General features: G+C 35.5%; 44 protein-coding genes and 2 pseudogenes. 20 read left to right on the forward strand and 26 right to left on the reverse strand.

What is annotated here, in order from left to right; all coding sequences use genetic code 11:
* From CIB29_RS15505 to CIB29_RS15540, 9 genes are all read right to left on the reverse strand, one after another.
* On the reverse strand, positions 1 to 610 hold a 610-nt coding region (locus CIB29_RS15505), incomplete at its 3' end, for a sigma-54-dependent transcriptional regulator family protein (RefSeq protein ID WP_094551276.1).
* Between the two features lie 803 nt (positions 611 to 1,413).
* Entirely contained in the window at positions 1,414 to 1,608 is a 195-nt protein-coding gene (locus CIB29_RS15510; RefSeq protein ID WP_094551278.1) for a hypothetical protein, read from the reverse strand.
* A 347-nt stretch (positions 1,609 to 1,955) separates the two neighbouring features.
* A complete protein-coding gene (locus CIB29_RS15515) occupies positions 1,956 to 2,216 on the reverse strand; it encodes a Blp family class II bacteriocin (protein WP_242965263.1) in 261 nt (86 codons plus the stop codon).
* Positions 2,213 to 2,371, reverse strand: a complete 159-nt coding sequence (locus CIB29_RS19000) for a hypothetical protein (protein ID WP_198543925.1) — start codon at positions 2,369 to 2,371, stop codon at positions 2,213 to 2,215. The genes CIB29_RS15515 and CIB29_RS19000 overlap by 4 nt, the downstream gene beginning before the upstream one ends.
* A 182-nt stretch (positions 2,372 to 2,553) precedes the next feature.
* Positions 2,554 to 3,318: a LuxR C-terminal-related transcriptional regulator gene (locus tag CIB29_RS15520; RefSeq protein WP_094551274.1), complete on the reverse strand. Its 765-nt coding sequence runs from the start codon at positions 3,316 to 3,318 to the stop codon at positions 2,554 to 2,556.
* A gap of 287 nt (positions 3,319 to 3,605) precedes the next feature.
* On the reverse strand, positions 3,606 to 4,214 hold the full coding sequence (locus tag CIB29_RS15525) for a hypothetical protein (RefSeq protein ID WP_094551280.1): 609 nt from the start codon (positions 4,212 to 4,214) through the stop codon (positions 3,606 to 3,608).
* 115 nt (positions 4,215 to 4,329) lie between these two features.
* A complete protein-coding gene (locus tag CIB29_RS15530) occupies positions 4,330 to 4,533 on the reverse strand; it encodes a hypothetical protein (RefSeq protein ID WP_094551282.1) in 204 nt (67 codons plus the stop codon).
* 44 nt (positions 4,534 to 4,577) lie between these two features.
* Complete coding sequence (locus CIB29_RS15535; protein WP_094551284.1) at positions 4,578 to 4,862, reverse strand: hypothetical protein; 285 nt, start codon at positions 4,860 to 4,862, stop codon at positions 4,578 to 4,580.
* A gap of 121 nt (positions 4,863 to 4,983) precedes the next feature.
* On the reverse strand, positions 4,984 to 5,478 hold the full coding sequence (locus tag CIB29_RS15540; protein ID WP_094551286.1) for a GyrI-like domain-containing protein: 495 nt from the start codon (positions 5,476 to 5,478) through the stop codon (positions 4,984 to 4,986).
* A gap of 262 nt (positions 5,479 to 5,740) precedes the next feature.
* On the opposite strand from CIB29_RS15540, the pseudogene CIB29_RS15545 reads away from it, so the two are divergent.
* Positions 5,741 to 6,150, forward strand: a pseudogene (locus tag CIB29_RS15545) (cysteine peptidase family C39 domain-containing protein).
* Positions 6,151 to 6,190: 40 nt separating this feature from the next.
* The gene (locus CIB29_RS15550; RefSeq protein WP_094551288.1) at positions 6,191 to 7,006 is read left to right on the forward strand and encodes a CPBP family glutamic-type intramembrane protease; all 816 of its coding nucleotides are present in this window, start codon (positions 6,191 to 6,193) and stop codon (positions 7,004 to 7,006) included.
* A gap of 113 nt (positions 7,007 to 7,119) precedes the next feature.
* On the opposite strand, the gene CIB29_RS18660 is transcribed toward CIB29_RS15550, so the two are convergent.
* From CIB29_RS18660 to CIB29_RS15565, 3 genes are all read right to left on the reverse strand, one after another.
* Complete coding sequence (locus CIB29_RS18660) at positions 7,120 to 7,269, reverse strand: hypothetical protein (RefSeq protein WP_157910330.1); 150 nt, start codon at positions 7,267 to 7,269, stop codon at positions 7,120 to 7,122.
* A 201-nt stretch (positions 7,270 to 7,470) separates the two neighbouring features.
* The gene (locus CIB29_RS15560; RefSeq protein WP_094551290.1) at positions 7,471 to 7,815 is read right to left on the reverse strand and encodes a hypothetical protein; all 345 of its coding nucleotides are present in this window, start codon (positions 7,813 to 7,815) and stop codon (positions 7,471 to 7,473) included.
* A gap of 228 nt (positions 7,816 to 8,043) precedes the next feature.
* A complete protein-coding gene (locus CIB29_RS15565; protein ID WP_198543926.1) occupies positions 8,044 to 8,283 on the reverse strand; it encodes a Blp family class II bacteriocin in 240 nt (79 codons plus the stop codon).
* A 458-nt stretch (positions 8,284 to 8,741) separates the two neighbouring features.
* On the opposite strand from CIB29_RS15565, the pseudogene CIB29_RS15570 reads away from it, so the two are divergent.
* Positions 8,742 to 9,151: pseudogene (locus CIB29_RS15570) on the forward strand (cysteine peptidase family C39 domain-containing protein).
* 40 nt (positions 9,152 to 9,191) lie between these two features.
* Entirely contained in the window at positions 9,192 to 10,007 is an 816-nt protein-coding gene (locus tag CIB29_RS15575; protein ID WP_094551288.1) for a CPBP family glutamic-type intramembrane protease, read from the forward strand.
* A 113-nt stretch (positions 10,008 to 10,120) separates the two neighbouring features.
* Here the strand turns inward: CIB29_RS15575 and CIB29_RS18665 are convergent, their stop codons facing one another.
* The 3 genes from CIB29_RS18665 to CIB29_RS15590 all read right to left on the reverse strand — a co-directional run bounded on the left by CIB29_RS18665 (position 10,121) and on the right by CIB29_RS15590 (position 11,284).
* The gene (locus tag CIB29_RS18665) at positions 10,121 to 10,270 is read right to left on the reverse strand and encodes a hypothetical protein (RefSeq protein WP_157910330.1); all 150 of its coding nucleotides are present in this window, start codon (positions 10,268 to 10,270) and stop codon (positions 10,121 to 10,123) included.
* Positions 10,271 to 10,471: 201 nt separating this feature from the next.
* On the reverse strand, positions 10,472 to 10,816 hold the full coding sequence (locus tag CIB29_RS15585; protein ID WP_094551290.1) for a hypothetical protein: 345 nt from the start codon (positions 10,814 to 10,816) through the stop codon (positions 10,472 to 10,474).
* 228 nt (positions 10,817 to 11,044) lie between these two features.
* Positions 11,045 to 11,284, reverse strand: coding sequence for a Blp family class II bacteriocin (locus tag CIB29_RS15590; RefSeq protein ID WP_198543926.1), 240 nt, complete (start codon positions 11,282 to 11,284; stop codon positions 11,045 to 11,047).
* Between the two features lie 458 nt (positions 11,285 to 11,742).
* Between CIB29_RS15590 and CIB29_RS15595 the strand changes: the two genes are divergently transcribed.
* On the forward strand, positions 11,743 to 13,959 hold the full coding sequence (locus tag CIB29_RS15595) for a peptide cleavage/export ABC transporter (protein ID WP_198543930.1): 2,217 nt from the start codon (positions 11,743 to 11,745) through the stop codon (positions 13,957 to 13,959).
* Positions 13,956 to 15,482 (forward strand): beta-barrel domain-containing protein, encoded by a 1,527-nt coding sequence (locus CIB29_RS15600; protein ID WP_094551294.1) that lies wholly within the window; start codon positions 13,956 to 13,958, stop codon positions 15,480 to 15,482. Before CIB29_RS15595 ends, CIB29_RS15600 begins: the two co-directional genes overlap by 4 nt.
* Positions 15,483 to 15,582: 100 nt before the next feature.
* Here the strand turns inward: CIB29_RS15600 and CIB29_RS15605 are convergent, their stop codons facing one another.
* The 4 genes from CIB29_RS15605 to CIB29_RS15620 all read right to left on the reverse strand — a co-directional run bounded on the left by CIB29_RS15605 (position 15,583) and on the right by CIB29_RS15620 (position 20,111).
* Positions 15,583 to 17,304, reverse strand: a complete 1,722-nt coding sequence (locus CIB29_RS15605) for an AMP-dependent synthetase/ligase (RefSeq protein WP_341444442.1) — start codon at positions 17,302 to 17,304, stop codon at positions 15,583 to 15,585.
* A gap of 21 nt (positions 17,305 to 17,325) precedes the next feature.
* Positions 17,326 to 17,922, reverse strand: a complete 597-nt coding sequence (locus tag CIB29_RS15610; RefSeq protein WP_198543927.1) for a cyclase family protein — start codon at positions 17,920 to 17,922, stop codon at positions 17,326 to 17,328.
* Positions 17,873 to 19,363, reverse strand: a complete 1,491-nt coding sequence (gene zwf / locus CIB29_RS15615; RefSeq protein ID WP_198543928.1) for a glucose-6-phosphate dehydrogenase — start codon at positions 19,361 to 19,363, stop codon at positions 17,873 to 17,875. Before zwf ends, CIB29_RS15610 begins: the two co-directional genes overlap by 50 nt.
* Positions 19,364 to 19,685: 322 nt before the next feature.
* On the reverse strand, positions 19,686 to 20,111 hold the full coding sequence (locus CIB29_RS15620; RefSeq protein WP_094551300.1) for a DUF3842 family protein: 426 nt from the start codon (positions 20,109 to 20,111) through the stop codon (positions 19,686 to 19,688).
* 252 nt (positions 20,112 to 20,363) lie between these two features.
* Between CIB29_RS15620 and CIB29_RS15625 the strand changes: the two genes are divergently transcribed.
* Positions 20,364 to 21,965 carry a spore germination protein gene (locus CIB29_RS15625; protein WP_094551302.1) on the forward strand — a complete coding sequence of 534 codons (1,602 nt, stop codon included), beginning with the start codon at positions 20,364 to 20,366 and terminating at the stop codon, positions 21,963 to 21,965.
* Between the two features lie 240 nt (positions 21,966 to 22,205).
* Here the strand turns inward: CIB29_RS15625 and glgB are convergent, their stop codons facing one another.
* The gene (gene glgB / locus CIB29_RS15630; RefSeq protein ID WP_242965264.1) at positions 22,206 to 24,410 is read right to left on the reverse strand and encodes a 1,4-alpha-glucan branching protein GlgB; all 2,205 of its coding nucleotides are present in this window, start codon (positions 24,408 to 24,410) and stop codon (positions 22,206 to 22,208) included.
* A gap of 503 nt (positions 24,411 to 24,913) precedes the next feature.
* Here glgB and CIB29_RS18670 point away from each other — a divergent pair.
* Complete coding sequence (locus CIB29_RS18670; RefSeq protein WP_157910333.1) at positions 24,914 to 25,087, forward strand: hypothetical protein; 174 nt, start codon at positions 24,914 to 24,916, stop codon at positions 25,085 to 25,087.
* A 432-nt stretch (positions 25,088 to 25,519) separates the two neighbouring features.
* Here CIB29_RS18670 and CIB29_RS15640 read toward each other — a convergent pair whose 3' ends face one another.
* The 3 genes from CIB29_RS15640 to CIB29_RS15650 all read right to left on the reverse strand — a co-directional run bounded on the left by CIB29_RS15640 (position 25,520) and on the right by CIB29_RS15650 (position 26,563).
* On the reverse strand, positions 25,520 to 25,954 hold the full coding sequence (locus tag CIB29_RS15640) for a BsuPI-related putative proteinase inhibitor (RefSeq protein WP_198543929.1): 435 nt from the start codon (positions 25,952 to 25,954) through the stop codon (positions 25,520 to 25,522).
* A 118-nt stretch (positions 25,955 to 26,072) separates the two neighbouring features.
* Positions 26,073 to 26,291 carry a DUF2922 domain-containing protein gene (locus CIB29_RS15645; RefSeq protein ID WP_094551307.1) on the reverse strand — a complete coding sequence of 73 codons (219 nt, stop codon included), beginning with the start codon at positions 26,289 to 26,291 and terminating at the stop codon, positions 26,073 to 26,075.
* 47 nt (positions 26,292 to 26,338) lie between these two features.
* Positions 26,339 to 26,563, reverse strand: coding sequence for a DUF1659 domain-containing protein (locus CIB29_RS15650; RefSeq protein ID WP_094551309.1), 225 nt, complete (start codon positions 26,561 to 26,563; stop codon positions 26,339 to 26,341).
* Positions 26,564 to 27,101: 538 nt separating this feature from the next.
* Here CIB29_RS15650 and CIB29_RS15655 point away from each other — a divergent pair.
* The 12 genes from CIB29_RS15655 (at position 27,102) to CIB29_RS15710 (ending at position 35,942) form a co-directional block, all read left to right on the forward strand.
* A complete protein-coding gene (locus CIB29_RS15655) occupies positions 27,102 to 27,788 on the forward strand; it encodes a F0F1 ATP synthase subunit A (RefSeq protein ID WP_242965265.1) in 687 nt (228 codons plus the stop codon).
* An 11-nt stretch (positions 27,789 to 27,799) separates the two neighbouring features.
* On the forward strand, positions 27,800 to 28,021 hold the full coding sequence (gene atpE / locus CIB29_RS15660) for an ATP synthase F0 subunit C (RefSeq protein ID WP_094551311.1): 222 nt from the start codon (positions 27,800 to 27,802) through the stop codon (positions 28,019 to 28,021).
* 16 nt (positions 28,022 to 28,037) lie between these two features.
* Entirely contained in the window at positions 28,038 to 28,520 is a 483-nt protein-coding gene (gene atpF, locus CIB29_RS15665) for a F0F1 ATP synthase subunit B (protein WP_094551313.1), read from the forward strand.
* Positions 28,520 to 29,056 (forward strand): F0F1 ATP synthase subunit delta, encoded by a 537-nt coding sequence (locus tag CIB29_RS15670; RefSeq protein WP_094551315.1) that lies wholly within the window; start codon positions 28,520 to 28,522, stop codon positions 29,054 to 29,056. The genes atpF and CIB29_RS15670 overlap by 1 nt, the downstream gene beginning before the upstream one ends.
* Positions 29,057 to 29,063: 7 nt before the next feature.
* Positions 29,064 to 30,581 carry a F0F1 ATP synthase subunit alpha gene (gene atpA, locus CIB29_RS15675; protein WP_094551317.1) on the forward strand — a complete coding sequence of 506 codons (1,518 nt, stop codon included), beginning with the start codon at positions 29,064 to 29,066 and terminating at the stop codon, positions 30,579 to 30,581.
* 5 nt (positions 30,582 to 30,586) lie between these two features.
* Complete coding sequence (gene atpG, locus CIB29_RS15680) at positions 30,587 to 31,462, forward strand: ATP synthase F1 subunit gamma (protein ID WP_094551319.1); 876 nt, start codon at positions 30,587 to 30,589, stop codon at positions 31,460 to 31,462.
* A 19-nt stretch (positions 31,463 to 31,481) separates the two neighbouring features.
* Complete coding sequence (atpD, locus tag CIB29_RS15685; RefSeq protein WP_423241313.1) at positions 31,482 to 32,882, forward strand: F0F1 ATP synthase subunit beta; 1,401 nt, start codon at positions 31,482 to 31,484, stop codon at positions 32,880 to 32,882.
* Positions 32,883 to 32,884: 2 nt separating this feature from the next.
* Positions 32,885 to 33,292: a F0F1 ATP synthase subunit epsilon gene (locus CIB29_RS15690; RefSeq protein WP_094551323.1), complete on the forward strand. Its 408-nt coding sequence runs from the start codon at positions 32,885 to 32,887 to the stop codon at positions 33,290 to 33,292.
* Positions 33,293 to 33,678: 386 nt separating this feature from the next.
* Positions 33,679 to 34,329, forward strand: a complete 651-nt coding sequence (locus tag CIB29_RS15695; RefSeq protein WP_094551325.1) for an accessory gene regulator ArgB-like protein — start codon at positions 33,679 to 33,681, stop codon at positions 34,327 to 34,329.
* A complete protein-coding gene (locus CIB29_RS15700; RefSeq protein ID WP_157910334.1) occupies positions 34,322 to 34,456 on the forward strand; it encodes a cyclic lactone autoinducer peptide in 135 nt (44 codons plus the stop codon). Before CIB29_RS15695 ends, CIB29_RS15700 begins: the two co-directional genes overlap by 8 nt.
* Positions 34,457 to 34,526: 70 nt before the next feature.
* Positions 34,527 to 35,006, forward strand: a complete 480-nt coding sequence (locus CIB29_RS15705; RefSeq protein ID WP_094551329.1) for a hypothetical protein — start codon at positions 34,527 to 34,529, stop codon at positions 35,004 to 35,006.
* A 21-nt stretch (positions 35,007 to 35,027) separates the two neighbouring features.
* Complete coding sequence (locus tag CIB29_RS15710) at positions 35,028 to 35,942, forward strand: sensor histidine kinase (RefSeq protein ID WP_094551330.1); 915 nt, start codon at positions 35,028 to 35,030, stop codon at positions 35,940 to 35,942.
* A gap of 90 nt (positions 35,943 to 36,032) precedes the next feature.
* Here CIB29_RS15710 and CIB29_RS15715 read toward each other — a convergent pair whose 3' ends face one another.
* From CIB29_RS15715 to CIB29_RS15725, 3 genes are all read right to left on the reverse strand, one after another.
* On the reverse strand, positions 36,033 to 38,216 hold the full coding sequence (locus CIB29_RS15715; RefSeq protein ID WP_094551332.1) for a DNA gyrase/topoisomerase IV subunit A: 2,184 nt from the start codon (positions 38,214 to 38,216) through the stop codon (positions 36,033 to 36,035).
* 48 nt (positions 38,217 to 38,264) lie between these two features.
* A complete protein-coding gene (locus CIB29_RS15720) occupies positions 38,265 to 40,253 on the reverse strand; it encodes a DNA gyrase/topoisomerase IV subunit B (RefSeq protein WP_094551334.1) in 1,989 nt (662 codons plus the stop codon).
* 295 nt (positions 40,254 to 40,548) lie between these two features.
* On the reverse strand, positions 40,549 to 41,684 hold a 1,136-nt coding region (locus CIB29_RS15725), incomplete at its 5' end, for a transposase (protein WP_094551336.1).

A 41,684-nucleotide genomic window follows, 5' to 3' on the forward strand; every position in this document is an offset into this window, starting at 1 on the left:
TTAGCGTCAGGATTTCCATCTGGCGTTTTGTCAGCTTGACAGAAGACATATCTATAATATATTGATTAAGCTGCTTTTTGTATTTGTCTATCAAATAACTGGGTAAAATTTTTGTAATGGCTACAAATTCTTTTTTCATTTGTGTATTTATGGTAGATATGTCGAGATATCCAATGATCTTGTTATTCATCAATATCGGCGTACAAAAACAATGCCAGCATTTAAAAAGACTGCAGTAATGCTGTTCGGGCAGTATATATATGGATTCGCCTGTATCCATGGCCATGGATACGGCATTGGTCCCGCAGCTTTCCACGGCAAAGGACATACCCGGCTTGATTTGGGATTGTTTAACGTGCTGTTCTATATCCTTGTTGTAGTAAATATCCAGTAAAATGCCCTGTGCATCGGTTAATAGGAAGAGAAATGCTCCGGTAAGATGAGCTTTAAGTTCTGTAATGCAGGTTTTAAATGTAGAGATGAGCATTTTGTTTTGGCTGCATATAACTTTGAATTGTTGTGGTGTCACTTTTATCACAGGAAAAACGATGTCTTTGGACAAACCTATGCTCTTGCACCGCTGCCATGATGCCAATATTTTCTTTTCCATGATATTGTCCTCTCAATTCCGTCAGCTATCTTAAGAACAAAATTTGACATGATTATATACCATTAAACATTATACATAAATGTAAAAAATAATTATTTTTGAATTATTATAGCATTTCTCTTATTAATTATCAACAAAGAATTGCATGGAATGATAGGCAATTTTATAATCATTATGTTCAGACACAGACAGGGGACCAAGTAAATTGTCTGCCAATTTTTCTCTAAAACTTATAGAGATAACAAACACGGGTCTTTGACAGTTGCAACTTTTCAAACAGTGCTCGAAGCCTTGAAAATAGCACATTTTTGTGTCAAATTTGATTTTCTAAAAGTGCGTACTTTCTAGTGATTTTATTATTTTAATCTTAATTTTCAAATCATATCTGCCGATTTATTAAATGACAGCAAATGCAGCATTAGCAAGGATTTTAAAAAAGTACGCAAATTTTTTATTTAATCAAAAGCCTGAAACCCTTTAATATCAAGCCTTATCAGGCTTTTTGTATTCGCCAAGTGTCAAACTCGGGATTATAGCATTTCTCTTATTAATTATCAACAAAGAATTGCATGGAATGATAGGCAATTTTATAATCATTATGTTCAGACACAGACAGGGGACCAAGTAAATTGTCTGCCAATTTTTCTCTAAAACTTATAGAGATAACAGACAAAGTACCTGTCCGAAACTACTGATAAAGTCACTTTTTTCTGAAAATTGAACCCTGAAACCCGCTTAACTCCGTTGGCTTTTTTTAAAAAAGTGATTTTTTCAGTAGTCTCACCTGTACCCCTGTCTTTTTGTTATCTAAAATTTTCAGGTTTTTCGACATACCATTCAACATATCCACAATTTGAACAAACATATGGGGTCATAACACTACTTTCTTTTGTAGTAAATAATTTAATAGGTTCTTTTATAGCAGAAAATTTTCCAATTGCACTTGTAGCTCTTGCTTTAGTTAATTCCTTTTCGCATTTAGAACATATGTATTTCATTTATTTTGCACTCCCTTCTTAATTAATTTAAATTGTTTTGATATAATTAAATTAGATCAATATGAAACAGCGAGTAATTTATCGACAAATAGAAATAAAAAATCCTTAATGTTATTGATATCATTTTAATTTTTATTTATTCGCATAAGTATTCCAATAACAATCAGAATAATTCCTAATGATATTAAAGCAGCATATTTAAAATCAAGTATTATAAAAAGATTAATAATTGCAATTATAAGTCCGACATTAATAATAAATTTATAATTTAACAATTTTATTTCCTCCTCTTTTAAAATTTATGCGGAAAACCACATATACTAGTTTTCCGCATAAATTTCTAATTATCACCACCATCCAGTAGCAGCATAAACAACTGCTCCTATAACGCCACCTGCAATGCCCATACCAACTGCTCCTGATACAGTTCCAATAACAGGAACAGTCATCGTACCTCCTGTGGCACCTGCTATAGCACCTGTTAAAGCTCCTGAAGCAACTGATCTACCAAATTCCTTCCAACTCCAGGCACCACCATCAATTGTCATTAAATCATCATTTGACAGCTCTAGAAAATTCACATTATTTAGCAACATTACATCTGTCACTCTATATCCCCCCTTCTTTTGTTTGTAACTTCTTCCATTCCCCGGGTAACTTCAGAATATATATCAACCATAAAGACTGTTTTATGCCGGCAATTCCAGTCCTCATGGTTAATATCACTATTACAGAACAGACGGATTAACTCCAACATATACATAAACTTGTATATCGTCAAGTTCCTGTGCAGAGCTAGATCCCTTTACATTGACATTTATTCTATCAAGTATTTTATGCAACGCATAGCATTGTTTGGTTATAGTTGTTAATACTTTATTCATTATGAATTTACCATATCTTGTTCAAATTATCAACCTATGGATTTCCATAGTATTTCAGGATTCAGGGTATTAGTTTAAGACGTGCAGCCATTGCGGCTGCTTCGGTGCTTGAGTTTACGTTTAGTTTTTCAAAAAGTACTTTTTTATGATAATCCACGGTACATTCTTTTATTTTTAGTGCAATTGCTATTTCTTTTGCCGAGAGTCCTCTTGTTATTAGCGTCAGGATTTCCATCTGGCGTTTTGTCAGCTTGACAGAAGACATATCTATAATATATTGATTAAGCTGCTTTTTGTATTTGTCTATCAAATAACTGGGTAAAATTTTTGTAATGGCTACAAATTCTTTTTTCATTTGTGTATTTATGGTAGATATGTCGAGATATCCAATGATCTTGTTATTCATCAATATCGGCGTACAAAAACAATGCCAGCATTTAAAAAGACTGCAGTAATGCTGTTCCGGCAGTATATATATGGATTCGCCTGTATCCATGGCCATGGATACGGCATTGGTCCCGCAGCTTTCCACGGCAAAGGACATACCCGGCTTGATTTGGGATTGTTTAACGTGCTGTTCTATATCCTTGTTGTAGTAAATATCCAGTAAAATGCCCTGTGCATCGGTTAATAGGAAGAGAAATGCTCCGGTAAGATGAGCTTTAAGTTCTGTAATGCAGGTTTTAAATGTAGAGATGAGCATTTTGTTTTGGCTGCATATAACTTTGAATTGTTGTGGTGTCACTTTTATCACAGGAAAAACGATGTCTTTGGACAAACCTATGCTCTTGCACCGCTGCCATGATGCCAATATTTTCTTTTCCATGATATTGTCCTCTCAATTCCGTCAGCTATCTTAAGAACAAAATTTGACATGATTATATACCATTAAACATTATACATAAATGTAAAAAATAATTATTTTTGAATTATTATAGCATTTCTCTTATTAATTATCAACAAAGAATTGCATGGAATGATAGGCAATTTTATAATCATTATGTTCAGACACAGACAGGGGACCAAGTAAATTGTCTGCCAATTTTTCTCTAAAACTTATAGAGATAACAGACAAAGTACCTGTCCCTGTGTCTGTGCGTGTCTGTGTTTAGATTATATGTTTGCTTGTTGTAATTTTTTTTGTAATAGCTTTAAACTGGCTTTTGTGTTTTTTAAAAATATCTCTTTGTCTTTATCTTTTATTTTTAGTATAGCATAATTATTTGTAGTATCAATTTTAAAATATTCTATTTTATCTCGGTTTATTATTTGATTTTTTATCCATACAAAATTTTTCCCTACCATTATATGTGAATTTGAAACTGAAAATAATAAATTAGCCATTCCAAAAAAGAACATACTTAAAAAATTTAAATAATGAATTTTGAGTAGTTCTGTATCATTGAGATGATAATATGCTATGCATATTATAAAAGTAATAGCTAATAATAAAAGAATAATTTTTTCACTTTTAGTTTTAATGATTGTTATATTACTATCAATCTTTATTATTAAATCTAAAGAGTCTTTTATGAATTTATAAAATAGTAAAGAATAGCCTATGAATAAATGACTGAACAAGAATAGGATGATTGATAAATAACTTGATACATGAAAAATATTTATTTTTTTCATGTATACTGAACCTAAGAAATAAATGGAGATAATAAACAATGCAATAAAGAACAATGCAACTACTGTTTCTATTAGTTTTTTACGCAATTTCAATCAACTCCAATAGTAAAATTGTTATATAATAAAACTATTTTATAGCATTAGCAGCTACTAATAAAAGTTAGATAAGGACTATATAGTCCTTATCTAACTTTTGCAATGATTAATTATTGTCAAATTTTGCATCAATATAAGTCGATGCTGCTGCAATTAATCCTAAAGCGACCATACCTACTGCTACAGCTTGCCCTCCTGGCAAGGTAGCTATGTTACAAGCTGCTAAAATGCATGCTTGTGCAAAATAATAATCGTCACTTAAACCGCCATTTACTAAGTAAAGCTCGTTTTGTGTTAATTCTGCTAACATACTAATATCACCTCATAAAATTTTTTTGATTATAAAAGTTTTATTTAATCCAAACCTTCTGCAATCATATGTACCCCTACAGCTACACATGCAACCCCTACTCCAACTGCAACAACAGGAGTAGCACCAAGACTAACACCTATAGCAATGGGAAGAGCGTGTGCTGCTAGAACGGTACCACATGTAATATTTACTACTTCATCCCAACCCCCACCATTAACAAGATAAGCCTCATCTTTGGTTAACTCAACAAAGTTAACATTTTTTATCAATTCATCATTTGTCAATCCCACAAAATTGACATTCTTTAAAGCCATTGCATTTGTCATCAAAATCAACCTCCAATTCATTTGTTTTTATTTTTTTTCCATTCCCCGGGAAACTTCTGAATGATATATCAATCACAAAGACTCAAGCCGGCATATAAAGTCTTCATGACTAATACCAAGTTTATAATATTGAAGGATTCACTCCAATATACACATCAATTACCATATCATCAAGTTCCTGTGCTGACTTAGGTTCTTTGATATTGACATTATATCCTGCAGTGATTTGCTGCAAATTATTTTGTTGAATGTATGCTAACATTTCGTTATAGGTATTTTGTAACATATTGGGATTGCCCTCATGCCTTGCGTAGACGGCATGTAGCAAATGAAATACTTCTTTAAGCCTATACCCCTCCGGCAATTCCGCCTTCCTATCTATCGGAACCAATATCTCCATATCCATCAGAGGCTGTTCATTATCCGTTTCCACTGCAAAAGTTGCCGTAACTACAGGACCGGTTTTTCGTATTCCATTATCTTGTAGGAACTTGCCTATTTTCATCATTTCTTGCTGTACTTCCTGCTGAGTCATCTTTTTTCTTAAAGACAGCACATTTTCCAGTCTCAAGCTTTTATCACGTTCTATAACACCCACTTTAACCGAAACCCCCATCTAAGATTTTATTTTATCAGGTATTGTATGCAATGCATTTCATTGTTTGGTTAATAGTTGTTATTCCTCTATTTAACGTAAATTTACCATATCTTGTTCAAATTATCAACCTATGGATTTCCATAGGTTGATATGAAAAAATGTTAAAAATTGTGAAAGCATTATGGACAAAGAAGGATTATTATAGTATGATTTATTTAGGTACTGTATCTAATGCATTCATTTGTTTGGTTGAATATGTCGTGGAGGGTTCAACCAAATGATAAGGCAATTATTCAAAAGATATGTATGTATCAAGCAGCATGATATCACCGATTGTGCCGCTGCTTGTCTTGCCACCATTTCCAAGCAATACGGTCTTAAAATGCCAATTACAAAAATCCGTGAGGTTGCCGGTACCGATAAAATGGGTACCAATGCATATGGGGTTATTAAAGCTGCTGAAAAACTTGGTTTTACCGCAAAAGGCGTAAAGGGCAACCAGGAAAATTTTTTCAGCGGATTTCCGCTGCCTGCTATTGCGCACGTAGTAGTGGAAGGTAAGTTGTTGTGCACTACGAAGTAAATCATAAGATGTCATTATACAAGCGCATTATGGACTTTACCATCAAAAAAGAAGAATTTGTAAAAACTATTACAAAGAAAATAAAGAGGTATATCGAAAAACCGTAAGGATGAATCTAACAAAATTAAATAGCAAGGGTGAAAGACAATGATTGATAATGATAATCCTTTTAACAAATTAAAACTGAGAAACTTTATTTTATGGTATATCATAAGTCAGATTATAATATCTATTCTGTCAAAGTTAAATATTAAAAATAATTTCTTATCATTTATATTTCTTCATTTAATAATTGTAACCTGGGTTATATTTAAATCTAGTGTATTTAACATTGACATTAAAAAATTGATTGGTAAATTGCCATCTAAATATAATTGGTGGGAAATTTTTTATATTGCAACTCCGCTTGTTTTATTTTCAATAGGAGTAACAGCGACGTTACTATATACTTTTTCACTAATTGCACCTGTTTTTACAGAAAATATTTTAAATTCCCCAAGTAATATAACACAAATAGGGTTTGTTAATCAAATTCTATTTATATGTATAATTTTCCCTATAATAGAAGAATTTTTTTTCAGAGGAATAATTTTAAATAGATTATATATTAAATGGGGATTACGTCAAAGCATTATTATTTCATCGTTTATATTTTCAATGTTTCATATGGATTTAATAGGAGGGTTTATTTTTGGAATTGTAATGGCACTGCTGTACATAAAAAATCAAACGCTCATTATACCAATAATTTGCCATATTATAAATAATATAGCGTTTACTGTATTGTATTTTTTTGAAAAAACACTGAATACTGATAAAATGTCTATTAAACTCAATGAACTGTATTCTGATTCATGGCTATTTATAGTATTTTTTGTTTTCTCGAGTCCATGGATTATTTATTTGATTTGGAAAAATTGGTTTTATATAACGACAGATTATAAGCCACCGTACACTACATAATAATTTTAAGCATTATACATGTTGCAGATAGTACATTAAATCACTAAAGATAATTTAACCAGCATGTCGGAAGGATATAAATTGGGGACTAGCAACGGGGACGGTTCTCACTGTCAAGCTTTACTGACAGCAACCCTATTAATACCCGTTACTCTTGATATCTGTAGAACAGAAAATTCCTCTATTTCCTTGGATTTTTTCAAAATACTACTTCTTTTTTCGCTATCTAATCTTTGTATGTCCGATGCGTCTATCCCTATCATCTTCAAAAATGTCTTGTTGATTGATCCCTTTTAGCATAATATGATATATCCCACTGCTGCTTTTTTCTCATGCATGTCTTGCCATGCCAAAACACCTCCATTTCGAAGCATATGATCTCGAAATAAAGGTGTCAACAACCCCGTCCCCTTGACACACCCCGTCCCCTTGACACACCCTTGACATCCACGCATGCAAAGAATTTAAAACTTTGTTCCCCTCTTAAAAACTTCATATGTAAAATATATAGCAGCAATTAAAAAAGGAACATATAGAGCTACATTAATAAAATCTGGAAAATGGAACTGTCTATTTAAAAACATTACAATACTTACATAACAAAGTACTATTATACCATACATCGGCAACATTTCACCTGTAAACTTATAGTTAATTAATGCCATTATAGCTACAATGGTTAAAATAATGTCTGTAAAAGTAAACAGGTTTCTCTCTTTGTTATTCCAATAAAAATGCCACATATTCAACGCAATAGTAATTGAAGTAAACAGATAAATTAGAAATTTATCAAATAATATTTTCAACATGAACCTCTCCTTTTATAGTTCAAATTTATTAATTGAACCATAGCTCTCAATACTTACCTCTAGTTTTATTTTACTAATCTTTTTAGTATTATATATAATTTCTTTTCTATAACTCTATCTTATGATAGTATGTACTTCAGTATATACTTCAAAAAAGGCAATCCTGAAAACTTAAGTTAATGAAGAATTTCAGGATTGCCCTGTTTACTGAGTAAACATTATTACATTTTAATCTGTAACGAGACCATACCCTACATAAGCCCCGGAAATTGCAGAGATAGCGAGATATGTAACTGCAACAGGTGCTGTTACGGGTGTAGTCATCATTGCAACCGCCAAGGTTGCTCCTAAATAAGTAGCAGTACCTGCAAATACTCTATCCCAATTAACTCCACCATCAATACACATTAATTCTTCTTTGTTTAACTCCATAAAATTAATACTGTTAATATTTAACGCAGCATCCATTGAATATCCTCCTTTCTTTTGTTTATAACTTCTTCCATTCCCCGGGTAACTTCAGAATATATATCAACCATAAAGACTGCTTAATGCCGGCAATTCCCGTCTTCATGGTTAATACCACTATTACACAACAGTCGGATTAACTCCAACATATACATAAACTTATATATCGTCAAGTTCCTGTGCAGACTTGGGTTTCTTTGACATTTATTTTATCAGGTATTGTATGCAGTGCATTTCATTGCTTGGTTAATAGTTGTTATTCCTCTATTTAACGTAAATTTACTATATCTTGTTCAAATTATCAACCTATGGATTTCCATAGGTTGATATGAAAAAATGTTAAAAATTGTGAAAGCATTATGGACAAAGAAGGATTATTATAGTATGATTTATTTAGGTACTGTATCTAATGCATTCATTTGTTTGGTTGAATATGTCGTGGAGGGTTCAACCAAATGATAAGGCAATTATTCAAAAGATATGTATGTATCAAGCAGCATGATATCACCGATTGTGCCGCTGCTTGTCTTGCCACCATTTCCAAGCAATACGGTCTTAAAATGCCAATTACAAAAATCCGTGAGGTTGCCGGTACCGATAAAATGGGTACCAATGCATATGGGGTTATTAAAGCTGCTGAAAAACTTGGTTTTACCGCAAAAGGCGTAAAGGGCAACCAGGAAAATTTTTTCAGCGGATTTCCGCTGCCTGCTATTGCGCACGTAGTAGTGGAAGGTAAGTTGTTGTGCACTACGAAGTAAATCATAAGATGTCATTATACAAGCGCATTATGGACTTTACCATCAAAAAAGAAGAATTTGTAAAAACTATTACAAAGAAAATAAAGAGGTATATCGAAAAACCGTAAGGATGAATCTAACAAAATTAAATAGCAAGGGTGAAAGACAATGATTGATAATGATAATCCTTTTAACAAATTAAAACTGAGAAACTTTATTTTATGGTATATCATAAGTCAGATTATAATATCTATTCTGTCAAAGTTAAATATTAAAAATAATTTCTTATCATTTATATTTCTTCATTTAATAATTGTAACCTGGGTTATATTTAAATCTAGTGTATTTAACATTGACATTAAAAAATTGATTGGTAAATTGCCATCTAAATATAATTGGTGGGAAATTTTTTATATTGCAACTCCGCTTGTTTTATTTTCAATAGGAGTAACAGCGACGTTACTATATACTTTTTCACTAATTGCACCTGTTTTTACAGAAAATATTTTAAATTCCCCAAGTAATATAACACAAATAGGGTTTGTTAATCAAATTCTATTTATATGTATAATTTTCCCTATAATAGAAGAATTTTTTTTCAGAGGAATAATTTTAAATAGATTATATATTAAATGGGGATTACGTCAAAGCATTATTATTTCATCGTTTATATTTTCAATGTTTCATATGGATTTAATAGGAGGGTTTATTTTTGGAATTGTAATGGCACTGCTGTACATAAAAAATCAAACGCTCATTATACCAATAATTTGCCATATTATAAATAATATAGCGTTTACTGTATTGTATTTTTTTGAAAAAACACTGAATACTGATAAAATGTCTATTAAACTCAATGAACTGTATTCTGATTCATGGCTATTTATAGTATTTTTTGTTTTCTCGAGTCCATGGATTATTTATTTGATTTGGAAAAATTGGTTTTATATAACGACAGATTATAAGCCACCGTACACTACATAATAATTTTAAGCATTATACATGTTGCAGATAGTACATTAAATCACTAAAGATAATTTAACCAGCATGTCGGAAGGATATAAATTGGGGACTAGCAACGGGGACGGTTCTCACTGTCAAGCTTTACTGACAGCAACCCTATTAATACCCGTTACTCTTGATATCTGTAGAACAGAAAATTCCTCTATTTCCTTGGATTTTTTCAAAATACTACTTCTTTTTTCGCTATCTAATCTTTGTATGTCCGATGCGTCTATCCCTATCATCTTCAAAAATGTCTTGTTGATTGATCCCTTTTAGCATAATATGATATATCCCACTGCTGCTTTTTTCTCATGCATGTCTTGCCATGCCAAAACACCTCCATTTCGAAGCATATGATCTCGAAATAAAGGTGTCAACAACCCCGTCCCCTTGACACACCCCGTCCCCTTGACACACCCTTGACATCCACGCATGCAAAGAATTTAAAACTTTGTTCCCCTCTTAAAAACTTCATATGTAAAATATATAGCAGCAATTAAAAAAGGAACATATAGAGCTACATTAATAAAATCTGGAAAATGGAACTGTCTATTTAAAAACATTACAATACTTACATAACAAAGTACTATTATACCATACATCGGCAACATTTCACCTGTAAACTTATAGTTAATTAATGCCATTATAGCTACAATGGTTAAAATAATGTCTGTAAAAGTAAACAGGTTTCTCTCTTTGTTATTCCAATAAAAATGCCACATATTCAACGCAATAGTAATTGAAGTAAACAGATAAATTAGAAATTTATCAAATAATATTTTCAACATGAACCTCTCCTTTTATAGTTCAAATTTATTAATTGAACCATAGCTCTCAATACTTACCTCTAGTTTTATTTTACTAATCTTTTTAGTATTATATATAATTTCTTTTCTATAACTCTATCTTATGATAGTATGTACTTCAGTATATACTTCAAAAAAGGCAATCCTGAAAACTTAAGTTAATGAAGAATTTCAGGATTGCCCTGTTTACTGAGTAAACATTATTACATTTTAATCTGTAACGAGACCATACCCTACATAAGCCCCGGAAATTGCAGAGATAGCGAGATATGTAACTGCAACAGGTGCTGTTACGGGTGTAGTCATCATTGCAACCGCCAAGGTTGCTCCTAAATAAGTAGCAGTACCTGCAAATACTCTATCCCAATTAACTCCACCATCAATACACATTAATTCTTCTTTGTTTAACTCCATAAAATTAATACTGTTAATATTTAACGCAGCATCCATTGAATATCCTCCTTTCTTTTGTTTATAACTTCTTCCATTCCCCGGGTAACTTCAGAATATATATCAACCATAAAGACTGCTTAATGCCGGCAATTCCCGTCTTCATGGTTAATACCACTATTACACAACAGTCGGATTAACTCCAACATATACATAAACTTATATATCGTCAAGTTCCTGTGCAGACTTGGGTTTCTTTGACATTTATTTTATCAGGTATTGTATGCAGTGCATTTCATTGCTTGGTTAATAGTTGTTATTCCTCTATTTAACGTAAATTTACTATATCTTGTTCAAATTATCAACCTATGGATTTCCATAGGTTGATATGAAAAAATGTTAAAAATTGTGAAAGCATTATGGACAAAGAAGGATTATTATAGTATGATTTATTTAGGTACTGTATCTAATGCATTCATTTGTTTGGTTGAATATGTCGTGGAGGGTTCAACCAAATGATAAGGCAATTATTCAAAAGATATGTATGTATCAAGCAGCATGATATCACCGATTGTGCCGCTGCTTGTCTTGCCACCATTTCCAAGCAATACGGTCTTAAAATGCCAATTACAAAAATCCGTGAGGTTGCCGGTACCGATAAAATGGGTACCAATGCATATGGGGTTATTAAAGCTGCTGAAAAACTTGGTTTTACCGCAAAAGGCGTAAAGGGCAACCAGGAAAATTTTTTCAGCGGATTTCCGCTGCCTGCTATTGCTCACGTAGTAGTGGAAGGTAAGTTATTGCACTATGTAGTTATTCATAACATCAGCAAAAAGGAAGTCATTATTGCCGATCCGGCCAAAGGGATTGTCAGGTATACACCGGAGGAATTTTTCAAGATATGGACAGGGGTACTCATCCTCATGGTACCAACAGCGCAGTTTCAAAAAGGTGATGAAACCAAAGGGTTGTTTGCGAGATTTTTGGGATTATTAAAGCCTCAAAAGAAACTGCTTTTAAATATTTTTCTGACTTCTCTGATTTATACAGTGCTGGGAATACTGGGCTCTTTTTACTTCAAATTTCTAATGGACGATATTTTGCAGTATAACCTCAAAAAGACTCTGCACATTATTTCCATCGGTATTATTCTCTTAAACATATTTAAAATCTTGCTCAATGCTTTCCGTTCCCATTTGCTTTTGTACCTTAGCCAGAAGTTGGATATCCCTTTGATTCTGGGTTATTACCGGCATGTGCTGGAACTGCCCATGAATTTTTTCGGCACAAGGAAAGTAGGGGAAATTATATCCAGGTTCATGGATGCGTCTAAGGTACGTGAAGCTATTTCAGGAGCTACCCTTACCATTATGATTGATACGTTGATGGCCGTTGCAGGCGGTATCATATTGTATACTCAAAATGCATTTTTGTTTGGTATTACCGTTATCATGGTTATTTTCTATGGAACCATTGTCTTTGCTTTTAACAAACCCATACGTGATATCAACCGCAGGCAAATGGAGAATAATGCGCAGCTTACATCTTATCTGGTAGAATCCTTAAATGGCATTGAAACTGTCAAAGCTTTCAATGCCGAACGCAAATCCTCCATTGAGACCGAAAAGAAATTCGTAAAACTGTTAAAAAGCATTTTCAAAGGCGGTTTTATCAGCAACATGCAGGGAGCACTGACGGGTTTTATAGGAGGTATAGGAGGTATTGTGATTTTATGGGTCGGTGCCTGGCATGTCATCAATGGGAAAATGACGGTAGGACAACTGCTGGCCTTTAACGCCCTGCTGGCATATTTCCTTGACCCGATTAAAAATCTTATTAACTTGCAGCCCATGCTGCAAACAGCTATTGTAGCCTCTGACAGGCTGGGAGAGATATTAGATCTGGAACCGGAAAAAAGTCCCGACGAGGACAAGAAGATTAATCCTGCATCGTTAAAAGGGATCATTGCGTTTAAAAATGTAGATTTCCGTTATGGTACACGACAGCTGGTGTTAAAAAACATCAACCTAACCATACAACCCGGTGAAAAAATAGCGCTGGTAGGAGAAAGCGGTTCCGGAAAAACCACCCTAGTCAAGCTGCTTCTCAATTTCTATTCATGGGAAAAGGGAGAGATACTCATTAACGGATACAATATCAGAGATATCAATATTGAAGTGTTAAGGGAGAAAATCGCTTATATTTCCCAGGATATTTTCCTGTTCAGTGATACTATCAAGAACAATCTTTGCCTGGGGATGGAAGATGCAAGTATGGAAGAGGTTATCGAATGTGCCAAAATGGCAAAAGCGCACGACTTTATCAATAATTTACCGCTGCGGTATAACACTATGCTGGAAGAGAACGGTGATAACCTTTCCGGCGGGCAAAAGCAGCGATTGGCAATCACCCGAGCATTACTTAAGAAACCGGATATTCTGATCATGGATGAGGCAACCAGCAACCTGGATTCCATTACCGAAAAAGCAATTGAAAAAACAATTAACCAGTTGACGGATGGTATCACTACCATCATTATCGCCCACCGTCTGAGCACCATTATGCGTTGTGATAGGATCTATGTCATGGACAACGGTGAAATCATAGAAAGCGGTACGCACAAGCAGTTGATGGCTCAAAAAGGCCGGTACTATGACCTATGGAAGGAACAGTTGCCTGATTACGAAATGGAAAAAACAGCAGTTTATGAGAAGGAGGCGGCGATGGTATGAAGGCTGTGATACAGGAGTTTGGAGAACTGACCGACAGCCGGGAGCTTCTGGAAAGCAGACCCCATCCCTTTATGGCTGTTTTTGCCTATATTCTTGTTACCATCATCATGACTGCTTTGTTATGGTCATACTTCAGTGAAATGGATATTGTCGTGAAAGCCAGCGGGATTGTGCGCCCAAATCATAAAATTAGTACCATTAAGAACAAGGTATTCGGAAAAGTTGAAAATGTTTATTTTGAAGAAGGACAGCAGGTAAATAAAGGAGATATTTTATACACGGTTGAACATCAGAGTCTGCTGCTGGAAAAAGACATCCTTGTTAAGGAACTGATAAAAACAGAGCAGGAACTTAAAAATTTAAAGAAGTTCAAACAAAGCATTCTTGATGGTAAAAACCATTTTAATGAAAATACAGAAGATGAAAAGGAATATTATAATAAATATGTGAAATATGAAACAGATATCACCACAGAAAAACAACGTGCAGAACTGGAACTAAGCCAACTACGACATGATACGCAGTATAATGAAAAGAGCTATAGTGCCGAAATACAAAAGAATAAAGAGAACCTTAAGAATCTTGAGCTTTTGAAATATTCTATAGAAGAGGGGAAAAATCTTTTTAATGAAAGCAACCGTGAGTATTACAATAAATATCTTGACTATATGCTTAATGTTCAACAGATGACCCAAGTCATCGTGCAAAAACAGGAAACTGCTCAAAATGCTGCCAGATTATTTGAAGCAGGTGCAATTGCAAAAAAAGAAGCTGAAGATGCACAGGAGCAGCTTGAAAGTGCCGAATTGGATTTGGAAAAGTATAAAAACGAGTATATGCTAAACCTTCATACTGCCATACAGCAGCACAAAAGGGCATTGGAGGAACTTGAAAGAAATCTTGAAAAAACAGAGAAGTTTAATGAAATATATGATGGCAAGGACCAGTATACCAAAACAGTATTGGAAAAGTATAAAATGGATAAATTGGTACAGTTGGATGCCGATATTGACTTATATGAAAAAAAGCTGGAACAGCTGAAAAAGGACTTAGAAATTGTCAACTTGAATATCCTGGATTGCACGGTACGTGCACCCATAGAAGGTATTGTGAATATAGTAACCGAAATCAGCAAGGGGGATTTGCTGCAAAGCGGTACCGAAATAGCTACCATTGTTCCGGAACATAATTCTAAATACAAGGTGCAGCTTTATGTGTCGAATAAAGATATTGCAGGTATCCGGGAAAACCAGCGCATCAAATATCATTTTCTGGCACTGCCCTATAAGGAATACGGGGAATTAAACGGTTCTATTACACGGATAGGTACGGATGCCAGAACGGATGGAAACAATGGGCACAGCTTTTATCTTGTGGAAGGAGATATAGAAAACAAGCCTTTGTACAGTTATAAAGGTGAAAAGGCTGAAATAAAAGTTGGAATGGCCTGTGAAGCACAGGTGATTACCAAGACTAAAAAAGTGTTATATTATTTGCTTGAAAAGATTAATCTGAAGGAATAAAATAATGCAGACAGGTTTTTGTCACAGTCCGTATAAAAAACAGACTAGCCGGGAAACTACATACCCATCGTTTTCCCGGCTGATTTTAATTTTGTTAAATTCATCCCTCCGGCTTTTCGATATACCTCTTTATCTTCTTTGTAGTAGTTTTTGCAAATTCCTCTTTTCTGATGGTAAAGTCCGTAATGCGCTTGTATAATGGCATCTTATGATTTACTTCTTTTACTTCAGCATTGATAAGCTGATATAACTGTTCATCGGTATAGTCTTTGCCAAGCTTTTCCTCTATCGCTTCAAAGTTAGGGACGATTTGTGCATTTACATAGGTTTCTCCGCTTTCTTCATCGTATTTTCCCCATACGAGACTTTCAGCAATATAGCTGCTTCTATTTAAATATGATTCCACTTCCTCAGGAAAAATATTTTTACCGTTCTTGGTTACAATTACATTTTTCTGTCTGCCGGTAATGTGTACAAAACCATCCGGATCAATAAACCCCAGGTCACCGGTATGGAACCACCCATCTTTAATAACTTTCCCGGTTGCAAGTTCATTTTGATAATATCCCAGCATTACATTTTCACCCTTGCAGATAATCTCACCTACCCCTTCATCCCCCGGGTTATCAATTTTTACCTCTACCCCGGGAAGCGGAAGTCCTGCGGCTGCATCCTTGAAATAGCAATCTCTATTTAATGCAACGATAGGAGAACATTCGGTTAGTCCATATCCCTGAACAAGCGGAAACCCTAGTTCTCTAAATCTTTTTGCAACCATTGGATCAATTCCTGCTCCTCCACTGATAAATATACGTATATGCCCACCCAGGCTGTCATGAATTTTCTTAAAGAGCTTTTTTGAAAAGTCCATGCCAAAAGTTTTTAAGAAATTATTTATCTTAATGGCAGTTCTCAATTTTGAAGCCATTCCACTCTTTTCAACCTGCTGCCATACCTTTTTATGCATGGATTCGAACAGCAAAGGTACCCCTAGCATCATGGTTGCCTTTGCTTCCTTCATATTCTTTGCAATATGACGCAGCCCTTCGCTATAAGCTATTGTACTCCCGCGATAGATAGGACATAAAAAACCGCAGGTACATTCATAAGTGTGGTGAAGCGGTAATACTGAAAGAAAAATATCTTTTTCATCAATGTAAAGCATGGAGCACATGGCCATTAGGTTTGCACATATATTTTTATGAGAGAGCATCACCCCTTTTGCCAGTCCGGTTGTTCCGGAAGTAAAAAGAAGAATTTTCATTTCTCCGGCATCAATCTTTTCGTCTATAAAACGCCTGTCACCCTGCTTTATTAATTCCATTCCTTTTTCTATTAACTTCGAAAAGGAGAGTATGGCTTTACTTTGTCCATCACCGTCCATGTTAATGCATATATCAAGCTTGGGTAAGTTCGCACTGATACTGATAATGTCCTTTTCATATTTTCCGGAATAAATAATACCACTTGCCTCTGAAGTGTCAACAAGATTTTCGATTTCATTTACCGGAAGATCTTTATCCAGAGGGACTACAGTTCCTACACCATTAATGACCGCAAGGTAAGATACCGCCCACTCGTATCTGTTTTCTCCTATTACCGCAATACGTTTTCCTTTAAGGCCCAAATCAATCAATGCAGTCCCCAGTGCCTCTACATCCCTCTTAAATTGTTTATAGGATACAGGCTTATAGTCTCCGCCTTCCTTTGGTTTAACCAGAAAAGCAGCTTTATCTCCATATATTTCAGTGCTCTGCGCCAGCATGTCCTTTAAATCTGCAATTTCCCGAACGTCATACAAAGGTGTATTTGCTCCGCCCACTTTTAACACTTCCTCCCAATCTCAATCTTTAATTAACAGCACCCTCGCCGGGCTTCCATCTCCTCCTACAATGGGCAGTGGTGCAATAATTGATGTGTATTCTCCCTCAGGAACTTCCTTTAATCGAAGCCCTTCTACAACAAGTATGTCGTGCTCCAAAAGTATATGATGAGTAGTATGTTGAGGACAATTTCTTTCAATGCTCAACGCATCAATGCCTATTACTTCAACTCCCTTACTTACAAGATACTGTGCGGCCTCAGGAGAAAGATAGATGAACTGGAAGTTAAAATCATTATCCAGAGAATTCCTGGTTTTTAAGAAAACAAAATCTCCGGATTTAAGATCATACTTTTCTATATGTTTTACTTCTATATAATCTTCGACATCCTGCAAATCAAGCACCTTGCATTTTCCATACATCTTATGTAAAGGTATTTCCTCAAGCTTATACCCTTTCTCAAGCATGTGATAGGGAGCATCTACATGAGTCCCCGCATGTGAATAAAGACAAAATTTTGATTCATTGCTCCCCTGCTCTATTGTCCGTACCTTCTCTATGCACGGTTTATATTCCTGCCTGTTTTTGTATGCAGCCATTCCCGCATGGATTGGCATTGTTACGTCGTAAATCACCATAATACCAGTTCCTTTCATCTTGTTTTAACAATTCATCAGCCTCTTCCGGTCCCCAACTGCCTTTCTCATAAATATGCGGCATCTGCCCCTCGTATTGGGCAAAAATACTTTCTGCCAGCATCCAAGAATACTCTACTTCTTTCCAACTGGTAAACAAGGTGGCATCCCCCAGGATGGCATCCAGCAAAAGCCTTTCATAGGCTTCGGGCGTATTATCGCCAAACTCGCATTCATGGCAGAAATTCATTTTCACACCCCTTATTTTGACATCTCCCCGGACAGGCTCCTTGACATTGAACTGCAAATCAAAACCTGTTTTTGGATCAATTGCTATAACCAGCCGGTTTGGACCAATGTTATTGTTTTTATATAAATTATATGGGGTATTTTTAAACTGGATGACAATTTCTGTCTTCTTCTCCTTTAAATACTTTCCTGTACGTACATATACCGGAATACCTGCCCACCGCCAATTATGGATTTCCAATTTTGCTGCAATAAAGGTTTCTACTGTAGAGGCCGGGTCAACTTCTTTTTCAGCTGTATAGCCTTGATATTGTCCTCTCACAATCGCATTTTCACTAAACAACCTCAGCGCTCTAATCACTTTTACCTTTTCAGCAGCTATAGATGCGGCATCAAAGTCCACCGGTGGTTCCATGGCAATTAAGGATAATAACTGCAAAATATGATTTTGAAGCATATCTTTGGCAGCCCCTGCGTGCTCATAATACCGGCCTCTATTTCCTACGCCTACTGTTTCAGAAACTGTAATTTGTATGTGGTCGACATGCTTATTATTCCATAAGGGCTCAAAAATACCGTTGGCAAAACGCAATACTAAAAAATTCTGTACCGCTTCCTTACCTAAATAATGATCTATCCTATACATCTGAAAATCATCTACTAAACGTTCCAACCGCTGATTCAATAACCTTGCCGATTCAAGGTCTGAACCAAAGGGTTTCTCTATAATTATCCTATGCCAGGGTTTCACTGCTCCCTTTAGCAAAATACCATGTTTGGTAAGATTCTCAACTACTACAGGGAAAAATTCCGGGGTTGTTGCAAGGTAAAATAACCTGTTTTTTTCTTCTCCTTCTACCTTATTTAAAATATCTATTAAATTGTGGTAAGTATTATCCTGTTGCAGGTCGCCAGAAATATAATAAAAAGAAGCAGCCATTTTTTTATATACTTCTTCCTCATATTTATTTCTGGAGAATTTTTTTACACCCTCTACAAAAAAATCTGCATATTGTTGATGTGTCATCGGTTTTCTGGAAATTCCTATTACAGAAAAGGGTATTTCAATATTTCCTTCAATGTACAAGTTGTATAGGGCAGGAATTAATTTTCTTACAGCCAGGTCTCCCGTTCCACCGAATATAATAAACGTAAAAGGCTTTAAATCTGCCACTTGAATCACTCCTCATATTTAATGCTATGGTATATTTTTACCCCGGTTTGCAAATTTAAAACCCTCTGTATAAGTTTGCAGTTCATAAATAAAAATAGTTGATTAATTTATACCACAACTTTTTACGGGTGCATTTAACTTAGTTGATGAATATTATGGAAAGAACTCTGCGGAAAGGCTTAGATCCTGTTAACGAAGCGGAGAAGAAGCCGCATCACTTGTTTGATCAACAGCGAGTTTGATGCGGCCCGGAGCAAGTTTACAGGCTCTTAGCCTTGTAGCTCAGTGATTGGAATAACATTCATCAACTAAAAAATCATACCTAACCTTTACCATTTGCATTACAAATCTCCTTGACTCTTAATACTAACAAATCAATTAAGCCCGGAAGTGATTCTGAATTTGTACCCACTATTTCAAGACCACACCTGTTTAAAGGTATTAGAATCTTTTTTGCACTGCTGCTTGCAACCGCTTCTGCCATTTTAGGGGTAAATTCTCCAAGCATGGAATTAGCAGCTAATATGCCTACAGATCCAACAATAATATCCACCCTGTTTGCATTCACAACAATTGCATTTTCTCCTGTTCCACCTTCATTGGCTCCGGCTTTCAGCATTGAAGCAGTAGCCATTGAATTGGTACCCAGTGCAATGATGGTCGCCATGCCGCTGATTTCCTTACTTAACTTTTCTATGATGGATCTGCCTAATCCTCCGCCCTGTCCATCTACTACAGCTATTTTCATTTTTACCTCCAGAAATTATGTATTTTTCAATCAAGCCGTTTCACAAGTTCTATTTCCTGCAAGCTATTCTATGCTATTGGCTTTTCGATTTAATATTATATTTTTCCTGCAGTAATGTCAATATTTTTACAATATATCATAATTAGCCACCTTTTCGTTGTCGACAAAAACTTTTATTTCTCGACAAACCCCCGCGCATAAATTTTCCAAAATATGATAATACTACAATAAAAAATATAGGTGGTAACGGTTATGTTCAGAAAAATATTCAGAACATTTAATTATTTAAAACTAAAATCACTAAATGATCAAAACTTAAAATTAAAAAACAATTCTAGAATAATTGAGAATATACCGGGTTCTATCCAGGATGTTAAAGAAAAATTACAACAAATATTTTCGGATTGCAGCGACTTTGATTTGCGCGAGGTCGTATTAGGAGAAGAATTCCAGGTAAAAATTATAGTTGCATTTATAGATGGCCTTGTTAATAAGCAGTTGTTAAATAGCGATATATTCAAGCCATTAATGATAGAATCAAGAATAGCAAACTTAAATAAAGCTTTTAGCAGCAACACCATCATTCATATATTAAAAGAAAATTTATTAAGTACATACCAGCTTGAAGAAATTAAAGATTTCAAACAAACAGTGGATGCCATACTTTCAGGGGATACCATTATTTATATTGATGGAAAAACAACCGCTTTAAAAGTCGAGACAAGAGGGTGGGAAACAAGAGGAATTGAAGAACCGGATACTGAAGCGGTTGTACGTGGACCGAGAGAAGGATTTACTGAAACATTAAGAACAAATGCATCCCTCCTGCGCAGGAAGGTGAAAAATCCCAAGCTAAAATTTGAAATGATGAAATTGGGTGAACAGACCAATACTGATGTATGCATCTGTTATATCAAAGGGATCGCAAATGAGGAGATCATAGAAACTGTTAGAAGAAGGCTAAAGAAAATAAAGACAGATGCTATTTTGGAATCAGGGTATATCGAAGAGTTTATAGAAGATGCACCCTTTTCACTATTTCCTACAGTAGGAAATAGTGAAAAGCCTGATGTAGTGGCTGCCAAGCTTTTAGAAGGGAGAGTAGCCATTCTTTGTGATGGTACTCCTTTTGTACTTACCGTTCCTTACTTGTTTATTGAATCAATACAGGCAAGTGAAGACTATTATTCAAGGTCATATTTTTCTTCTATGGTTAGATGGTTTAGAATATTAGCCTTTTTAATAGCCACTACACTTCCTGCCTCTTATGTAGCGTTAATTGCATTCCACCAGGATGTAATTCCCTTTAAACTGCTGTTAACTATGGCAGCATCAAGAGAAGGGATCCCTTTTTCACCCTTTACCGAAGCATTCATTATGGGAATTGCTTTCGAACTGTTAAGAGAAGCGGGGGTCAGAATGCCAAGACCCATCGGCCAGGCTGTAAGCATCGTAGGTGCTCTGGTTCTTGGAGAGTCAGCAGTCAGGGCAGGCCTTGTCAGTAATCCGATGGTGATTGTTACCGCTATTACAGCCATTAGCGGTTTTATTATTCCTCCGATGGGAGGAGCCATGCCATTTTTCAGAATCATTATGCTCATTGCAGCGAATATATTGGAGTTTATGGGACTGGCGTTAACCACTGCAGCATGTGTTATCCACATGTGTACGTTAAGGTCCTTTGGCGTGCCTTATATGGCTCCCTTTGCTCCTTTATCGGGAAGCGATTTAAAAGATACGCTTGTTAGAGTCCCCATCTGGGCCATGGTTACAAGACCAAGATCTTTAACCTGGGAGAATACAGACAAGACCAAATATAGGATGAAAATAAATTTTAGAAAGAAAGAAGATTAACCTGTGGTCAATAGGATAAAAAAAGTTGAAATAAAGGTAACATCCAAAATTCGAAGGTCAGGATTGATTAAAAGCCCAACAAAACCTAAATAAAAGAGAAAATATCGTATACCTTCTTCGACCCTGATTATTTCACGGATCAAGAAAAAAACAAAAAGAAACCGGTGCGTTTTGCTAACCGATTTCTTTATATAAAATTTATTTAAAAAAGAGGGAAAATGAAAAAAAATTAAAATGATCTCATTCCTCAAATACAGGCTTAAATACTAACATGCCTAATGGTGGAATTCGGAGTGCCAGAGAATAGGGACGTCCGTTGCACGGAATCTCGTCAGCATGCAGTCCGCCACAGTTGCCTACATTACTTCCGCCATAAAATTCTGAATCACTATTCAATATTTCTTTATAGTACAAGTTAAACGGGGCACCAATACGATAGTGTTCGTGTACTACAGGAGTAAAGTTGCATACAAACAATAGCATATCACGCCAATCTTTTCCTTTTCGAATGAAGGATATTATACTATGGTCCGCGTCATCACAGTTGATCCACTCAAAGCCGTCAAAACTGAAATCTACTTCATACAGAGCTTTCTCGGAGCGATATAATTTATTTAAATCCTTTACATAGTCCTGCATCTTCTTATGCATTTCGTAACCCAATAGATGCCAGTCAAGACTGTCGTAATATTTCCATTCTATAAACTGTCCAAACTCTCCTCCCATAAATAATAGCTTTTTACCCGGATGTGCATACTGATAGCCGTATGCAACTCTCAGTCCGGCAAATTTCTGCCAATAATCTCCCGGCATCTTGCTGAGCATGGAACATTTTCCGTGAACTACCTCATCGTGGGACAGTGGTAGGATAAAGTTTTCGGAAAAAGCGTACATCAAGCTAAAGGTTATCAAATTATGGTGATATTTTCTATAAACCGAATCCATGCTCATGTATCTCAAAAAATCATTCATCCAACCCATATTCCACTTCATGCCGAAGCCCAGCCCTCCTATATAAGGCGGCTTCGATACCAGCGGCCAAGCAGTGGATTCTTCTGCAATCATCAAAATACCAGGATACTGCTGGTAAACGGCACTGTTTAAATCTCTTAAAAACTCTATAGCCTCAATATTCTCTCTACCCCCATACCGGTTGGGGACCCAATGCCCATCATGCTTTCCATAGTCAAGGTACAACATAGATGCAACGGCATCTACCCTTAACCCGTCTATATGATATTTTTCAAACCAGAAAAATGCATTAGAGATCAAGAAGTTCTTCACTTCGTTTCTTCCATAGTTAAATATCATTGTTCCCCAATCAGGATGTTCACCCTGCCTGGGGTCTTCGTGCTCATATAATGCACTCCCGTCAAAACGGCGCAACCCGTGTTCGTCCCTCGGGAAATGGGCAGGGACCCAGTCCATGATCACTCCTATATTGTTCTGGTGACAGGTGTCTACAAGGTACATGAAATCTTCCGGCTTTCCATATCTCGGTGTAACTGCATAGTATCCTGTAACCTGATAACCCCAGGAACCATCATAAGGGTGTTCGGAAAGCGGTAAAAATTCTACGTGGGTATAACCCATCTCCTTTACATAGCTAACCAGTTTATCTGCTGCATCCTTATAGGATAGAAACCCGTTTTCATCCTGGGACGTTCTCATCCATGATCCCATATGTACCTCGTAAATGGCTACGGGCCTTTCCAGGTAATTGATATTTTTCCGCTCTTTCATCCATTTTTCATCGTTCCATTGATATTTATCTATGTTATAGACTATAGAGGCATTGTTAGGCCGCAGTTCTGAATAAAAGGCATAGGGATCGGCTTTTTTCAAAATATCTCCATTTTGTGCCTTTATTTCAAACTTATAGATCGTTCCCTCGGCGATACCGGGAATAAAAATCTCCCATACTCCTGATGATCCCAGGCTTCTCATGGGATTCTCACGGCCGTCCCACTGGTTAAAGTCCCCTACTACACTTACTCTCCTTGCACAGGGAGCCCAAACAGCAAAATAGATTCCCTGTACATTGTTTATAATCATAGGATGTGCACCTAATTTTTCATAAATATGCCTATTATCTCCTTTATTGAAAAGATATAAGTCATAGTCGGTAAGCACAGGTAAAAAGCTATAGGGATCATGTGTTATCCAATGGTTATCAAAATAATCGGTAATATCCAGCTGATATTCAAAAAAATTATCTCTGTCTTCCATCTCTACTTCGTAAAAACCATCTTCATGAATCATTTCCATAGGATACTTTTTGCCAGGGTTATAATAATCTACAACGTATACTGTTCTCGCCCGTGGCAAAAAAGCCCGCACTACCATACCCTTATCATGCTTGTGCATACCCAGCACACTAAAAGGGTCACTGTGGTCGCTGTATATTATTCTATCAATATCATTTCTATCCACTGTAGCTCTCAAACATCCCACTCCTTTACAATTGTTAGTTTATTGCTCATATGTTGTATTTTATGCCTCTAGTATTATTAAGCATTTACTTCAATGTTATTATTTCTGGACAAAAATTCCATTTACATTATATCCTTTTATTTCTATTCTTACAATCTTTTTAATAAAACACCTCCATTTTTTCATCCCGTTCGCTGTATCTTTCATATAAAAACACAAAAGAATATATCTTAAGTATAGTCGTAAAAATGCTTGTCAATACAACGCCTGCCCATAAGAGCCCTGAGTTTAGCGGATTAGTAGATTGGTAAAGAAGTTTAAATGCATATACATTAATAAATATCAGTCCGAAAAAATTCACAAGCAACAAAAGTGAGAATAAAAGCAACTTCCAGCAGCTATCATTTACCACTTTATTCGATCGTTTAAACGCGCTGAATATGTTTTTAGTCACTAAAAAAATCCCCGGGTACCAGAAGGTTATATATAAAGTGAAAAGGAGAATTCCAAATAAGATGAAAATTAGAGTTACAATCCATAATACGATAGCAGGAATAAAAAGTGATTCTTGCCCTGATAAAAGAGGGATCACAATTAATGCTGAGGGAATAGAAATAATTCCGATAGACATCAAAAAGATTACAAACAGAGGAATCCACAATATAAGGCTGGCTAATGTAAGAAAATAATACTGTAAAATTCCTTTCCCAAAATCTTGTAAGTATATTTTCCTATTTTGGACACAGTTCGCAATAAAATAGTAAAAAATCGATAGAAATAAAGAACTGATGAGGTATACTGTAATTGCTCTTTTTGTTTCACTAAAAAAAGCGCTTTTTATGAATTCAATCTCTGTCATCTTATCTATATCCGGAATCATCACCTTTCTATTATAATACATGATAAAGAATACTGAAGTCGAGTATAGGATATGGATGAAAATAATGATAAGATGCTTTCTCAATATTTCTAAGACTTTCTTCAATATGATTCCTCCTCCAGTTTTCCGATAATTTTACCCCTCCTGCTTTTACTTTTACTTTACCATTTTATACCCATATAATCAACAAAAAACAAAATAAATCTCCTTATAATATAATTGTACCCCAGTACCTCAGGTACTAGGGTATAATTGTAACGGGCATGGAGAATTTAATCTGTTTTAACTCCTTTGCTGCATTCCAGCCTTCTACTATATAGAATCCTGATTCAATTTCTTTCGGAATGTTCCATATCACTGAATATACCTTGCTTTCCCCGGAGTTCAAGGTGATACTTTCAGCTATCGGGGTAAAAAATTTATCTTTTGACCATCTCCATATTTCTCTGCCAGTCTGATTCTTGACTATAAATTCATATCGTTGACTGGTATCATATTGAAGAGTTACAGGCAGGGGGCCGAGATTTATCTTTATCAACATTATCTTGATAAGATTATTTTTCTTAAATTTGTTATTATTAATGATGAGTGATTCATATAATTCCTCATCGGTCATAGTAGCTTTATATTGTGGGTTTGCGGATAAACTCGACAAGTTTATGTACTTTACAGGCATATGTATTATAAACATCTCCCCTCTCACCCGGATTCCATGACCTTACCGTCATAGAATCCGGGCTATATATGCAACCCGAGTCATATATAATTATTATATGAGAGAGGACACAAAGGTGTTACACTAATTGTAACTCAGTGGTTTCTTTGCTGATAATTCTTGCACCGGCAACCTGTATTACATCACCACCACTGGTCTTAAATATATTCTTTGCTATAATAGTATCCATCGCAGCTTTTACTTCTGCCGGACTTAAATCAGTTTTTGGGTCATTCAGGGAAATAGTAAAGTTCTTTTGTCCCTCATTTGTAAAAACCATTTCTAAAACCTGTGCCAAGTGTTTCACCTCCTTCCACTGAAGTTAAGATTGAGATTAAAACAATACTATGCATTCATCAATTCTTCTTCATTGATCCTTACAATGCTGGATACCGGATGCTGCTGCAGAGCAGAAATAGCTTGTGCCACATCCATTACATCCTGGTTGGTAGCTGATGGTTTAATACTGTTTAAGGACTTTGTCCTGATAATGGCTTTACCGTTTTCATCGGTTCCAACTCTTAACTTAAGCTGTAATCGGCTGTCTAAAGGATTTGCCAACACCGGCATGTTCTTCACCTCCCTTCTTACAGTATATAGATAGCAAAATAGATAATTATTTACCCACGATAACCTAAAATTTTAAAATAATTTTTGATCGATAAAAAAATAAATATCTATCTTATAATAACCAATGGTTTCCCATTAAAAATATGGAAATTTGCCTTTTATTTAAATTTGACATTTAATTAACAAAGGTATAAAATAAATACATATGCGCTTTAAATGATTAACAATATAAAATAAGGGTGTCTTTGAGCGGTATCTATGCTTAAAGACACCCTTGTCGTAGTTAATTTTTTACAACGGCTCACAATCGGAGGATTACTATAATCTGATGATTGTTTTATATAGATTTTATTTTAAAATAACTAGATTTTATTTAATCGTTTCTCATATTCGTGTACTGTGATACACATAATAAGTATTAAATGACAATAATGAGTAATGAATAGTTGATTGACAACACAACTTTATTTTAAAAATTCCTGTTCATTACTGTGCGTATGCTGGTTTCCTTAGTGTTAAGGAAAGGAAGTGAAAAGTATTGGAGCATAACTTACAAAGTGAAATTATGGAAAAACTTCAACCACATGTGATATTTAAAATACCTGTCTTTGGAGGTATTGGTGTAACGGACGCAGTAGTGGTGACATGGATCATAATGTTGTTTCTTGTATTATCTTCCATTCTGCTGGTCCGGAATTTCAAAACCGTGCCAACAGGTACTCAAAATGTTATTGAAGTTTTGGTGGATACCTTAAATAACTTCATAAAAGGAATCATTGGCCACCAATGGAGGGTATTTGCCCCATATTTGGGTACTGTAGCATTATACCTCATTGTGGCAAATACCATTTCTATTTTTGGTTTTACACCACCTACAAAGGATTTAAATGTTACTGCTGCATTGTCAATTATGACAATTGCAATTGTAATAGGAGCAGGCATTCGCTTTAAAGGTCTTAGAGGCTGGTTAAATAGTTTTAAGGAACCTATTCCAGTTATTCTACCTATGAAGATTCTTGAACTTTTTGTTCGGCCTCTCTCTTTGTCCATGCGGTTATTCGGGAATATTCTTGGTAGTTATGTCATTATGGAACTGTTATACCAGGTAATTCCTATTGCAGTACCAGCCGTACTGAGTATTTATTTTGATATTTTTGATGGGCTGATTCAAATGGTAGTTTTTGTATTTCTATCAGCATTATTTATTAGAGAAGCAATTGAATAGGAGGTTTTATTATGAATTTAGTAGCATTAGCAGCAGGTATTGCTGTGTTAACAGGTATAGGAGCCGGTATAGGTATAGGAATCGCAACTTCCAAAGCAACTGAAGCTATAGCAAGACAACCGGAAGCAAAAGATGAAATAAATAAAACACTTTTACTGGGTAGTGCTTTGGCTGAAGCAACTGCGATTTATGGACTTGTTATCGCGATATTGATCATACTTTTCTTCAGATAATGGGAGTGATTAATAAATGGTAGAACTTAATTCTCAGCTTTTTTTCATTATTATAAATATTTTGATACTTTACTTTTTGCTCAAAAAGTTTCTGTTCAAACCTGTCACGGAATTTATGGAAAACAGGACAAAAAGTATTCAAAATGATCTTAATGATGCAAACAATAAAGTTAAAGAAGCTGAAAACTTAAAAAAACAATATGAAGAAATGTTAAAGTCCGCTCATAGTAAGACCAACGAAATTATACAGGCTGCAAGAGAGAATGCAAATAAGGAATATGAACAGATCCTTCAGCAGGCTCGACAGGACGCTGAAGAAATTATTAGAAGAGCGAATGAGTCCATTGAGCTTGAGCGTCAAAAGGTTATGAAAGAGATGAGAAATGAGATAACAAGTCTTGCTTTTGCAGCAGCTTCAAAGATAGTACAAAAGAATATGGACACTGAAACTAATAAAAAGATTATAGAAAATTTTTTAGATGAAGCAGGTGTAGCTTAATGAACCGTATTTCAAAGAGGTATGCACAGGCGTTGTTTCAGGTTGCATTGGATAAAAATTCTTTAGACTCCTATGAACAACAGTTAAAAGAGTGTATTAATATTATTCATAGTAGCGAAGCTATATACCAAATATTGTCCAATCCTGAAAATAGTTACACAATGAAGACCAACCTTATAGATCGTTTGTTTGGTAGCAGTGTAGAGAGAAACATTATTAATTTACTTAAGCTTTTAATTGATAAAGAAAGGCTGGATATTCTTACTGAAATATTGATTGAATATAGCAAGGAAATGCGGTTACGTATGAAATCTCTGGATGTTACCGCTATTTCTGCTTTTCCACTTCAGTCAGACGAAATTAACAGCATTAAATCAAAATTAAAAAATAAGTATAACGTTTCGGAGATTAATTTGGTTTGTGAGGTTGACCAGAACCTTATTGGAGGCTTTAAACTTATTATAGGAAATGAAGTTATTGATAGTAGTGTAAAAGGCATAATGGATGCAATGAAAAATCAGGTTATGTCGAGGTGAATAATGTATGAAACTAAGGCCTGACGAAATCACCTCTATCATTAAACAACAGATAGAGAATTATGATATCAAAATTAAAAATGAAGAAGTCGGTTATATTATCCAAGTTGGAGACGGCATTGCCAGAATATATGGCCTGAACAACTGTATGTATGGAGAACTATTGGAATTCTCCAACGGTACAGTGGGAATAGCACTCAACCTTGAAGAAGATAATATTGGATGTGTTCTTCTAGGTGAGGAAAGTGGTATTCGTGAAGGAGACATGGTTAAAAGAACAGGTAAAAGAGCAGAGGTTCCTGTGGGTGAAGCACTAATAGGACGAGTGGTAAATGCATTAGGTCAACCGATCGATGGAAAAGGCGCTATTAACACAAGTGAATTCCGTCCTGTTGAATATGAGGCTCCGGGAGTAGTTGATAGAAAATCTGTCGGTGTACCTTTGCAGACAGGTATTATGGCAATTGATGCCATGTTTCCTATCGGCCGCGGTCAAAGGGAGTTGATTATCGGCGACAGACAAACGGGAAAAACTTCTATAGCTATTGATACAATTATTAATCAAAAAGGTAAAGATGTTATATGTGTATATGTAGCAATTGGACAAAAAGCCTCCTCCCTTGCAAAGCTCGTTTCTACACTTGAGCAGTTTGGGGCAATGGAATATACCATTATTGTTTCAGCCACTGCAAGTGAATTGGCACCCTTGCAGTATATAGCTCCGTATGCCGGATGTGCAATGGCTGAATATTTTATGTATAAAGGTAAAGATACACTTATTGTGTATGACGATTTGTCCAAGCATGCCGTGGCGTACAGGACTATGTCGCTATTGCTCCGCAGACCACCGGGCAGAGAAGCTTATCCGGGAGACGTATTTTATCTGCATTCCAGACTGCTGGAACGATCGGCCCGTCTAAGTGAAGAATTGGGCGGAGGTTCCATGACGGCTTTACCTATTATAGAAACTCTTGCCGGGGATGTATCTGCATATATACCTACAAACGTTATATCCATCACTGACGGACAGATTTATCTTGAAAGCGAGTTGTTTTTCGCCGGTATAAGGCCTGCCGTTAATGTAGGACTTTCAGTTTCAAGAGTAGGTGGTGCTGCACAAACAAAAGCGATGAAGAAGGTATCCGGGAGACTAAGGCTGGACCTGGCACAATTCAGAGAACTAGAAGTATTTACACAGTTCAGCTCTGAACTGGACAAATCAACCAGGGAAATGCTTGACCAGGGTGAGAGAATCGTACAAACACTCAAACAGCCCCTATATCATCCTATACCCATGCATCACCAGGTCATTATAATATTTGCAGTAGTTAACAAGTTTTTAAGTGATGTTCCAATAGAGAAAGTAAGAGAGTTTGAAACCAAGCTGATAGAATTTATTGATACACGGTATCCACAGGTATCGGAAACAATTAATAATACCAAAGACCTTGATGATAACACCGCAGAAACCCTTAAATCAGCAATTAAAGAATTTAAACAGCAGTATTCCGGAATGGGTGGTTAATGTTTATGGCTAGCATGAGAGATATCCGCACAAGAATAAAAAGTATAAAAGAAACTATGCAAATTACAAAGGCAATGAATCTTATTGCCTCTTCAAAATTAAAAAAAGCCCGTAAACAGTTAAATGACACTCTACCCTATTTTGAAAAAATTCAATCTACTTTAAGGGATATTATTGCCCATAGCCCGGATATTGAACATAAATATTTTGACAAAAGAGAAAATGTCCAGAAAAAGAAAGCCGGCTATGTGGTAATCACCGCTGATAAAGGACTTTGCGGAGCCTATAATCACAATATAATAAAGTTTGCAGAAAGTCATATGCAAAATAAAGTAGAAAAATATCTTTTTGTTATAGGACACATGGGAAGAGATTACTTCCGTCATCATAACTACAATATTGATATAGAATTTTTATATACCGCTCAAAATCCTACTGTTTATAGGGCTAGGGAGATTGCTGAATCTTTGATTTCAATGTTTGACAATCATATGCTGGATGAAATATATGTGGTATATACAAAAATGGAATCAGCAGTTAAACTAACTCCGGAAGTAATAAAACTGCTTCCGCTTGAAAAATCAGAATTTGGCGGGGTTGCAGATCCGGATGAACGGTACAAGGAAATTGTAACCTATGATCCTTCTCCCGCAACAGTTTTGAGTACTTTGGTACCTAACTATATTAAAGGATTGCTTTACGGTACCCTAGTAGAATCTTTCTGCAGTGAACAAAGTGCAAGAATGACTGCTATGGATTCGGCTACTAACAGTGCAAAAGAGCTCATAAAAGAACTCACCCTTCTTTATAACCGTGCACGCCAGGCGGCCATCACACAGGAGATTTCGGAAATCGTTGGAGGAGCAGAAGCATTACGTTAAGGAGGTGTTAAATTTGGATATTCAGAATAAAGGCAAAATTACTCAGATTATTGGTCCTGTCGTGGACGTTCAGTTTGAAAAAGGTCATCTCCCTTCTATCAACAATGCGCTTGTTATAAAAGGTAAGGATACAAATATTGTGGTTGAAGTAGCCCAGCACTTAGGGAATGATACCGTTCGCTGTATCTCCCTTAATTTTAGTGAAGGACTGGTAAGAGGAATGGAGGTTACCGATACAGGAGCACCTATCAAAGTTCCCGTTGGAAAAGCCACTCTCGGAAGGGTCTTTAATGTACTTGGAGAACCTATTGATAACAAGGGTAATGTGGACACCAATGAAAAGTGGGAAATACACCGCAAAGCTCCAGGATTTGATGAACAAAGTCCGGTTACAGAAGTTTTGGAAACGGGCATCAAGGTTATAGATCTCCTGGCACCCTATGCAAAAGGAGGAAAAATAGGACTCTTTGGTGGCGCTGGTGTTGGAAAAACAGTATTGATTATGGAACTAATTAGAAACATTGCTACTGAACACGGTGGCTATTCTATTTTTACCGGTGTAGGTGAAAGGACACGAGAAGGTAATGATTTATGGCATGAAATGCAGGAATCCGGTGTTTTAGAAAAAACTGCAATGGTCTTCGGACAAATGAATGAACCGCCCGGTTCCAGGATGAGGGTAGCACTGACAGGTCTAACAATGGCAGAATATTTCCGGGACAATGAAGGTCAGGATGTGCTTCTTTTTATTGATAACATCTTTAGATACATTCAGGCAGGCTCGGAAGTATCTGCACTACTGGGCAGGATGCCTTCGGCAGTTGGCTATCAGCCAACATTGGCAACCGAAGTAGGAGCTCTGCAGGAAAGAATTACGTCTACCAAAAAAGGTTCCATTACTTCTGTGCAGGCTGTTTATGTCCCGGCCGATGACCTGACCGATCCTGCTCCTGCCACTACCTTTGCACACCTTGATGCTACAACAGTCCTATCTAGAAGAATAGTTGAATTAGGAATCTATCCGGCTGTAGACCCTCTCGATTCTACTTCACGGATTCTTGAGCCTTCTATTGTTGGTGAAGAACATTATAAGGTTGCCAGGAAAACACAGGAAATCTTACAGCGCTATAAAGAACTACAGGATATTATTGCAATTTTGGGTATGGAAGAACTTTCAGAGGAAGATAAACTTACGGTATTCAGGGCAAGAAAAATTCAACGGTTTCTATCCCAGCCCTTCTTTGTTGCTGAGACCTTTACCGGTATGAAAGGCAAATATGTTCCTATTGCCGAGACAGTAAGAGGGTTTAAAGAGATTATAGAAGGAAACATGGACGAGTATCCTGAAGCTGCCTTTTTTATGGTAGGCACTATCGATGAAGTTAAAGAAAAGGCTAAATCCATGAAAGGAGAGGGTTAACCATGCCTTCTACTTTTTATCTTGAAGTAGTAACCCCTGAGCGAATCTTTTTTGGTGGCAATGCCCAGATGGTTATTGTTCCCGGTATAGACGGATCCCAGGGTATCCTTCCCCATCATGAGGCTATGGTTACTACCATTGGTATAGGCGAGTTGAAGATAAAGATCAACAACCAATGGAGAACTGCTGCTATCGCTAACGGCTTTATGGAGGTTATGCCAGACTACGTAATTATATTGGCAGACTCTGTTGAATGGCCGGAGGAAATAGATGTAAAAAGAGCAGAAGCAGCGAAGGAACGAGCCCGTGAGAGACTCAGGCAAAAACAGAGCCGGATTGAGCATCTTCGTACTCAAGCAGCTGTCAGGCGAGCATTGACGAGACTTAAGGTTACTAAGGAAATTAAATAGCTGTACTTAATTCTAATTTAGTCAGCTATAAAGAAAGGTCAATATTAAAAACTGTTCACAGTTCACGGTTAACAACTCACATCAAACAGAATAGTTAGCAAAGCTTATAAAACATAAACCGTGAGCTGTGATCAACAGTTATAAAATAACCCCTTCCAATTTTCAATATTTTATCTATTGCATAGCAATTATAATGAACGTAATCAAAAAATTTCTCGAATCCTATCTTCTAATGGTATAAAAATATGGATATTTATTCAAATTAATACCATTTATCCCTGACTACATAATATAATAATATAATCCATATAACACACAGACTTTACAATAGGTCTATAGATATACTATAATGGAAATTAATATAATAAAATGTGAGGAAGAGTCAAATGGAGACTTTAGTGAAATCACTTACTTCTATTTTTACAAAACAATTAAGTTTAGATCAAGATAAAGAACAGATTATAGCTTATTCATTACGGCTTGTCATTAGCTCTATCATAGGATATCTAGCCATTATCCTGATTGCTTATCCTTTAAACATATTACATATCACTATTCCTATGGCTATTGCACATTCTGTCTTAAGAGTGTGTTCCGGCGGTGCCCATGCTTCTACTTCTACCCATTGTTTTATAATAGGATCATTAATATTCTCTGCTCTTGGTTTAATTGTCAAATGGTTATTACCAATATATAATTTTATGTATATTTCAGTTAGTAGTGCATTTATATTTATTATTGCAATATTAATTATAAAAAAATATGCACCTGCAGATGTACCGGACAAGCCTATCAAAGCAAAAGCTCAAAGGGAAAAATTGAAAAAGTTGTCTTTGTGGGTTGTAATCATATGGTATCTGGTAATAAAACTATCTCTTTTATTTACAGGTGACAAATATGCTACGTTTATAATTGCAACAGGTTGGGGAATACTTTGGCAGAGTTTCACTCTAACTAAGGCAGGTTATAAGTTTACGGAGTTTTTAGACAGTTTGCTGTTCAATATTAAAATAAGCAGGAGGTATGACAATGTTTAAAAAGTTATTTGTTAAGTTTTTAAGTGTATTAGCTGTAATACTTACATTCTTGGCATATGCCAATGTTGCATTGGCAACAAACACAATAAGCTACCAACCAGAGATCCCTGAAAGTTTATTAAAATAAGTTTCTAATCACCTAAAGCAGGTGATATTACCAATCTGTTGCAATTATGTTTATTCAAGGAGTTGTTAGAATGTTAAGCTTGAAGCTACTCATAGGTTTTTTTGGTGAAGGTATATTGACAGCTTATGTTTGTCCCAAATTGATTGGAGCTAAATTAAGTCCAAAGCAAATACTTACTATTGGAATCATTTACGGATTATTTATTTACCTTACAAGAAGTGCATACTCAGTTTTCAAAATCCCTCTTGGTACACACACCTTAATATTATTATGTGTTTTGACTCTACTTTTTAAGTATTTAGGTAAAATCAGCTTTCTGGAATCATTCATCGCAATGTTTATTGCAGAAGGTTTACTGGTTATAGGAGAAAATGTGTTCGCTCTGTCTTATTTAACCTGGATAAAAATACCCTTCAAACAGTTAAACAATACATGGTACCATGTTTTATTAATATATATAACCAACCTTCCTATGATCATAATGGGTATTATTATTAGGTTTATGGATTTTAAATTTATGGATTCTTTAAGAGATCTATTAAAAATGTAAATTAAAATAAAGTGGGTTTTTATGAAGATGAAATTTGATAAAAACATTTTTAAAAATAAAGATTTAAGAAGTAAAATCAAATTGATAATAATATTGTTAAGCGCACAAGGGACTTTAAACTTATGTTTTATCAATACCAGTCTCTTTTATTCAACGGATAACTTCAACACGAAAATCCCCTTAGTTATCATTATATTTACTAATATTCTATCAGTTTTCTATATATGGATCATTAAACAAATAATAGAGCTTGCCAATAAAGAAATCGAGCTAAAAAATACATTGGTTAAGCTTAAAGAAAGTAAAGAAATTATTTCGTTTTTACGTATACATAAACATGATTTTTTCAACCATCTTCAGGTGATAAGAGGGCTTGCACAAATTAAAAATACAGAACGGATCATGTCATATATTGACTCTACTATAGGCAAAGTAGCAAACACTTATAAAATTGCAAATATTGCAATCCCTGAAATTGCGGTGGTTATTATGCAAAAGGCGGGCGAAGCATCTAATAAACTAATTAAAACGGATGTAGAGATCAACACTGATCTCGGTTATTTAAACGGAGATCCTATGGATTACTCGCAGATATTGTTCAATTTACTTGATAATGCGATAACCGCCTTAGAGAATGATCAAAATTTTGATAAAAAGCTTGGAATTATAATAGATGAAGATGATGAAAAGTATTACTTTATCATTGAAAACAACTTTCCTATCATTCCTTCGGATATTCAAACCAAGATATTTGACAAAGGTTTTACTACTAAAAAAGATGGTGAAGGAGGCATGGGGCTTTATATTGTAAAGTCTCTTGTAGAAAAGTATAAAGGTACAATAGAAGTAATCAGCGAGGAAGATCTCGGAACCAGTTTTGAAGTAGCCATTCCAAAATCCCAAAAACTACCACCTCTATGTAAATCCCTAAATTAACCCTTAGCTATTATTTGCCGGAGCCTTTAAAATCAAACAATGGTTATGCCCCAATTGCAGCCGGGCATGAACCATTGTTATTTTTGCTCTTTACTCCCATAGTGTAATCTGGTCTTTGTTTCTATCTTCCGGCTTTAAATAACACCCGGTAGCAGGAATATTTTTAGTCCTATAATAATCTAAATCCTCAAATTCTACCTCATCAACTCTTCTTACCTTGACCATTGTGCTCCCTTTTTTAGAATTAAGCACCTGTACCCCCTGGGAATCCCTGGTGGTTTTCAGGCTGATATTGGCAGTATTGAAAACCAAAACTTTATTAATGCTACTAAATGCAACTAGTTCTATATCCTCTTGAAGATAGATAATGTGTATGAGCCTGGCAAAATTGGAATACGCATTTGCAAGCTTTTTCCTGTTTGTCTTTGTAGCATAACTATTTAAGTCTATTTTTGCAATTTTTCCGTTTTCAAAGGAGAAGAGCATAAAACCTGTGTAATCGTTTGTTGCAACTACATAAATAATTTTTTCATCTGCATCCAATTGAAGCAGATTTGGCAAATATTCACCCAGGTTGCTTGCCTTGCAATCGGCAATTTCGTGGACCTTAAGCTTGTAGACAGTATGCTTGTTGCTAAACAGTAACAGGTCTGCCCTGTTATTTGTCTCTATTTCCTGTATGATTGCATCATTCTCCTTAAGCTTTTGGTCCGCATTTGCTCTTAGTGATATTAAAGGTATTTTTTTCAGGTAACTTTGTTCTGTGAGAAAAATCTTTAAATTATAATCGTCAATTAAATGTTCTTCTGTTATTTCTTCCATTTGCTCCTCATAAATAATTTCAGTACGCCGGGGTTGGCCATATTTTTTTGCAATTTCTCTTAGTTCTTTAATAATAACCTTCTTAATCTTTGTTTCATCATTAAGAGTGGACCGTAAATCTTCCAGTTCTTTTTCCAGACTATCAATTTCATCGGTACGTTTTAAGATATATTCCTTGTTTAAATTCCTTAATTTGATTTCTGCAATAAACTCTGCCTGTGTCTGGTCTATATCAAAGCCTTTCATCAAATTTGGAATGACATACGCATCTTCTTCGGTTTCACGGATAATCTTGATTGCCTTATCAATATCCAGCAGTATCTTTTTCAAACCTTTAAGTAAATGAAGCTTGTCTGACTTTTTATCAATATCAAAGGTAATCTGCCTTTTGATACAATTAATTCTAAATGAAGTCCATTCCCTAAGAATACCTTTTACACCCAGTACTACCGGCGCCCCGTTAATAAGTATATTAAAGTTACAGCTAAAAGTATCCTGCAGCGTTGTTAGTTTGAAAAGCCTGCTCATTAATTTGTCCGGGTCTGTATTTCTTTTTAAATCCAATGTGATTTTTAGGCCATTTAAATCTGTTTCATCTCTTATATCTGTAATATCTTTAACTTTGCCTGTCTTGACCAGGTCAATAATTTTATCAATAATTACTTCAGTAGTAGTAGTGTAAGGAATTTCATAAATTTCGATACAGTTGTTGCTCTTATCGTACCTGTATTTTGCCCTTAGTTTAAAGCTGCCTTTCCCTGTATTGTATATTTCATTTATCTCTTTTTCGTTATAAATCAATTTTCCTCCTGAGGAAAAATCGGGAGCTTTAAGTGTTTTTGTGATGTCTGTATTTTCATTTTTCAGGTAGGCGATAGTTGTTTCACACATCTCTTCCAAGTTAAAGCTGCAAATATTACTCGCCATCCCTACCGCAATTCCCTGGTTAGGGTTTACTAATATATTTGGGAAAGTAGTGGGCAGCAATGTAGGCTCTTTTAATGTCCCGTCATAATTGTCTACAAAGTCTACTGTATTTTTATCTATATCTTTAAATATTTCATTACATATTTTATCTAACTTTACTTCGGTATATCTAGGTGCCGCATATGCCATATCCCTGGAATACTGCTTTCCGAAATTTCCCTTTGAATCTACAAAAGGATGCAGCAATGCATCATTTCCCCGGGTTAGCCTTACCAATGTCTCATAAATAGTCATATCCCCATGGGGATTCAACTTCATGGTCTGACCAACAACATTGGCAGATTTCGTCCTATTCCCTGTCAGCAAACCCATCTTATACATAGTGTATAGCAACTTCCGGTGTGAAGGCTTAAAACCGTCAATTTCAGGAATCGCCCTTGAGATAATAACACTCATCGCGTAGGGCATGTAATTAGTCTCTAATGTTTCTGTAATTCTTTGCTCCAGCAAATTCTTGGTTGCCATTCTTTTCACCTCTTTTCAAAATAAAAAAAAGATTCATATTAATCTGAATTAGCTCACGTCTATCATATCTATATACTTATACCCGTTCTCTGCAATAAAATCCTTGCGTCCCTGCAGATTGTCGCCTAAGAGCAGTTCAAAAACTTCCTGGGTTTTTTCAACATCCTCAGGGAGCACCTGAATCAGTCTTCTTGTCTCAGGATTCATGGTTGTCTGCCACATCATCTCAGGCTCGTTTTCACCCAGTCCTTTGGAACGTTGAATAGTATATTTATCTTTGAGCTTTGAGATAATTGCCATTTTCTCTTTTTCAGTGTACGCAAAATAAGTTTTGTTTTTTGTAGTAATTTCGAATAGTGGGGATTCGGCAATGTATATCTTACCTTTTTCAATAAGTGTCGGCACCAATCTGTACAGCATTGTTAAGATTAGAGTCCTGATCTGATATCCGTCTACATCAGCATCAGTACATATGATGATTTTGTCCCATTTTAAGCTATCATAGTCAAAGGAGTGTAAGTCTTTATTATGCTTGGATTTAATTTCAACTCCGCAGCCGATTACCTTTAGCAGATCCACAATAATATCATTTTTAAAAATTTTATCATAATCGGCTTTTAAGCAATTAAGAATCTTCCCCCTTACCGGAATAATCGCTTGAAATTCCGCATCCCTACCCAATTTGCAAGCTCCCAGCGCAGAATCCCCTTCCACAATATAGAGCTCTCTTTTGCTAACATCTTTTGTACGGCAGTCCACAAATTTTTGGACTCTATTTGTAATATCAATATTTCCACCTAATTTTTTCTTGATGTTTATTCTAGCCTTTTCAGCCGTTTCCCTGCTTCTTTTATTAATAAGAATTTGTTCAGCAATTTTATCCGCTTCTACCTTATTTTCAATAAAATAAATCTCCAACTGCTGCTTTAAAAAATCAGTCATCGCTTCCTGTATAAACTTGTTTGTTATTGCTTTTTTCGTTTGATTCTCATAGCTTGTTACCGTTGAAAAGGAGTTGCTAACCAGTATTAGACTGTCTTGAATGTCTGCAAAAGTAATCTTGCTTTCATTTTTATTATATTTGTTATTCGCTTTTAAATATTGGTCTATCCCGGCAACAAAGGCATTTTTAACCGCTCTGTCAGGAGAACCGCCATATTCAAGAAAGCTGGAGTTATGGTAATATTCCAATAGATTAATCTCGTTATTAAAACAAAATGCAATTTGCAGCTTAACTTTATACTCCGGCTTATCTTCCCGGTCTCTTCCCCTTTTTTCGGTTTCATAGAATTGTATTTCGGTAAATCCTTTTTCTTGATTGACTTCTTTGATATAGTCGATTATGCCGTTTTCGTAATAATATTCATAAATATCATAGGAGTCACTCGAGATTTCATCATAAAGTACAAATCGCAAGCCGGCATTGACTACAGCTTGTTTTTTTAGGGTAGTCTGAAAATACTCAAGAGGAATATTAATATCTGTAAATACTTCAATGTCCGGTTTCCATTTAATAATCGTCCCTGTATGCTCATATTTACAAGGCTCTTTTTTTAATCCACCTATATTTTCACCTTTCTCAAAGTGCAAATCATACCTGTAACCATCACGGTAAACTGTAACATCCATATACTCGGAACTATATTGCGTTGCACAGCTTCCCAGACCATTTAAACCGAGACTGAATTCATAGTTTTCTCCCGAATTGTTCTTATACTTTCCTCCTGCATACAACTCGCAAAATACAAGCTCCCAATTATATCTTTGTTCTTTTGGATTATAATCCAGAGGGATACCCCTTCCCATGTCTTTTATCATAATAGAACAGTCTCTGAATCTTGTAACCTCGATAACACTTCCATAACCCTCTCTTGCTTCATCTATAGAGTTTGATAAAATTTCAAATACTGAATGCTGGCATCCTTCCAAGCCATCGGAACCAAAAATAACTCCTGGCCGCAACCTGACCCTATCTGCACCTTTAAGTGAAGATATACTTTCATTTCCGTACTCATTTCCTTTATTATTTTTTGGCATTTGATACCCCCACCTTTTTTCACATCAACATAACTTTTCCTATTTTACAATACATCAAACAAACGTTCGTGTCAAGTTTATCATATTAGTTATTTCATGGTTTACAGTTCATAAACTTAAAAACTGTTTATTATATAAATTTCAATCTATTATACACTCCAAGGAGGTAGTTAAACAAGAATTAAATTATATCGATAATCCATTTTCTCTTTCTTGATTGTGCAGGCATATCTGTAAAGTAAAATTTAAGAAATTTGATTTTTTAATAATTTATGGACATACCCCAAAATTTAATTTAAGAAACCAGCAAGCTCTTGCAGTATCTGAGTTCGAAGAGACTCAGCTGCTGCGATTTGGGCTTCTTTTTTGTATAGTTCAAAAATTCAGCAATACCAGTTTTGTGTTTCTTAAGCACTTCATAAATTCCATCCGCGGTACTGTAGTAAGGGAAAGGTGGTATGCCATGTACTCTTTTGGATATCTCCTGCAAAATAAAAATCATCTTCCTGCTACTTATGGATTTTGAAGTAAGAGAAATATAGCTCATTGCCATGGTTAATAAAAAGTTTATGTTTTTAAGCCTTTGATAGGACTGGACTCTTACATCTTCAAGCTTGTATTGATTTTTCTTAAATCTTATGAACTCTTCTACATTCCATCTGGATATGTAGCAAAGTATAGGTCTTAAACAGTCTTTACCATCTTTTATATCAAGGTTAGTTAAAAGCATAAGCCCTTTTCTGGCATACCCTCTTACAAAGACAAGGTTAAATACTTTGCCAGTAATCTCAGGCAACTCTATAGGCAGAAAACCGAACTGAATTTTTCTTTGCTTACCGTTCTTTTTCTTTATGATTGTTGAATATTTACCCTTATATTTTTTAACAAGGTCGACAATATTTATTTCCTTACCTTTGAAAATGACATTGCGGTTTTTCTTAAGCCTTATGACAAACTTTTGAGAGTTGTTTTCAAAATAATTAAAGAACAGTACATTGTCCATACCTCTATCCATGGTGTAAATGCCCTTGGTCCCGTATAAGCTTCTGAGCTTGTCCAAACACTTTATGATTTCTTCATTTTCACTTTTAAATCCCGGTTCACTTGGAGAGAATAAATCTGAATATATTGGGACAAGAAGCTTGTCTCCGTGGTTATATATAAGTGCTTCAAGTAGATAGTACCCGTCCATATTGGTTTCTTTTGTGCTTCCATCCCTGATCTTGCCCATATTTTCAAAGACTACGCCGTACTTTTTAACAATATCACTTAAGTCGATAATGATAGGCGTATCATGGTGAATATACCTTTTAACTTCAGAAGAGAGGTTCTTAAGTACATCATCAGTATAGGAGAATTTTTCAAGGTTACGGGAAAGGCGTTCTATAGTCTTTTTTAACTTTATATCCTCATTTAAAGAACGGGATATTT

Source organism: Petroclostridium xylanilyticum (genome assembly GCF_002252565.1).
GTDB classification, from domain to species: domain Bacteria; phylum Bacillota; class Clostridia; order SK-Y3; family SK-Y3; genus Petroclostridium; species Petroclostridium xylanilyticum.

What these genes read in the sequence shown, in the direction of transcription:
- CIB29_RS15510 (WP_094551278.1), bottom strand. Translation starts at nt 1,608, where the DNA reads ATGAAATACATATGTTCTAAATGCGAAAAGGAATTAACTAAAGCAAGA.
- CIB29_RS19000 (WP_198543925.1), bottom strand. Translation starts at nt 2,371, where the DNA reads ATGTATATGTTGGAGTTAATCCGTCTGTTCTGTAATAGTGATATTAAC.
- CIB29_RS15520 (WP_094551274.1), bottom strand. Translation starts at nt 3,318, where the DNA reads ATGGAAAAGAAAATATTGGCATCATGGCAGCGGTGCAAGAGCATAGGT.
- CIB29_RS15530 (WP_094551282.1), bottom strand. Translation starts at nt 4,533, where the DNA reads ATGTTAGCAGAATTAACACAAAACGAGCTTTACTTAGTAAATGGCGGT.
- CIB29_RS15535 (WP_094551284.1), bottom strand. Translation starts at nt 4,862, where the DNA reads ATGACAAATGCAATGGCTTTAAAGAATGTCAATTTTGTGGGATTGACA.
- CIB29_RS15540 (WP_094551286.1), bottom strand. Translation starts at nt 5,478, where the DNA reads ATGGGGGTTTCGGTTAAAGTGGGTGTTATAGAACGTGATAAAAGCTTG.
- CIB29_RS15550 (WP_094551288.1), top strand. Translation starts at nt 6,191, where the DNA reads ATGATTGATAATGATAATCCTTTTAACAAATTAAAACTGAGAAACTTT.
- CIB29_RS18660 (WP_157910330.1), bottom strand. Translation starts at nt 7,269, where the DNA reads ATGATAGGGATAGACGCATCGGACATACAAAGATTAGATAGCGAAAAA.
- CIB29_RS15560 (WP_094551290.1), bottom strand. Translation starts at nt 7,815, where the DNA reads ATGTTGAAAATATTATTTGATAAATTTCTAATTTATCTGTTTACTTCA.
- CIB29_RS15565 (WP_198543926.1), bottom strand. Translation starts at nt 8,283, where the DNA reads ATGGATGCTGCGTTAAATATTAACAGTATTAATTTTATGGAGTTAAAC.
- CIB29_RS15575 (WP_094551288.1), top strand. Translation starts at nt 9,192, where the DNA reads ATGATTGATAATGATAATCCTTTTAACAAATTAAAACTGAGAAACTTT.
- CIB29_RS18665 (WP_157910330.1), bottom strand. Translation starts at nt 10,270, where the DNA reads ATGATAGGGATAGACGCATCGGACATACAAAGATTAGATAGCGAAAAA.
- CIB29_RS15585 (WP_094551290.1), bottom strand. Translation starts at nt 10,816, where the DNA reads ATGTTGAAAATATTATTTGATAAATTTCTAATTTATCTGTTTACTTCA.
- CIB29_RS15590 (WP_198543926.1), bottom strand. Translation starts at nt 11,284, where the DNA reads ATGGATGCTGCGTTAAATATTAACAGTATTAATTTTATGGAGTTAAAC.
- CIB29_RS15600 (WP_094551294.1), top strand. Translation starts at nt 13,956, where the DNA reads ATGAAGGCTGTGATACAGGAGTTTGGAGAACTGACCGACAGCCGGGAG.
- CIB29_RS15610 (WP_198543927.1), bottom strand. Translation starts at nt 17,922, where the DNA reads ATGCCAATCCATGCGGGAATGGCTGCATACAAAAACAGGCAGGAATAT.
- CIB29_RS15620 (WP_094551300.1), bottom strand. Translation starts at nt 20,111, where the DNA reads ATGAAAATAGCTGTAGTAGATGGACAGGGCGGAGGATTAGGCAGATCC.
- CIB29_RS15625 (WP_094551302.1), top strand. Translation starts at nt 20,364, where the DNA reads ATGTTCAGAAAAATATTCAGAACATTTAATTATTTAAAACTAAAATCA.
- CIB29_RS18670 (WP_157910333.1), top strand. Translation starts at nt 24,914, where the DNA reads ATGAAAATTAGAGTTACAATCCATAATACGATAGCAGGAATAAAAAGT.
- CIB29_RS15640 (WP_198543929.1), bottom strand. Translation starts at nt 25,954, where the DNA reads ATGCCTGTAAAGTACATAAACTTGTCGAGTTTATCCGCAAACCCACAA.
- CIB29_RS15650 (WP_094551309.1), bottom strand. Translation starts at nt 26,563, where the DNA reads ATGCCGGTGTTGGCAAATCCTTTAGACAGCCGATTACAGCTTAAGTTA.
- atpE (WP_094551311.1), top strand. Translation starts at nt 27,800, where the DNA reads ATGAATTTAGTAGCATTAGCAGCAGGTATTGCTGTGTTAACAGGTATA.
- atpF (WP_094551313.1), top strand. Translation starts at nt 28,038, where the DNA reads ATGGTAGAACTTAATTCTCAGCTTTTTTTCATTATTATAAATATTTTG.
- CIB29_RS15670 (WP_094551315.1), top strand. Translation starts at nt 28,520, where the DNA reads ATGAACCGTATTTCAAAGAGGTATGCACAGGCGTTGTTTCAGGTTGCA.
- atpA (WP_094551317.1), top strand. Translation starts at nt 29,064, where the DNA reads ATGAAACTAAGGCCTGACGAAATCACCTCTATCATTAAACAACAGATA.
- atpG (WP_094551319.1), top strand. Translation starts at nt 30,587, where the DNA reads ATGGCTAGCATGAGAGATATCCGCACAAGAATAAAAAGTATAAAAGAA.
- CIB29_RS15690 (WP_094551323.1), top strand. Translation starts at nt 32,885, where the DNA reads ATGCCTTCTACTTTTTATCTTGAAGTAGTAACCCCTGAGCGAATCTTT.
- CIB29_RS15695 (WP_094551325.1), top strand. Translation starts at nt 33,679, where the DNA reads ATGGAGACTTTAGTGAAATCACTTACTTCTATTTTTACAAAACAATTA.
- CIB29_RS15700 (WP_157910334.1), top strand. Translation starts at nt 34,322, where the DNA reads ATGTTTAAAAAGTTATTTGTTAAGTTTTTAAGTGTATTAGCTGTAATA.
- CIB29_RS15705 (WP_094551329.1), top strand. Translation starts at nt 34,527, where the DNA reads ATGTTAAGCTTGAAGCTACTCATAGGTTTTTTTGGTGAAGGTATATTG.
- CIB29_RS15710 (WP_094551330.1), top strand. Translation starts at nt 35,028, where the DNA reads ATGAAGATGAAATTTGATAAAAACATTTTTAAAAATAAAGATTTAAGA.
- CIB29_RS15715 (WP_094551332.1), bottom strand. Translation starts at nt 38,216, where the DNA reads ATGGCAACCAAGAATTTGCTGGAGCAAAGAATTACAGAAACATTAGAG.
- CIB29_RS15720 (WP_094551334.1), bottom strand. Translation starts at nt 40,253, where the DNA reads ATGCCAAAAAATAATAAAGGAAATGAGTACGGAAATGAAAGTATATCT.